Origin of the sequence: Pseudomonas sp. R3.Fl (assembly GCF_023516765.1) — a bacterium.
Lineage (GTDB): Bacteria > Pseudomonadota > Gammaproteobacteria > Pseudomonadales > Pseudomonadaceae > Pseudomonas > Pseudomonas citronellolis.
In genome coordinates this window covers 2,758,937-2,813,094 of sequence record NZ_JAMGSO010000001.1, presented here as the reverse complement: position 1 = coordinate 2,813,094, position 54,158 = coordinate 2,758,937, and the positions used below count along the sequence as shown (strand labels likewise).

Genomic DNA, 54,158 nt, shown 5'->3' with positions numbered 1-54,158 from the left:
CCGAGCCGTTCGGCGACCTGCCCGTGGGGCAGGCCCTCGCACTGGGCCAGCAGGAAGGCGGTGCGCACCTTGGGCTTCAGGCCGTCGAGCAGGCGGGCGATGCTTTCCAGCAGTTCCAGGAGCATTTCGCGGGTTTCCGCCGAGGGCGCTTCCGCCTCCGGCAGGTGGGCGATGGACTCCAGGTAGGCGCGCTCCAGCTCCTCGCGGCGCCAGTGGTCGATCACCAGGCCGCGGGCGATGGTGCGCAGGAAGGCGCGCGGGGTGCGCAGCTCCAGCAGCTCCTGCTTGAGCAGCACGCGCAGGAAGGTGTCCTGGGCCAGGTCGGCGGCATCCGCGGCGTTGCCCAGGCGGCTGCGCAGCCAACCGTGCAGCCAGCCGTGGTGGTCGCTGTACAGCTGGTCGATGTCGAGGGTGGAGGAGGCCATGGGCGCCGGGAAAGATGAAGAATGATAATTCGTCGCATTTTCATCAACGCACTGGCCATTTGCAAGCGGGACGCGGGCGGGTCTTCCTGTAGGAGCGAGCTTGCTCGCGAACAGCCCGGCACCTTTCTCCACCTCGTCATTCCCGCGAACGCGGGAACCCAGAGACTCTGGATCCCCGCGTTCGCGGGAATGACGGGGAAGGTGTGGTGTGAAGCGGGTTCGCGAGCAAGCTCGCTCCTACGAAAAACCGAAAAGCCGAAAAGCCGAAAAGCCAAAAGCCAAAAGCCAAAAGCCGAAAAGCCGGGAAACGGAAATCCTCAGCGGTACCACCGCGGCGTATACACCCAATCACCACCACCAGCGCGGGGGAAGCGGCGGGTCAGCGACGAGCCGATGATCACCAGGGTGCGCATGTCCACCATCTCCGGCTGCAGCTCGCCGAGGGTGAGCGTGCGCAGCGCCTCGGCCGGGCGGCCGATGTCGCGGCCGAGCACCACCAGGGTTTCCGGCGCGCGGTGTTGGCGGACGATCTCCAGGGCGCGGCCCAGTTGCCAGGGGCGGGCCTTGGAGATGGGGTTGTAGAAGGCCATGGCCAGGTCGGCGGCGCCGGCGTGGTCCAGGCGCTTTTCGATGACTTCCCAGGGCTTGAGGTTGTCCGACAGCGAGATCAGGCAGAAGTCGTGGCCCAGCGGCGCGCCGGCCTTGGCTGCGGCGGCCAGGGCGGCGGAGACGCCGGGCAGCACTTCCAGTTCGACGTTGTGCCAGTCGGCATCGCTGCTTTCATGCAGCGCTTCGACCACTGCTGCGGCCATGGCGAACACACCCGGGTCGCCGGACGACACCACCACCACCCGCCGGCCGCTGGCGGCCAGTTCGAAGGCGTGGCGGGCGCGCTGCATCTCCTCGCGGTTGTCGCTGCAGTGGCGCACCTGGTCTGCGCGCAGCGGCTCGGCCATCTTCACGTATGTCTCGTAGCCCAGCAGGTCCTGGGCTTCGTCCAGGGCGCGGCGCACCGCTGGCGTCATGTGCTCGGCGGCGCCGGGGCCGAGGCCGATCACGCTCAGGCGCCCGCGTGGGCGGCCGATGCCGGCGGCCTGCTCGGGGGATTCGGCGAGGCGCAGGTGGATGCCATCCTGCGCCGCCGGCAAGGCTTGCTCATCGATGAAGCGCAGCGGCACGTCGAGCGCCTTGGCGGCCTCGGCCAGGCCTGCATCGGCCATGTACCGGCGTGGGGCGAGCAGCGCGGCCAGGGCAGCTTCCGCCAGCCCGGATGCGCGCAGGGCCTGGCGGACCCGCTCGGCAAGGTTGTCCACAGGCACGGCGATTTCCGCCAGCACCCGCCGTGGGTGGATCAGCAGTTCGTCGCGCTGCGCCGGGCGTGCCTCGCAGGTCACCCGCACGCTGCGCCTGGCGTCCTCGGCCAGCGGCAGGCGCGCTGCGGCCAGCCAGGGGGCGTCGCCGTCGATGCGCAGGCTTTCGCCGCCCAGCAGGTCGGCGACGAAGCGCTTGCCCTGCTCGATGTCGGCCAGGGCATAGCCTGGCGGCGGCTCCAGCAGGCAGGTGCCGAAGCGCAGTTCGCCGCTGGTGGTGATGGCCGGTGCCACGTCCAGCGCGGCGGCGATCTCCCGGGCCAGGCGGTTGACCCCGGCCAGGCCGCCGAGCAGCGGCACCACCGCGCTGCCGTCCTCGGCCACGGCCAGCACCGGTGGCTCCGCACCTTTTTCCTGCAGCGCCGGGGCCAGGCTGCGGATGACTATGCCGGCGGCGCACAGGGCGATGATCGGCGTACCGCTGCGATAGAGCGCGCGCAGGCTGTCGCCGAAGTCCTGGTAGCTTTCCTCGGCGCCGTCGACGCGGCCCAGCAGGCCGTGGATGCGCGCCTGTGGATAAAGCGCCTGCAGGCGCCGGGCGGTGGCCAGGGCGCTGGCGCCGAGGATGACGATGGCGGGGGAGGCGTTCATCAACCGCGCCACCTCTGCCCGGGGATCACCACCATGGAGAAGTAGGGCGAAGCCATCGGGTCCACCTCGTCCAGCGGCACGATGCGCTGCTCGCGCATCGTTGCCCGTTCCACGTAGTGCGCGCCGCCGTCGCGGCCCAGTTCACGGAGCACGCGGCGGACTTTGTCGAAGTTGCGCCCGAGCTTCATCACCACCGCCGCGTCGGCGGCCGCCAGGCGCTGCTTCAGCTCGTCCTCCGGCAGCACGCCGGAGAGCACCGAGAGGCTCTGGTTGCGGTACACCAGCGGCACACCGAGCACCGCCGCGCTGCCCAGCATGGAGCACACGCCGGGCACCACTTCGGCCGGGTAGCGCTCGGCCAGGCGGTCGTGCAGGTACATGTAGGAGCCGTAGAAGAACGGGTCGCCCTCGCAGATCACCGCGACGTCGCGGCCGGCCTCCAGGTGGCCGGCGACCTGTTCGGCGGCGGTGTCGTAGAAGTCGCTGATGACGCCCTCGTAGGTCAGCGGCGGCTCCAGCTTCTCGGTGGTCACCGGGTACACCAGGGGCAGGCGCTGCTGGCTCGCCCCCAGGTGCTGCTCGATGATGCCGAAGGCGTTGCCGCCGTGGCCGGCGTGGTGCTTGGCCTTGGCCACGAAGTAGGCGACCACGGGCGCGGCTTGCAGCAGGCGCAGGGCCTTGAGGGTGATCAGCTCGGGGTCGCCGGGGCCGACGCCCAGGCCGAGCAGGCGGCCGGTCATCATTCCACCTCCGTGGCCAGGGCGTTCACCGCGGCGGCGGCCATGGCACTGCCGCCGCGGCGGCCGCGGACGATGACGTAGGGCACGCCGTGGCTGTCGGCGGCGAGCAGGTCCTTGGATTCGGCGGCGCCGACGAAGCCCACCGGGAAGCCGAGGATCAGCGCCGGTTTCGGCGCGCCGGCGTCGAGCATTTCCAGCAGGTAGAACAGCGCGGTGGGGGCGTTACCGATCACCACCACGCTGCCTTCCAGGTGTTCGCGCCAGTGCTCCAGGGCCACCGCCGAGCGGGTGTTGCCCAACTCGCGGGCCAGGGCCGGGACGTCCGCTTCGTTGAGCGTGCAGATCACCTCGTTGGCCGCCGGCAGGCGCGCACGGGTGATGCCCTCGGCGACCATGCGCGCGTCGCAGAGGATCGGCGCGCCCGCCGCCAGGGCCGCGCGGCCGATGGCGCCGGCGCCGGGGGAGAAGCGCAGGTCCTGCACCACGTCGACCATGCCGCAGGCGTGGATCACCCGCACGGCGAGCTTTTCCAGGTCGGCGGGAATGGCCGAGAGATCGGCCTCGGCGCGGATGGTGGCGAAGGACTGGCGGTAGATCGCCTGGCCGTCGCGGATGTAGTCAAGCATCGGGTAGGGCTCCGGGATCGCGCAGCCGGTCGGCCGCGGCGTCGAGGGTCAGGTCGCGCGCCAGCGGCTGGCCGAAGCCGGCGTGGCCGGGGGCGCGGCGGTAGAGGTCGTAGCGGCCGTCGGCGACGGCCAGCAGGGTCAGCGGCGCCACGTGGGCGGCGGCGCAGGAACGCGGGCAGCCGCACAGGTGCACGCCGGCGGGCAGCGGCGCGCGCAGGCGTTCGGCCAGGCGCAGGGCGTCGGCCTTGGTGTCGGCCAGGCCGCGGGCACAGCCGGACGAGCCGCTGCAGGCCACCAGCCGGGACAGCGGCTGTTCGGCCGAGGTGATCAGGCCCAGGCTGTCGAGCGCGACGAGCACGGCGCTGGCGCGCGCGGCCGGCACGTTGGGCAGCAGCAGGCCCTGCCAGGGCGTCAGGCGCAGGCTGCCGTCGCCCTCGCGTTCGGCGAGGTTTGCCAGCTCGCGCAGCAGTTCGCTGTGCAGCCGGCCGAGGACGAAGCCGGCGCCGACGCTGCACAGGCCGCCCTGGCGCTGTGGGCGGATGCCCAGGTGGGCGAAGGGCTCGACGGCGGCGCGGCGCCAGTCGGCCACGTCCTGTTGCAGCGGCAGGTCGAGGCGCGCCAGCAGGTCCTTGGCGGGAAGGCTTGCCAGCAACTGGCGCATGCGCGAGACGCCTTCGCCGGCCAGGTCGAGGAACAGGTTCAGCAGGGCCTCGACCAGGGCCGGCACCTGTTCGCTGGCGACAGCGGCGAGCGCGGGTCTGTCCTGCGCGCGCTGCGGCGGGCAGCCGGCCAGGCCGAAGGCGAAGCGCCCGGCGTCCATGGCCGACAGCCAGATGTCGTGGGGGTGTTCGAGCATCGCCAGGGATTCGCCGCCATCCAGCTGCAGGGCGAACTTGGGCGACAGGCCGTGGAAGCGCGGCTCGTCCTGCAGCAGGTCGAGCAGCGTGGCGGCCAGCGGCGAGACGTCCAGGGCCTGGGCCGGGTCGAGGCCGGCGGCGGGGCTGAGCAGCAGGTTGCGCACGTCGTCGGCGGCGGCCACCCGCGGGCCCAGCCCGGCCTGCAGCAGCTCGGCGGACAGCGCCGCGCCGGCGCCTTCGTGCACGCCGCGGATCTGCAGGTTGGCGCGGTTGGTCGCCTCCAGCACGCCGTCGGCATGGCGTTCGGCGGCGCGGGCGATGGCCCTGGCGCCGCTGGTGTCGAGGCGCCCGCCGGGCAGCTTGATGCGGCAGATGCCGCCATCGCCGGAAGCGACCACGCGCAGCAACCCCGGGCAGGGCGACGGGCGGATTTCGACAGGGGGGACGGGCGGCAGATTTGGCACAGGGTCACCATGGCTGGGTCGCGGTGACCTTGCGGATCGCCCCTGATTAGGAGGATCTACAACATCGATACACCCCGCTCGATGCTTGCACACGCGACTGGTCCCGTCGGCAGGTCTCCTGGCTGGCAGGTCGTCGCCCGACGCGGCCTTCCCGGTCTCCCAGTGGCCAATGACGCGTGGACTCGCTGCTTACAGTTGCGGGGGCAGCCGCGCCGGGATGGTCCCGCGCGTTCCCTCTTCGGCCCTGATGGGCACCGACGAAGGCTGTATTATGCCCGCTTTGGCCGACCCCTTGAAAACCCTGCCCGTCGGAACGCCGGCGGCGCAATGTCGCAACGCAGAGGAACCCCCATGACGCCCTGGCTGACCATCGTCGGCATCGGCGAGGACGGCTATGCCGGCCTCGGCAAGACCGCCCGCCGCGCCCTGCTGGCGGCCAGCGACGTGTTCGGCGGCGAGCGCCAGCTGGCCCTGCTGCCGCCGTGCATCGGCGCGCAGCGCAGGCGCTGGCCGAGTCCCTTCGACATGGCGCCGCTGCTGGCGCGGCGCGGTACTCCGACCTGCGTGCTGGCCAGCGGCGACCCGCTGTTCTTCGGCGTGGGCGCGAGCCTGGCGCGGCAGCTGCCGGCGGCGGAAATGCGCGTGCTGCCGGCGCCGTCCTCGGTGAGCCTGGCGGCGGCGCGGCTGGGTTGGGCGCTGCAGGACGTGGAGCTGCTGTCGCTGGTGGGCCGCCCGCTGGCGGCGCTGAACGCGCGCCTGCATCCGGGGCGCCGCCTGCTGGTGCTGTGCGCCGATGGCCGCAGCCCCGCAGCGGTGGCTGCGCTGTTGCGTGAGCGCGGCTTCGCGCCGAGCCGGCTGAGCGTGCTGGAACACCTGGGCGGCGAGCGCGAGCGGCGCATCGACGGCCTGGCCGCCGACTGGTCGCTGGACGAGGCCGCCGCGCTCAATGTGCTGGCCATCGACTGCGTGGCCGGAGCCGACGCCCGGCGCCTGGCGCTGACCCCCGGCCTGCCCGACGACGCCTACCGCCACGACGGCCAGCTGACCAAGCGTGACGTGCGCGCGGTGACCCTCGCGCGCCTGGCCCCGGAGCCGGGCGAACTGCTCTGGGACGTCGGCGCCGGCTGCGGCTCCATCGGCATCGAGTGGATGCGCGCGCACCCCAGTTGCCGGGCCCTGGCCATCGAGGCCGAGGAAAGCCGACTCGGGCACATCGCCCACAACCGCGACGCCCTTGGCGTGCCCGGCCTGCAACTGGTGGCCGGGCGCGCGCCGGAAGCCCTGGAAGGCCTGGAGGCGCCGGACGCCATCTTCATCGGCGGCGGCGTCACCGTGCCGGGCGTGCTGGAGTACTGCTGGGATCGCCTCAAGCCGGGCGGCCGGCTGCTGGCCAACGCGGTGACGCTGCAGAGCGAGGCGGCCCTGGTCGGCTGGCGCGAACGCCACGGCGGCGAGCTGGTGCGCCTGCAGGTGGCCCAGGCGCAGCCCCTGGGCGGCTTCGACACCTGGCGCGCGGCCCTGCCGATCACCCTGCTGGCGGTGCGCAAGCCGTGAGCGGCAAGCGCATCCTGCTGTTGGGCGGCATCGGCGAGGCCCTGGCCATCGCCCGCCGCCTCGGCCCCGGTCACCTGTACAGCCTGGCCGGCCTGGGCAAGGTGCCGGACGACCTGGCCTGCCAGGTGCGCGTCGGCGGCTATGGTGGGGCGGAGGGCCTGGCGGATTTCATCGCCGGGCAGGGCTACGACCTGCTGCTCGACGCCACCCATCCCTACGCCGCGCAGATCAGCCGCAACGCCGCCCGCGCCGCGCAGCTGGCCGGCGTGCCCTGCTGGGCGCTGCGTCGCCCCGGCTGGCAGCCCGGGCCCGGTGACGACTGGCGCGAGGTGGAAGGCTGGGCGCAGCTGATCGCCGCCCTGGCGCCGTTCCGCCGGCCGCTGTTCACCCTGGGGCGCGAGCCGCTTGAGCACCTTGGCGAGATTCCCGGACATCAGTTCTGGACCGTGCGCTGCCTGCAGAGCCTGCCCGGAACCGCGCGCGCCGAAGTTCTGGGCGCGCGCGGACCCTTCAGCCTGGAGGGCGAGCGCGAGCTGTTCGCGCGCCTGGGCACCGACGTGCTGGTGAGCAGGAACAGCGGCAGCCAGGCCACCGAGCCGAAGTTGCTGGTGGCGAGGGAGCGGGGCGTGCCGGTGCTGATCCTGGCGCGGCCGGAATTGCCTGAGGTGGATCGGCAGTTCGATAGCGTCGAGGCGCTGTGGTCGGCGTTGGAGGCGCTTCTGTAGGGCTGGGTTCGCGAGCAAGCTCGCTCCTACAGGTTGTGCCCCTGTGCTCTTCGTAGGAGCGAGCTTGCTCGCGAACTGCCCGCCGACACATTGCCGAAGCTGGAGCTGCCCGAGGTGGATCGACAGCGCTGTGCCCACTCGCATGAGAGCCCCTCTCCCCAACCCTCTCCCGCAAGCGGGAGAGGGGGCCGTCCGGCGTGGGCGGGTTGTCCGGCGTCAGCCGGCGCGATCGACGCGTCGGGGGGCGCCGGCGTATAACCGCGAACGGTCATACGCACGACGCGAACAGGGAGTGGCGGAATGTTGCGAATCCTCGGCAAGGCCTCATCGATCAACGTGCGCAAGGTACTGTGGACCTGCGCCGAGCTGCAGCTTCCCTACGCCAGGGAAGACTGGGGCAGCGGTTTCCGTGCCACCGACTCGGAGGAGTTCCTCGCGCTCAATCCCAATGCGCTGGTGCCGGTGCTGGTGGACGGCGATTTCGTGCTCTGGGAGAGCAATGCCATTTGCAGTTACCTCGCCAGCCAGTACCCGCGCGACGAGCTGCTGCCGTCCGCGCCTCGCGAACGGGCGCTGGTGGAGCAGTGGATGGGCTGGCAGGCCACCGAGCTGAACAACGCCTGGCGCTACGTGTTCATGGCGCGGGTGCGCAACAGCCCGGCCCATGCCGATGCCGCGGCCATCGCGGCGAGCGAGCGGGAATGGGGCCGGCTGATGGCGCTGCTCGACCGCCAGCTGGAGCGCACCGGCGCCCATGTCGCCGGCGAGCGTTTCAGCCTGGCCGACGTCGCCATCGGCCTGTCGGTGCAGCGCTGGTTCATGACGCCGATGCAGCGCCCCGAACTGCCTGCCGTGGCCGCCTATTACCAGCGGCTGGGCCAGCGTCCGGGGTTCTGCGAGCACGGTTGCAACGGCCTGCCCTGAGCCTGCTTCAGCGCAGGGGCAGGTCGCCGATGGCGCGGTATTCGGCGCCGAGGTTCGCGGCCAGTTGGCGGGCGCGGCCCAGGCGCACCGGGCCGCTCTCGATGTCCACCAGCAGGCTGGCGCAGGGCAGCGGCGCCAGGAGCGGGCAGTCGCTCAGGCGGCCATCGGTGACGATCAGCAGGCGCTGGCGTTCGCCGGGCTTGTGGCGCTGGCGCTGCTGCAGCCAGTCGGCGGCCTGGGCCAGCGCCTCGGGCAGCGGTGTGCCGCCGCCGGCGCCCAGTTCGCGTAGCCAGTCGCGCAACTGCGCCGAAGCCTTCTGCCCCTGCCACAGCCAGCGCGGCTGCCGCCCCGCGGCGTGCAGCACGGCCAGGCGTGCGCGTTGCCGATAGGCCTGCTCGAAGACCTCCGCCAGCAGGCCCTTGGCCTGGCCCAGGGCGCCGTGCCGGCGGGTGCTGGCCGAGGCGTCGACGATCACCAGCCAGAGTTCGCGGGGCTTGGCGCTGCGGGCGCGCAGCACCAGTTCGTCACGCCTCTTCGGGCGCCCGCGGAGGAAGGTGGCTGGCCAATCGACGCGCGACTGTGCGCCGTGCCGGCGGGCGCCGCTGCGGCCGCCGGCGAGTTGGCCGGGTGTGGGGCTGGCATCCGCGCCTGGGGCCGGGCGCGGGCGGATGCTCAGGGCTTTTTTGGCCAGCCCGGCAGTTCGCGGGTGGCGCCGGTGGGCACGGCGCGGGGCGGCAGTTCGCCCCACTGGCCTTCGTTTTGCGCGCCTTGTTCGGGCTGGTTGGCGGCTGGGGCCTGGGGTGCCTGCGGCTGCGCTGGTGGTGGCGGCGCATGGCGGCGGCGGTGGGCGAGGGCGAAGGGCTCCAGGGCGTCGATATCTTCCGTCTCGATGCGCTCGGCGCCGCGCCAGGCGGCATGGGCGCGGGCGCCGCGCAGCCAGACCAGGTCGGCGCGCAGGCCGTCCACCCCGGCGGCGTAGCAGCGCTCGGCGATGGCCTGCAGCGCGGCGTCGTCCAGGGGGATGCCGGGAAGACGCTGGCGGGCCTGGGCGCAGCGCTGGCGCAGGGCGTCCTGCTCGGCCTGCCAGTGGCCGAGGAAGGCCTGTGCGTCGGCGTCGAAGGCCAGGCGGCGGCGGACGATCTCGGCGCGCTCGGCCGGCGGCGGCGTGCCGCCCAGTTCGACCTTGAGGCCGAAGCGGTCCAGCAGTTGCGGGCGCAGTTCGCCTTCCTCGGGGTTCATGGTGCCGATCAGCACGAAGCGCGCCGGGTGGCTGTGGGACAGGCCGTCGCGCTCGACGTGGTTGACGCCGCTGGCGGCCACGTCCAGCAGCAGGTCCACCAGGTGGTCGGGCAGCAGGTTCACCTCGTCGACGTAGAGCACGCCGCCGTCGGCGTTGGCCAGGATGCCCGGGGAGAAGCGCACGCGGCCTTCGCCCAGGGCGGCGTCCAGGTCCAGGGTGCCGACGATGCGTTCCTCGCTGGCGCCCAGGGGCAGGGTGACGAAGCGCCCGCCGTCGAGCAGGTCGGCCACGCCGCGGGCCAGAGTCGACTTGGCCATGCCGCGCGGGCCCTCGATCAGCACCCCGCCGATGGCCGGGTCGATGGCGGCCAGGCACAGCGCCAGTTTCAGGTCGTCGGCGGCGACCACGGCGGCGAGGGGGAAGTGCGGTTGCATGGGCGTTACCTGCGGAGTGCTTGGGCGGGCTTGCTTGAAAGGCGAATGGTAGCGAAGCCGGCGCGGCCGGGCGAGGCGCCGTCGATGAAGGCGATAGGAAAGGATGATTGAAAGCCCCGCGCCGATGCGGTAGCTTGGCCGGCATCTTGTGGAGATAACCATGCCGTCCAGCCTGTCCATCCAGTCCCTCGCCCGCCCCGGTGCCCTCGGCTCCGCGGTCGTTCGCGCGCAGGTGCTGGCCGCTGCCGCCGGTTATTTCTTCTATGGGTATTGGTTTAGCCACAGGCGCGCCTGATACCCCACAGGCGCCCTAGCAAGCAGGGTCGCCAACCAGACAGTTTCACGAAACCCCGGTCGGCAACCCGACCGGGGTTTTTGTTTTTCCGGCCCACAAGGCCAAAGCCGTTCAACCAGAGGATCGAAACATGACCGCTTACACCACCTACCGCTATTACCGCACCTCCGACTGGCGATTTAGCAGCCGTACCGCTGCCACACCCGAACTACTCAGTCGAACACTCAGATAGCGCCGCGCGCGGCCATGACCGCGCCGGCCAAGGATGCCAGTCCATGAATTCCTCCGTTTCCGCCCTGATCCGCAACGACCTGCCGCAGTCCGCCGAAGTCCTCGAACTGCCGCGCCCCTCCGCCCGCCGTCGCGAACAGCCGCTGCCGAGCCCCGCCGAACTGCGCCAGCGCCTGCCGCTTTCCGCCGCCCTGGCCGAACGCGTACAGCACGACCGCCAGGCCATCCGCGCCACCCTCGACGGCCGCGACCCGCGTCTGCTGGTGGTGGTCGGCCCCTGTTCCCTGCACGACGCTGATTCCGCCCTCGACTACGCCGAGCGCCTCGCCGCCCTGGCCCCCGAAGTGAGCGACCAGCTGCTGCTGGTGATGCGCGCCTACGTCGAGAAGCCGCGCACCACCGTCGGCTGGAAGGGCCTGGTGTACGACCCGCGCCTGGACGGCAGCGGCGACATGGCCGAGGGCCTGGCGCTGTCGCGCCGGCTGATGCTGGACATGCTCGAACGCGGCCTGCCGGTGGCCACCGAGCTGCTGCAGCCGCTGGTGGCCGGCTACCTCGACGACCTGCTGGGCTGGGCCGCCATCGGCGCGCGCACCAGCGAATCCCAGGTGCACCGCGAGATGGTCAGTGGCCTGGACCTGCCGGTGGGCTTCAAGAACGGCACCGACGGCAGCCTCGGCATCGCCTGCGACGCCATGCGCTCGGCGGCGCACCCGCACCAGCACTTCGGCATCGACGGCCTGGGCCGCCCGGCGCTGGTGCAGACCCTCGGCAACCCGGACACCCACCTGGTGCTGCGCGGCGGCCACGGCGGGCCGAACTACGACGTGGCCAGCGTGCGCGCGGCCCGCGAGGGGCTGGAGAAGCAGGGCATCCCGGCACGGATCATGGTCGATTGCAGCCACGCCAACAGCGCCAAGGACCCGCTGCGCCAGCCGGCGGTGCTGGCCAGCGTGCTCGACCAGCGCCTGGGCGGCGACGCCTCGCTGCGCGGGGTGATGCTGGAGAGCCACCTGTTCGACGGCTGCCAGCCGCTGAAGGGCGAGCTGCGTTATGGGGTTTCCATTACCGATGGATGCCTGGGGTGGAGTGGGACCGAGGCGTTGTTGCTGGATGCGGCGGGGCGGTTGCGGCGGGGGTAATGGGCTCGGCGTAGGGCGTATAACGCTCCGCGTTATACGCCGTTTATCCGACGTTTCCGTGTGCTCCGGGGGCCCGTTACGGAGCCGCTGTTTGGGGGGCGCTTCGGGGTCGACCGGGAGGCCGGGCATGAGGTGGGTGTATCGGCGTATAACCGCGAACGGTTATACGCCCTACGTTACTGGATCCGGCGGGGGTGAGGCTTGTAGGAGCGAGCTTGCTCGCGAACGGTGCCAACCGGCTGCTCTGATGCTGGGCTGGGCGCCTTTCCCTCTCCCCAGCCCTCTCCCTGAAGGGAGAGGGTTAGGGAGAGGGCGCTCTCATGCCAGGCACCGGCATGGTCGGGAAACTCCGTTCGCGAGCAAGCTCGCTCCTACGAAGAGCCTCAGCGTCACTGCTCCTCGCTATCCACCAGGATGTTCTCCAGCGCCTCGCGATACTCCCCAGGCTCCTGCCAAAGCCCACGCTGCTGCGCCTCCAGCAGGCGTTCGGCCATGTCGCGCAGGGCCTCGGGGTTGTGGCGCTGGATGAACTCGCGGGTATCGTCGTCCAGCAGGTAGGCGTCGGCCAGCAGTTGGTACTGGTGGTCTTCCACCAGTTCGCTGGTGGCGTCGAAGGCGAACAGGTAGTCCACCGTGGCGGCCATTTCGAAGGCGCCCTTGTAGCCGTGGCGCTTCATCCCGGCGATCCATTTCGGGTTCACCGCGCGGGCGCGCAGCACGCGGCCGAGTTCTTCCTTCAGCGTGCGGATGCGCGGGTTGTCCGGCTGGCTGTGGTCGCCGTGGTAGCTGGCCACGCGGCGGTCCTGGATGACCTCGGCGGCGGCGAGCATGCCGCCCTGGAACTGGTAGTAGTCGTTGGAATCGAGGATGTCGTGCTCGCGGTTGTCCTGGTTGTGCAGCACCGCCTGCAGGCCGGCCAGGCGCTGGGCGAAGCGCTCGCGCGCCGGGGTGCCGTCGTCGCCGGCGCCGTAGGCGTAGCCGCCCCAGTTGAGGTAGGCCGCGGCGAGGTCGGAGCGGCTTTCCCAGCTGCGTTCCTCGATTACCCCTTGCACGCCCGCGCCGTAGGCCCCGGGCTGGGCGCCGAAGATGCGCCAGCCGGCCTGGCGCCGGGCTTCTTCCTCGGTCACGCCGCTGGCTTGCAGCTGCGAGCTTTCGGCGCGCACGCGGGCGGCCAGGGGGTTCATGTCTTCCGGCTCGTCCAACGCGGCCACGGCTTGCACCGCGGCGTCGAACAGGCGGATGAGGTTGGCGAAGGCGTCGCGGAAGAAGCCGGAGACGCGCAGGGTCACGTCCACCCGCGGGCGGTCGAGCAGGCTCAGCGGCAGGATCTCGAAGTCTTCCACGCGCTGGCTGCCGGCCTGCCACACCGGGCGCACGCCGAGCAGCGCCAGGGCCTGGGCGATGTCGTCGCCGCCGCTGCGCATGGTCGCCGTGCCCCACACCGAAAGGCCGAGCTGGCGCAGGTGGTCGCCGTGGTCCTGGAGGTGGCGCTCCAGCAGGCGGCTGGCGGACTGGAAGCCGAGGCGGTAGGCGGTGGGCGTGGGCAGGTTGCGCACGTCCACGGTGAAGAAGTTGCGCCCGGTGGGCAGCACGTCCAGGCGCCCGCGGCTGGGCGCGCCGCTGGGGCCGGCGGGGACGAAGCGGCCGTTCAGCCCGGCGAGCAGTTGGCCGATCTCGTTGGCGCCGCAGGCATCCAGCAAGGGCGCCACGTTTTCCCGCAGTTGTCGGAGGACCAGCGCGCTGGCTTCGCCGGGGCCGTCGAGGTCGTGCTCGATCAACTGCAGGGCCAGCAGTTCCAGGCGCTCGCGGGTGTCGCCGTTACTGCGCCAGGGCTCGTCGCTGACGGCTTGCAGCACCTCGGGGCGCGGGCCTTCCCAGGGCTCGGCGAAATTGCTGTCCAGCGGATCGCGGCCCAGTTGCAGGTCCGCCGCCAGGGCGCGCAGCAGGCTGGCGTTGCCGCCGCGGCCGTCGCCCCGGGGGATGCGCACCAGCGACAGCAGGGTGTCGCGGCGCAGCTGGCCCGCCGGCGACTCGCCGAACACGTGCAGGCCGTCGCGGATCTGCGATTCCTTGAGGTCGCAGAGGTAGGCGTCCAGCTGCGGCAGCCAGCTGTCTTCGTCGTCGTTGAGTTGCAGGCCCAGCTCGCGGTCCAGAGCGGCGGCGCGCACCGCGTCGAGGATTTCCCCGCGCAGCTGCACGGCCCGGCGCGGGTCCAGCAGCGAGGCGTCGTAGTACTCGTCGGCCAGGCGCTCCAGGTCGCGCAGCGGGCCGTAGTTCTCGGCGCGGGTCAGCGGCGGCATCAGGTGGTCGATGATCAGCGCCTGGCTGCGGCGCTTGGCCTGGGCGCCTTCGCCGGGGTCGTTGACGATGAACGGGTAGAGGTTCGGCAGCGGGCCGAGGATCGCGTCCGGCCAGCATTCCTCGGACAGGCCCACGCCCTTGCCCGGCAGCCATTCGAGGTTGCCGTGCTTGCCGACGTGGATCAGCGCGTCGGCGCCGAAGGCCTCGCGCAGCCAGAAGTAGAAGGCCAGGTAGCCGTGCGGCGGGACCAGCGCCGGGTCGTGGTAGATGGCCGCCGGGTCGAGCTGGTAGCCGCGCGCCGGCTGGATGCCGACGAAGGCCAGGCCCAGGCGCAGGCCGGCGACCATCATGCGCCCGTTGCGGTGCATCGGGTCCTGCTCGGGCTCGCCCCAGCGTTCGCGCACGGCGCGCTGGTTGGCCTCGGGCAGGCGCGCGAAGCAGGCCAGGTAGTCGGCCAGCGCCAGGCTCTGGGCGCAGGGGCGCAGGTCGAGGTTGTCGAGGTCGTTGCTCACCCCGCCGAGCAGGCTGTGGATAAGCGCGTCGCCAGTCTCCGGCAGGCCGGCCACGGGGTAGCCCGAGGCTTCCATGGCGCGCAGGATGTTCAGCGCCGCGGCGGGCGTGTCCAGGCCGACGCCGTTGCCGATGCGCCCGTCGCGGGTCGGGTAGTTGGCCAGGATCAGTGCCACGCGCTTGTCGGCGTTGGCCTTGCGCGCCAGCAGCACCCAGCGCCGCGCCAGCTCGGCGACGAAGTCCATGCCCGGGCGGTGCGCCAGGTAGCAGACCACGTCGCTCTGGCTGCGCTCGCTGCGCCAGGCCAGGCCCTTGAAGCTGACGGGGCGGGTGATCAGGCGGCCGTCCAGCTCCGGCAGCGCCACGTGCATGGCCAGGTCGCGCGGGCCCAGGCCCTGGGCGTTGGCGCGCCAGAGCTCGAGGTTGTCCAGCGAGCAGATGGCCTGCAGCACCGGCACGTCGCGGCGGAACGGGCGGGCCTGGGGCGCGTCCGGGTTGGACTGGGCGAAGCCGGTGGTGTTGATGATCAGTTCGGCGTCGGCGGCGTCCAGCAGCGCCTCGACCTGTTCCAGGCAGGCCGCTTCCTTGAGGCTGGCCACGGCGATCGGCAGCGGGTTGAGTTGCTGCGCGCGCAGGCTGGCGCAGAAGGTGTCGATGAAGCCGGTGTTCGCCGCTTGCAGGTGGGTGCGGTAGAACAGCAGCGCCGCCACCGGCCAGCCGGGGTTCCACTCGGCCCGCCAGTGGGCGAGTTCGGCTGCGGCATGGCTGGGGTGATGCAGGGCGACGCGGGGCAGGGTGCGCGGTTCGTTCCAGGGATAGGCGCGGTCGAGGTACTGGCTGGCCAGGTTGGCGAAGAACTGCCGGGCGTTGTCCAGGCCGCCCTGGCGCAGGTACTGCCAGAGGCGTTCGGCCTCCTCGGGGGTCACGCTGCACAGCGCGGTGAGTTCGGGGTCGGGCTTGTCGTCGCCGGGCACCAGGATCAGCGTGGCGCCGCGCTCGGCCAGGGCCACCAGTTGCTCGATGCCGTAGCGCCAGTAACCGACGCCGCCGTGCACCGAGATCAGGATGACCTTGGCGTGCTGCAGCACCTCGTCGACGTAGAGGTCCACCGAGGCGTGGTTCTGCAGCTGCATGGGGTTGGCCAGGCGCAGGCTCGGGTAATCGTCGGGTAGTGCGCGGGCGGCCTCGGCGAGCAGCGCCAGGTGCGAGTCGCCGCTGCAGAGGATGACCAGCTCGGCGGGCGTCTGGGCCAAGTGGGCGATGCCGTCGTCGGGGACGAAGCCGCCGGGTTGGGTGCGCAGCAGGTGCATGGGGTCGCCTCGGTCTATGGCTTCTCGTAGGAGCGAGCTTGCCCGCGAACGGCTCCGCAGCGGGGTTGGTTCGCGAGCAAGCTCGCTCCTACAGGGGGCGTTAGGCGAGCGCGGTGCGCAACTCGTTGGCAATGGCGGCCTGGTCCAGCTCCTGGCCGATCACCACCAGGCGGGTGGCGCGGGTTTCGTCGCTCAGCCACTTGCGGTCGAAGTGCTTGTCGAAGCGCTTGCCCACGCCTTGCACCAGCAGGCGCATGGGCTTGCCGGGGATGGCCGCGAAGCCCTTGACGCGCAGCACCGCGTGGCGCTCCACCAGTTGGCCGAGGGCGGTGAGCAGGGCGTGCTCCTGCACTTCCGGGAGGTCGACGTGGAAGGAGTCGAACTCGTCGTGGTCGTGGTCCTCATGGCCTTCGTGGTCGTGGTGGGTGGGGCGGCTGTCGATGTGCAGCTCGGCCTCGGCGTTGATCCCCAGCAGCACCGACAGCGGCAACTGTCCGGCGCTGGCTTCGACGATCTTCACCGCCGGCGGCAGTTCTTCGGACACGTGCGCGCGCACTTGCGCGAGGGTGTCGGCGTCGAGCAGGTCGGCCTTGTTCAGCACCACCAGGTCGGCGCTGGCCAACTGGTCTTCGAAGAGTTCGTGCAGCGGCGATTCGTGGTCCAGGTTCGGGTCCTGCTTGCGCTGCTCGTCCACCTGCTCGGGATGCGCGGCGAAGGTGCCGGCGGCCACGGCGGGGCTGTCGACCACGGTGATCACCGCGTCGACCGTGCAGGCGTTGCGGATTTCCGGCCACTGGAAGGCCTGCACCAGGGGCTTGGGCAGGGCCAGGCCGGAAGTCTCGATGAGTATCTGGTCCAGCTCGCCGCGGCGCGCCACCAGTTCGCGCATTACCGGGAAGAACTCTTCCTGCACGGTGCAGCACAGGCAGCCGTTGGCCAGTTCGAAGACGCGGCCCACGGCTTCTTCTTCGCTGCAGCCGATGGAGCATTGCTTGAGGATTTCGCCGTCGATGCCCAGTTCGCCGAACTCGTTGACGATCACCGCGATGCGGCGACCTTCGGCGTTGTCGAGCATGTGCCGGAGCAGGGTGGTCTTCCCGGCGCCGAGGAAGCCGGTGACGATGGTGACGGGGAGCTTGGCCAGGGTTTGCATGGTCGCCTCTGCGCTGCGATGGCGGGAGGCAGGGGCGCGCGCACGGAGGTTCCGCGCGTCGGAAGCCGCCACCGGATCACCCCGCCCGGTTGTGGTAATGCTGGTTCGAGGCAGGTCTCCTGGCTCACGATCCGGCTCGCGCCTGGCCTTCGCCTTCCCGCCCGTGGGCAGTGGCATTCGAAGGGGTTTGGATCGTTCACAGTTGCGGGGGCAGCCGTGGCCTTGACCACGTTCCCTCTTAGCTCCGGCGCCGGGCCGGAGAACCTCGAAGCGGCAAAGGCTACGCAGTGCCCGGCGGGCGGTCAATCGCCGCCGGGCCGGTTGACGCCCCAGCGGGGCCGTGCTGTGCTGCCCGGCGATTGCCCGTGGAAGGACCGCCCGCGTGATACTGGTTGCCGGACTGGGGTGCCGCCGTGGCTGCGGCGCCGACGAACTGCTCGCCCTGCTGCGCGCCTGCCTGCGCGAGGCCGGCCTCGACGAGGCGGCGCTGAATGCCCTGGCCAGCAGCGAGGCGAAGGCTTTGGAAGGTGGCCTGCGCGACCTGTCGCGGCAACTGCGCCTGCCCCTGGAACTGTTGGATGCGCAGCGGCTGGCGCCTTACGAACAGCGCCTGACTTCCACTTCCGAGCGGGCCCGCCAGGTCACCGGCAGCGCTAGCGTGGCTGAGGCTGCTGCCCTGGCCCTGGCCGAAGCGCTGGCCGAGGGCCCGGCGCGGCTGGTGGTGCCCAAGCGGCGCAGCGCCAATGCTACCTGCGCGCTGGCCATGGCGCCGGCTCTGATGGGATAGCGAGCTGGGGTAGACTGCGCCTTTCCCGATCCGAAGCGTGCGTTCATGACGGTCTATTTCATCGGCGCCGGTCCCGGCGATCCCGAGCTCATCACGGTCAAGGGCCAGCGCCTGCTGCGCAGTTGCCCGGTGATCCTCTACGCCGGCTCGCTGGTGCCCGAGGCGGTGCTCGAAGGGCACAGCGCCGAGGTGGTGGTGAACACCGCCGAGCTGCACCTGGAGCAGATAGTCGCGCTGCTCGCCGAGGCCCACGCGAAGGGCCAGGACGTGGCCCGCGTGCATTCCGGCGACCCTTCGCTGTACGGCGCCATCGGCGAGCAGATCCAGCACCTGCGCCGGCTCGGCATCCCCTACGAGATCGTCCCCGGTGTCACCGCCACCGCCGCCTGCGCCGCGCTGCTGGGCTGCGAGCTGACGCTGCCGGAGGTGTCGCAGACGCTGATCCTCACCCGCTACGCCAGCCGCACCAGGATGCCCGAGGGTGAATCCCTGGGCGACCTGGCGCGGCACCGGGCGAGCATGGCCATCCACCTGGGCGTGGGCCAACTGGAGAAGATCGTCGCGGAGCTGTTGCCGCACTACGGCGCGGACTGCCCGATCGCGGTGATCCACCGCGCCAGTTGGCCGGATCAGGACCAGGTCAGCGGCACCCTTGGCGACATACTGCCGAAGGCTCGGGCCAAGGGGTTCAAGCGGACTGCGCTGATTCTGGTCGGGCGGGTGTTGGCGGCGGAGGGGGGCGGCGAGTCGTCGTTGTATAGCGCGGGGCATGGGCATCTGTATCGGCCGGATTGATGACGAAGGAGTGTAGGAGCGAGCTTGCTCGCGAACGGTGTTTGCCGGATGCACTGGCATTACACCGACCTCCGTACCCTCTCCCCAGCCCTCTCCCTGAAGGGAGAGGGGGCTTGTCCGTGCCGAGAGGAGGAATGGTTTCAGCCGGAAACCAACGGCGCTGCCGGCTGACGCCGAAACATCCAAGCACACCGAACGGTCCCCTCTCCCTTCAGGGAGAGGGTGCTCTCAAAACCAGCCCCCACAGCCCCCAGCCGTGGTGATGGGTATCGCTTCGCTCAACCCATCCTACGACAGCGTTTCTCCGAGCAACTGTCTTGCAGGCCGCGCCGGGATGCTCTTCGTAGGAGCGAGCCGTGCCCACCGATATGGTAGGAGCGGATTCATCCGCGATTCCGCCGGCAGGGCGGACGACGCCCGGGCTAACCTTGGCGCCGCCGGGGCTTGCCCTACGCCATCCAATCATCCGGCCCGCGCCCGGGCAGGCCGTGGCGGATGTACCAGCGCACGCCCAGGTGCAGGCCCAGGGCGGTGCCCACTGTCAGCAGGATCGTCAGGGTTTCCGCATCCATGGTCGCTGTCCTTCGTCCGGGGTCTGGTCTGACAGCCTATGCCTGCGGCAATCTGTCGCACAGATACAGATCGTGTCCGAATGTACGGAGCAGCGCTACAGCGACTGGATGATCCGCCCCAGGGTCTCCATGGCCTTTTCGCTGCGTGGCGTCCAGGGGTGGCCGTAGTTCAGCCGCAGGCAGTGGCGGAAGGCGCGGGTGGCGGAGAAGATCGGCCCGGGGGCGATGCTGATGCCCTGGGCGTGGGCCAGCTGGAACAGCTTCAGCGTATCAATGCGTTCGGGCAGTTCCAGCCAGAGGAAGTAGCCGCCGCTGGGGCGGGTCACCCGCGTCGCTTCGGGGAAGTGCCGGGCCACCGCGGCGAGCATGGCGTGCTGCTGGCTTTCCAGGGCGTGGCGCAGCTTGCGCAGGTGGCGGTCGTAGCCGCCGTGCTGCAGGTAGTCGGCGATGGCCGCCTGGGCCGGCACCGAGGCCGACAGGCTGGTCATCAGCTTGAGCCGCTCGATCTGCTCGTGGAAGCGCCCGCCGGCCACCCAGCCGACGCGGTAGCCCGGCGCCAGGCTCTTGGAGAAGCTGCCGCAGTGCATCACCAGGCCCTCGGCGTCGTAGGCCTTGACCGGCTTGGGCGCCTGCTGGGCGAAGTACAGCTCGGCGTAGACGTCGTCCTCGATCAGCGGCACCTGGTGCCGGGCCAGCAGGCCGGCGAGGGTGCGTTTGCGGTCCTCGCCCATGCTCGCGCCCAGCGGGTTCTGGAAGTTGCTCATGAACCAGCAGGCCTTGATCGGCAGGCGCTCCAGGCTATCGGCCAGCACTTGCAGGTCGATGCCCTCGCGCGGGTGCACGGGGATTTCCACGGCCTTGAGCTTGAGCCGCTCCAGCACCTGCAGGGTGGCGTAGAAGGCCGGCGCCTCGATGGCCACCAGGTCGCCGGGCTGGGTGACCACCTGCAGGCACAGGTTCAGCGCCTCCAGCGCGCCGTTGGTCACGACCAGTTCCTCCACCGGCAGCGGCGTGCCGTTGACCATGTAGCGCAGGGCGATCTGCCGGCGCAGGGCGTGGCTGCCCGGGGTCATGTCGGCCACCGCGGCGCGCGGCTCCATGTCGCGCACGGCGTGGGCCATGGAGCGCGCCAGGCGCGGCAGGGGGAACAGTTCCGGAGCCGGGAAGGCCGAGCCGAAAGGTACGGTGTCCGGGTCCTTGATCGAGCTGAGCACCGAGAACACCAGCTCGCTGACGTCCACCTCGGTGGTCTGCGCCTCGTGGCGGGCGATCTCCGGTTCGGCCAGGGCGCGGCGCACGTGCTCGCGGACGAAGTAGCCGGAGCGCGCGCGGGCCACGATCAGGCCGCGGTCCTCCAGCAGGTAGTAGGCCTGGAACACGGTGGAGGCGCTGACCCCGTAGGTGCGGCTGGCGTGCCGCACCGAGGGCACCTTCTGCCCGGGGGCGAGCACCCCGTTGCGGATCAGTTCGGCGATCTCGTCGGCGAATTTCTCGTAGCGCTTCATCTTGTCCCGGGGGCCGTTGGGGAGCTCCCACTCTAGGCGTTGCGCGGCGCCGCCGCCATGCCGCGGGGCCATCGCTCAGCGCCTCGGCGCGACGAAGGTGCTGGCCGCCTCGACCTGCTCACCGTCCTGCGCGCTCACGCGGAAGTGCAGGGGCACCGGGCCGCCGCTGCCGCTCAGTTCCAGGCGCGCCACCGAGACGGCGAAGTCGCGGATCTCGCCTGGCTCCAGGCGCTGGTCGAGGGCGCCCTGCAGGCGGTAGCCGCTGGCCTCGGCCAGGCCCAGGCGGTAGCGCTGCGCCTGCTGGGTCTTGTTGATCAGCTTGAGGTTGTAGACGTTCTCGATCTCGCCGGCCGCGTTCTCGCGGAACAGGCCGCGGTCGCGGGCCACGTCCAGGGCGATCAGCGGGCGCGCCTGCAGGGCCCAGGCGAAGGCGCCGAACATGGCCAGCAGCACCGCCGCGTAGCCGACCAGGCGCGGCCGCAGCAGGTGGGTGCGGCCGCCTTCCAGGGCGCGTTCGGAGGTGTAGCGCACCAGGCCGCGGGCGTAGCCCATGCGGTCCATCACCGAGTCGCAGGCGTCGACGCAGGCGGCGCAGCCGATGCAGGCGATCTGCAGGCCGTCGCGGATGTCGATGCCGGTGGGGCAGACCTGCACGCACTGCTGGCAGTCGATGCAGTCGCCCAGGCCGAGGGCCTTGGGCTCGGCGTCCTTGCGCCGCGCGCCACGGGATTCGCCGCGGGCGGCATCGTAGGAAATGATCAGGGTGTCCTTGTCGAACATCACGCTCTGGAAGCGCGAGTAGGGGCACATGTGGATGCACACCTGCTCGCGCAGCCAGCCGGCGTTGGCGTAGGTGGCGGCGGCGAAGAAGGCCACCCAGAAGGCGCTTTCCAGGTCCAGCTTCAGGGTGAAGAGGTCCGCCACCAGCGGGCGTACCGGGGTGAAGTAGCCGACGAAGGTCAGCGCCGTGGCCAGGCTGACCAGCAGCCAGAGCCCGTGCTTGGCGCCCTTGCGCAGGTACTTGGCGGCGCTGGGCGGGGCCTTGTCCAGCCTCATGCGCTGGTTGCGGTCGCCCTCGGTGACCTGCTCGGCCCACATGAAGATCCAGGTCCACACGCTCTGCGGGCAGGTGTAGCCGCACCACACGCGGCCGGCCAGCACGGTGATGAAGAACAGGCCGAAGGCGGCGATGATCAGCAGCGCCGAGAGCAGGATCAGGTCCTGCGGCCAGAAGGTCGCGCCGAAGATGTAGAACTTGCGCTCGGGCAGGTCCCAGAGCACCGCCTGGCGACCGTCCCACTGCAGCCACAGGGTGCCGAAGAACAGCAGGAACAGCAGCGCCCCGCCGAGCCGCCGCAGGTCGCGGAAGCGGCCGCTGAAGCGCTTGGTGTAGACCGCCGGGGTGACCGCCGAGAGCGGCTTGGGCTGCGGGGTGAAGCGTTGCGGGGCGGCGATCTCGACGATCTTCGCGGGGATTCTCTGGCTCATTGTCGTGGCCCATCAGGCTTGGGATGCGCCGCGACTATAGGAAGCGCCCTGGGCACGAAACAGATTCAGGTCTCCCGCAAAAAACCGGATCAGATGCGCCGCGCCAGGCATGGCCTGCGCTGTGGCGGCGGCGCGCGGCACGCGGTCGCAGGGCGGTCCAGCCCGCTCGGGCAAGGTGTCTGATCCGCTTTTTTGCGGCGGATCTGCCGCTGTTTCGCGGCGCGGCCGCCGGCCATAGTGGCGCCATCACCAGCGGTGGCCCGACGCAGGCCGCCGCAGCAGCCTTGTGAGGTGCCCCGGCGATGTACCGATACGACGATTACGACCATGCCCTGGTGCGCGAGCGCGTGGCGCAGTTCCGCGACCAGGTGGCGCGGCGGCTTGGCGGCGAGCTGAGCGAGGAGGAGTTCCTGCCGCTGCGCCTGCAGAACGGCCTGTACCTGCAGAAGCACGCCTACATGCTGCGCGTGGCCATTCCCTACGGCACCCTGGCCAGCGCCCAACTGCGCACCCTGGCGCGCATCGCCCGCGACCACGACCGCGGCTACGGCCACTTCACCACGCGGCAGAACATCCAGTTCAACTGGATCGAACTGGAGCAGGTGCCGGACATCCTCGAACAACTGGCCGAAGTCGAGATGCACGCCATCCAGACCTCCGGCAACTGCGTGCGCAACATCACCACCGAGGCCTTCGCCGGCGTCGCTGCCGACGAGCTGCTGGACCCGCGGCCGCTGGCCGAGATTCTCCGCCAGTGGTCGACGGTGAACCCGGAATTCCTGTTCCTGCCGCGCAAGTTCAAGATCGCCCTGTGCGCCGCCGAGGAAGACCGCGCGGCGGTGATGATGCACGACATCGGCCTCTACCTTTACTGCGACGCCGCCGGCGAGTTGCGCCTGCGGGTGATGGTCGGCGGCGGCCTGGGGCGCACGCCGATCCTCTCGCAGCCGATCCGCGAGGACCTGCCCTGGCAGCACCTGCTGTCCTACGTCGAGGCCATCCTGCGGGTGTACAACCGCCACGGCCGCCGCGACAACAAGTACAAGGCGCGCATCAAGATCCTGGTCAAGGCGCTGGGCGTCGAGGCCTTCGCCCGCGAGGTGGAGGAGGAGTGGCTGCACATCCGCGATGGCGAGGCGCAGCTGACCCTGGAGGAGTACCAGCGCGTCGCCGCCGCCTTCGAGCCGCCGCACTACGCGCAGGCCGCCGCCGACGAGCTGGCCTACGGCAGCGCCCTGGCCGCCGATGCCGCCTTCGCCCGCTGGGCCTCGTGCAACGTGCGCCCGCACAAGGTGCCGGGCTACGCCAGCGTGGTGCTCTCGACCAAGCCTGGCGCCGCCGCGCCGCCCGGGGACGTCACCGCCGAACAGATGGAGCGCGTCGCCGATTGGGCCGAGCGCTACGGCTACGGCGAAATCCGCGTGGCCCACGAGCAGAACCTGGTGCTGCCGGACGTGCGCAAGGCCGAGCTGCATGCGCTCTGGCGCGAGGCCTGCGCGGCCGGGCTGGGCACGCCCAACCAGGGCCTGCTGACCGACGTCATCGCCTGCCCCGGCGGCGACTACTGCGCGCTGGCCAACGCCAAGTCGATCCCCATCGCCCAGGGCATCCAGCAGCGCTTCGAGGACCTGGACTACCTGCACGACCTGGGCGAGCTGAGCCTGAACATCTCCGGCTGCATGAACGCCTGCGGCCACCACCACATCGGCAACATCGGCATCCTCGGCGTCGACAAGAACGGCAGCGAGTGGTACCAGGTGACCCTCGGCGGCGCCCAGGGCAAGCGCGCCGCGCTGGGCCGGGTGATAGGCCCGTCGTTCAGCGCCGCCGAGGTGCCGGCGGTGATCGAGCGCATCGTCCACACCTACGTGGAACGGCGCGGGGCCGGCGAGAGCTTCGTCGAGACCCTCGAGCGCATCGGCCTGGAGCCGTTCAAGGCGCGGGTCTACGCGCAACCGCAGGTGCCGGCATGAACAACCTGATCCGCCTGGGCGGCGAGGGCGCCTGGCACGACCGCGACGACGCCTGGACGCTGCTGCGCGAGGTGCCTGAAACACTGCCCGAAGGCGACCTCATCCTGCCGTTGGAGCTCTGGCTCACCCGTAGGAGCGAGCTTGCTCGCGAACAAACAGCGGAGCCGGGCGCTTCGCGAGCAAGCTCGCTCCTACAGGAAAGCGGGGTGTGGCTGGGGCCGGATGACGATCCGCAGAGGCTGGTTGGCCGGCTGGACGCACTGCCGCTCATCGCCATCGACTTTCCCAGCTTCCGCGACGGCCGCGGCTACAGCCTGGCCTACCTGCTGCGCCGGCGCCTGGGCTGGCGCGGCGAGCTGCGCGCGGTGGGCGAGGTGCTGCGCGATCAGCTGGCGCACCTGCGCCAGTGCGGTTTCGACGCCTTCGCGGTGCGCGCGGACAAGTCCGTGGAGGACGCGCTCAAGGGCCTGGCCGGGCTCAGCGTGCTCTACGGGCGCTCGGCGATCGAGCCGCGGCCGCTGTTCCGCCGGCGCTGAAAACCGCCCGCTTTCAGGGATCCGGGCCGCGCCGCGCGTGGCGCCGCGCTTGACGCTGTTCCGGTGCGCAGGAAAAATGCCGGCAAAGCGTCGGCGAAACGCCGCCGGCCGTGGCCCACGATTCGAGTGACCCCCTGAAGATGCGTATGCGCCTGATGCTGTTGGGTGGCGGTAATGCCCTGGGACAGGCGCTGATCCGCCTGGGAGCCGAGGAAGACATCGGCTTCCTCGCCCCGCGCCCGCCCGAGCAGGGCTGGGATGCCTCCAGCCTGACCCTGCTGCTGGACGAGACCCGCCCCGACGCGGTGATCAACCTCGCCTACTACCACGACTGGTTCCAGGCCGAGCAGGTCGACGATGCCCGCCTGGCCGGCCAGGAGCGCGCCGTGGAGCGCCTGGCCGAACTCTGCCAGCACTACGAGATTCTCCTGCTGCAGCCTTCCAGCTACCGCGTGTTCGACGGCGCCCGCGCCACCGCCTACAGCGAGAAGGACGAGCCGCTGCCCCTGGGCCGCCGCGGCCAGGCGCTGTGGCGCATGGAACAGTGGGTGCGCGCCACCTGCCCGTGCCACGTGCTGCTGCGCTTCGGCTGGCTGCTGGACGACAGCCCGGGCGGCAGCCTGGACCGCTTCCTCAGCCGCGCCCTGGGCGAGGACGAGCTGTACCTGGCGGACGACCGTCGCGGCAACCCCACCCCGGTGGACGACGCCGCGCGGGTGATCCTCTCGGTGCTCAAGCAGCTGGACTGCCAGGCGCCGCTGTGGGGCACCTACCACTACGGCGGCCTGGAGGCCACCACCACCCTGGCCCTGGGCCAGGTGATCATCGCCGAGGCCCGCACCCTCACCGGCCAGGCCCTGCGCGACCCCGTCGCCCAGGCCCACGCGGCGCGCCCGGACGCCAGCGAGGAACCGCAGCACGCGGTGCTCGCCTGCAAGAAAATCCTTCACACCTTCGGCATCAAGCCGCGCGCCTGGCGTGCAGCGCTGCCGACCCTACTGGACCGTTACTACCGTCATGGCTGACATCTCCCCGGCATCCGCCGCCCCCATCCTCATCACCGGCGGCGCCGGCTTCATCGGCTCGCACCTGGCCGACGCGCTGCTGGCGCGCGGCTTCAAGGTCCGCGTGCTGGACAACCTGTCCACCGGCAAGCGCGAGAACCTCGCCGCGGAGGTGGAACTGCTGGTCGGCGACGTCGCCGACGCGGCTGTGGTCCGCCGCGCCCTGCAGGGCTGCCAGGCGGTGGCGCACCTGGCCGCGGTGGCCTCGGTGCAGGCTTCGGTGGACGACCCGGTGGCCACCCACCAGAGCAACTTCATCGGCACCCTGAACCTCTGCGAAGCTCTGCGCGAAGCCGGGGTGAAGCGTGTGCTGTATGCCTCCAGCGCCGCCGTCTACGGCCAAAACGGCCAAGGCACGGCGATAGTCGAGGACCTGCCCAAGGCGCCGCTGACGCCCTACGCCGCGGACAAGCTGGCCGGCGAGTACTACTTCGACTTCTACCGCCGCCAGCATGGCCTGGAGCCGGCGGTGTTCCGCTTCTTCAACGTCTACGGCCCGCGCCAGGACCCGTCCTCGCCCTATTCCGGGGTGATCAGCATCTTCACCCAGCGCGCCCTCTCCGGGCAGCCGATCAGCGTGTTCGGCGACGGCGAGCAGACCCGCGACTTCATCTACGTCGCCGACCTGGTGCAGTTGCTGGTGCAGGCGCTGGAGGCAGCGCAGGTGCCGGAAGGGGCGGTCAACGTCGGGCTGAACCAGGTGACCAGCCTGAACCAGCTGCTGGGCGAGATCGGCGCGCTGGTCGGCGGCCTGCCGCCGGTGAGCCACGCCGAGGCGCGCCCCGGCGACATCCGCCATTCCCGCGCCGACAACGGCCGCCTGCTGGCGCACTACCGCCTGGAACGGCCGACGCCGATCGGCGAGGGCCTGGCGCGCCTGCTCGGGCGCTGATCACCACCAGGGCTTGTTCAGCGCCAGGTAGAAGATGCCGCCCAGGCAGGCCAGGGCCAGGGCGCTGAGCAGTGCCTTGGGCCCGCGCGCCGCGCTGCGCATGGCGAAGGCGGCGAGCACGATGTAGCCCACCAGCAGCCCCAGCTTGGCCTGCAGCCACAGCGGCAGCGGCCAGGGCATGGCCAGGTGCACCAGGCCCAGGGCGCTGAGCAGCAGCAGGCTGTCCACCAGGTGCGGCGCCCAGCGCTGCCAGCCGGCCAGGCGCCGGCCCCGCCAGCTCAGCCCCAGGCGCCAGAGGAAGAGCAGGCTGCTGAGGACTGCCAGGGTGATGTGCAGGTGCTTCAACCAGAGGTACATGGGGCGCTCACTTGTATTCGGTGGTGTAGAGCACGACGAACTCGAAGGGCCCCGGCCGGACCTCGGCGCCCGCCAGCAGCTCGGCCTCGAAGGCGGTGTCGAAGCTCAGCGAGCGCGGCGTGCGGACCACGTGCTCGACGGGCTGGTTGAAGACTACGTACCGCTCGTTCTGCAGGTCCTTGATCTTCAGCAGCAAACCGGCGGATTCGTGGAGCAGCGCGGTGTTGCCATCGAGGAGCTGGCCGTTGGCCGGTGACAGCGTGGTGTGGATGACCGCGCCGCCGTCGCACTGCCAATGAAAGTCGAAACGCCGCTGCAGGGGCAACTGGTTCTTGCTGAAACTGCCGAAATCGACCCGCGTCGGCGCGTCGGTCATCTCGCAGGTGGTGGGCAGGAAGGTCAGGGCGACGCCCGGGAAGGGGTCGATGGGGTAGGCCGGCGGCGTGTTGTTCCAGCGCGAGCCGACGAACAGCGCCGGCTCGCGGAAGTTGATCGAGTACACCCCCGGGGTGTCGATCGGGCCGTTCTTCAGCACCTCGATGAAGCTGTTGGACAGCGAGCCGCTGACGCATTCGCTGGGGCCCAGGCTGCGGTCGCCGACGATGCCCAGCTGGATGCGCTCGGCCACCCCGCCCACCTGCTTGACGCCGACGCCGTCCTTGCCCGAGGGAATCACCCGGTAGACCAGGCCGTTGAGGTTGGTGGCGAAGTCGTTGCCCTGCATGTGGCTGGCCTCGCTGGCCACACCCAGCACGATGTAGCGCCCGGCGTCCCCGGCCAGGTACTCCTGCAGGCGGCAGGCGTAGTCCAGGGACAGGTTCAGGGTGCCCAGCACGCTGCCCACCGGCAGGCCGGCGCTGATGTAGGTCTCGCCGTCGTAGGTGAACTGCTGGTTGGTGAAGTAGCACTGGTTCGGCTCGACCGGGCACTCGTCGGCGGCGGCCGGCAGCGCCTGCAGCAGGCAGGCGGCCAGGGCCAGGCAGTGGAGCAGGGGGCGGCGGCGCGGGTGGATCATGATCTTTCCTCGCTTGGCGGGCCGCCGGCGGCGGCCTGGCAGTCGACCGGGATGGCCCGGTAGGTGTCCTGCTTGTCCTTCTTCGCTGGCATGGCGTAAGTGAAGCTGCATTGCTGCTCGTCCGCCTCGCCCCAGGATACCCGGTAGCTGTCGCGGCCCTTTTCCAGGTACAGGTAGACCAGGTTGTCCTGGCCGACGTAGGCGAGGACTTCGCCGGCGCCGCCGACCTCGGCGCCGAAGGGCACCTCCTGGCCTCCGGGGCGGCGCAGTTCGAGCAGCACCGAGATGCCGCTGCGGGTGCGGTAGGGCACCCGCACGATGGCGCCATAGCGCGGCGCGGTCTTCTGGATGTTCTCCTTGATCTCGACGTCGGCGGTGGCGCTCTTGGCGTCCAGCACTATCTCGTTGTGGCGGTAGGGCGTCAGCCCCGTGAGCAGGGCCTTGCCGTCGTCGTCGAGGCGCACGCGGCCGCGGGGCAGCAGGGCGCCCGCCGCGCCTTCGGCCTCGACTATCGCCATGGTCTCGCCCTGGCTCGGCGACAGCGCGATGCCGCCGGAATAGGCCACCAGGCTGCCGCGCGCCGACAGCGACTCGCGGCTGAAGCCGTCGCCGCGCGCCAGGCTGGCGCCCAGGGCGCTGGCGGAGGTGCGCAGGTTGAGGTTGCCGCCGTAGGACTGGGTGCTGGCGCTGTCGGCCTGGCTGTGGTTGCCGTACAGGTTGTAGTTCCACTGGCCGCGCTCGCCGGCGATGCCGCTGAGGCTGGTCTGCAGCGAGCGGTTGTGCGCGTCTTGCAGCGACAGGGTGCTGCTCAGGCGCGGCGCGCCGGCATCGCGGCCCAGCGGGATGCTGATGCTCAGCAGGTACTGGTTGTCGTAGCCGTCGACGCTCTGGAAGCGCGTCGCCGACAGGCCCAGGCTGCCCCAGTTGAAGGTGCGGCTGAAGCCGCTGCTGAAGGTCAGGCTGCGCCGCTCCCCGGTCCAGTAGCTCTGCCCCACGCCGGAAAGGTACAGGCTGCCGCCGGCCAGCGCCTGGCTGAGGCTGAGCTGGACGCGGTCGCGCTCGCGGAACAGGCTGGCGTTGTCGGTGTCCAGGGCGTCGGCCGCGGCGGCCAGCCCCAGGTAGCCCTTGTCCGAGCGGCGGTAGGACAGCTGCAGGTTGGTGCCGCCGAACGACTTGTTGTAGGCCAGGCGGTAGCTTTCGCCGTTGTCGGGCATGTCCTGGCCCGCGGCGTCGGCGGGCAGGGCGTCGAAGCGCGACAGGGTGGCGTCCAGGGAGAAGGCGCCGTAGCGCGTGTTCAGCGCGGCGCCGATCAGCGAGGCCATGTAGCTGTCGGCGATCACCGCGCCGGAATAGGCGCTGAGGTTGTTGCTCAGGCCCCGGCGGTAGCCGCCCTGGACGAACTTCAGCGGGTTGTCGACGTCCTCGCCGCGGTAGCTGCCGGAGGCCACCTGGTAGCGCGAGGCGCCGGGCCTGAGCAGTTCGGCGGCATAGGAATAGGGCACGCTGAAGCTCTTCTCGCGGCCGTCGGCCTCGATCACCGTGACCAGCAGGTCCTCGGTGTAGCCGGTGTTGTACAGGTCGTCGATGACGAAGGGGCCGGGCGGCACGCTGACCTGGTGGATCAGTTGCTGGCCCTGGTGGATCTTCACGGTCGCATTGCTGTCGGCGATGCCGCGCACCACCGGCGCGAAGCCGCGCTCGCTCTCGGGCAGCATGCGCTCGTCGCTCTCCAGCTGCACGCCGCTGAAGGGGATGCTGTCGAACAAGTCGCCGGCGGTGAAGTGCTGGCCGAGGGTCAGTTGCGAGGACAACGCGGTGATGTCGCGCTGGGCGTAGTTGTTCAGGGTGCGGTAGTGGCTGCCCTGGCGGGTGGTGTCGCCGTGGCTGAAGGTGGCGTTGTGGCGCAGGCGCCAGTCCATCAGGTTGAGGCCGCCGTTGAGGCCGAGGAACAGGTCGTTGCGGGTGTCCTGGCTGTTGCTGGAGCGGTCGAAGTTGCTGGTGTAGCTGACGAAGCCGGCGTTGATCCCCGAATCCCAGCTCTGCGGCGGCGCATAGTTGCGCGGGCGCTGCTTGACGTAGGCCTGGGGCAGGGTGAGGAGGATGGCCCCGCTGGCGCCGTCCAGCTCCACGCGGCTCTGCGGCACGCGTTCGGGCAGGTCGATGCAGTCGCCGCTGGCGGGCTTGGCGTCGGCGGCGGGCTCGGGCAGCAGCACGCCCCACTGTTCCAGTTGTTCCTGGGTGAAGCAGTAGACCTGGCGTTGCTCGGCGGTATGCACCACGCGCACTTCCTGCTGGCCGAAATACACCTTGTTCAGGGTCAGGTCGAGGGAGTAGGTGCCCGGCGGCAGCGCCGAGGGGTTCTTCTCGAACCCGGAAACGTCCGTGCTCATGCCCAGCGTCTCCAGCAGGCCGCGGTCGAAATGCACCTCGCCGGTGCCTTCGGCGGCCACTGCCGGGGCCGGGAGCAGGGCGCAGAAGAGCCCTCCCAGGCACCCCAGACGCAGGATGCGGGACAGTATCGAAGGGGACACGATGGACCTCGCGGGGGAGGGTTACTCGACGGTGGCTTCGGTTTCGATCAGGCCGCCGAAATCGTTGATCCAGGTGTAGCGGACCCGTGCGCCGGGCCTGGCCCAGGCCGCCGCGTCGCGGGGCAGGGCGATGCCGTAGCTGCCCTTGGCCGGGACCATGTCCAGGTCGTCGTTGTCGTATTGCCTGGCGCCCGAGCGCAGTTGCAGGCGGGCCAGGGACACCGAGTAGGGCAGGTCGTTGACCGCGCGCAGCGTGCTCTTGCCGCCCTCGGAAACGATGCGCCACTTCAGTTGCTGCGCCGCGTCGGCGGCCACGCCCTTGAGCTTGGCCGGGCGGTAGAACAGCTTGAGCTGCGAACGGAAGGCCACCTGCAGCTTGCCCGCGCTGTTGTTGCTGGCGGCCGCGTCGGCCTTGTCCGGGCTGCTCGAGGGCACCTCCAGGACGTTCAGCCAGAACACCGATTCGCGGTCCTGGGGCAGCGAGCGGTCGATGTTGGCGATGCGCAGCAGCAGGCCCTTGTCCGGGTCGACCCGCGAGACCGGCGGCGTGACGATGAAGGGCGAGCGCCCCTGCTTGTCGGCGCCGGGCGTGCCCTTGCCGTTGTCCACCCAGGCCTTGATCAGCGACGGTGTCTTGCCGGTGTTGCGGATGTTGACGGTGATGTCCCGCTCGGCGGCCGGGTAGACCACGCGGGTGCCGGTGATGACGATGCTGGCATTGGCCTGGAACGCCAGCAGGCAAAGACCGAGCAGGAAGAACAAGTGGGTAGCGGGACGCATCGGGCAACCTCCTTCTCTGTAAAGAAGGACTTTGGGTGGAGTCTAGGCGGGGCCGGGGTACTGGCAAGTTCCCGGGCGGTGAAGTTGTCCGGAGAACTTGTAAGTGCGTTTATTCATTCAGACCGTGTATGAACTTTCGTCGATGTGTTCATGCGCGTGATGAATATTCCGAGTGCATCCCCCGATGGGGGAGGGGGATGCATCCGGGGCCGCTGTCAGTCGTAACGGATGGAATACAGCAGGGCGGTGTCGGCGGTACCGGGCGATACCAGTTCCGAGGTCTGTACGTAACGGGCGTAGTAGGCGAATTCCAGCGGGCCGGCTTCGTCCATGGGCTTACTGACGTTGTTGGCGTTGGTGCGCAGGTCGATGGCTTCCAGTTCTTCGTTGGCGATCTGCAGCTCGATGCCGGACATGCTCATGGCTTCGCCGTTGAAGGCGAGGTTGCCGGTGGTCGGGTTGACGTTGGCCGAGGCGAAGTCGACCTTGTAGGTCTGGCCGACGGTGCAGCCGTTCAGGGCGATGGTGAAGCGCTGCTCGCCGGCGGTGGAGCCCACGGTGTCGAAGTCGCTGGTGGAGATCGACGGCAGGTTGATGGAGGCATCGGCGCCGCCACCGTTCACGCTGACTTCGCAGGTGTCTTCCATAACGTGGCCGGTGAAGCTGATCTGGCCACCGGTCGCTGCCTGGGCGCCACCGGCTGCCAGGGCGAGGAGTACGGCTGCGGGAAGAGTGAGATTTTTCATGGTGTTTTTCCTTGCAGGTTTTTCGGTAGGTGAATTCTCCCTGCTTCCCGAAATTTCGAATATTAGGAAACTTCTGATGCGCCGTAGGTGTATTCCTATGAATGAGGTAGGCAACGGATATAAGTGGGTTACTTATTGAAAAGTAGGAAGTAAAACAAGTTGCCTGGAATGTAGGGCGTATAACCGTTGGCGGTTATACGCCGTTGGCGGGGACACCGGGGTCCTATGCCGGTGGGTTTAAGAGCGCCCTCTCCCCAGCCCTCTCCCGCAAGCGGGAGAGGGGGCTGTCCTGAGCGGGAATGACGGGGCGGAGATCGGAGCGCAGGGCCAAGGCTCCACTCCGCAAACGAAACCACAGACCCTCTCAAATGAAAAAATGCCGCTTCCCCATGAAGAGAAACGGCATCCTTTCTTAAGTGAACAGCGCTACCGGCATTTCCCGAAGGCTTTATAGCTATCGCAATTATGCCGACGCGCAACAGCCCGTAGGCTGGTCCTTAGAACTTGTAACCGAAGCCGATCATGTACACCCACGGATCGACGTCTACGTCGACCTTGGTCTTCTGGATGCCCAGGGCGCCCGGGCCGTTGACGCTGGCCTTGGTGTCGATGTCCATGTACCACACGGCAACGTTGAACAGAGCGTGCTCGTTGAGCATGTAATCGAAGCCCAGTTCGCCGGCCAGGCCCCAGGAATCCTGCAGTTTCAGGTTGCTGAAGCCCTGATCCTTGCGGTTGCTGGCCAGGTCTTCGTCGAAGAAGGTGGTGTAGTTCACGCCCAGGCCGCCGTAGGGCTGGAAGGCGGAGTTGGTGCCGCCCATGGGGTAGTACTGCAGCAGCACGGTCGGCGGCAGCTGCTTGATGTCGGCCAGCTTGCCGTCCAGGCCGGTCAGGCCGGTGGCGCGGTTCAGGCCCTTGACGTCGACCTGGTGGTTGAACGGGGTGGCGGCGACCAGCTCGACACCGATCTTGTCGGTGATCAGGTAGCTGAAGGTCAGGCCCAGCTGGGTGTCGCTGTCCACGGTGGCCTTGGTGCCGCCGACCTTGCCGCCGTCCAGCTTGATGTCGCTGCTGTCGTCGTTGGGGGCTACGGTGGCGAAGCCGCCGCGGACGATGAAGTCACCGGCCTTGTGGCCCTGGATGTCCGCAGCCTGGGCGGCGAACGGCGTGGATACGGCGGCGGCGAGCAGGGAGGCGGTGAGCCAGGACTTGCGCATGATGGTGATGCTCCATGATTTTGGAATAAGCGTTGGTGGACATCATGGTAGACGGCGCTAAGCGATCCTTCTTGATTCAGCTCAATAAAGCCCCCCTGCCTCGTAGGGGTAATGCCTGTGGCGGATGGTCGCAGGCTATTCGCCCTCGTATTCGTACGGCGTGACCTCGTCGGCTTTGAGCTGGTAGCCGGCCTGGGCCAGGTCACTGTCGATGTGCTTCACCTGCATGCGCCCGACCACCCAGTAGGGCTGGTACAGCTCGTCCATCTTCACGCCGTGGGCCTGGTGCACGTAGACGATCTGGTTGGACGGCGGCGGTGGCACGTGGATGCAGGCGCCGTAGTAGGGCACCAGGAGGAACTCGTTGACCTCGCCGTCCTGGCCGACGTCCAGCGGCACTATGTAGCCGGGCAGCTTCACCTGCTGGCCGTCCAGCGCCTGCACCACCGGGGCGGCCGGCGACTGCTGCTTGGCCGCCGGGCCGCTCTCGGCGTTGAGCGCGTCGCTGAGCTGGGAAATGTCGTGCAGCGGCACCGGCGGCGGGGGCGGCGGCGCGCCCTCGGGGATCAGCTGCGGCCAGGTCAGCGTCTGCGGCGTGCCGGCCCAGGCCGCGCCGGCGGCGAGCAGGAGCAGGGCGAGGAAGGTGGAGGCGGTTCTTTTCATGGGGGCTACTCAGATGCGGATCGACAGGCCGTCGGCCAGCGACTGGCGATAGGCGCGCCAGGCCGGCACGCAGCCGATCAGTATGGCGGCCAGCAGTATGCCGCCGAGCAGCGACCACTCATAGGCGCTCGGCGCCGCCAGCGGCAGGAAGATGCCGTAGTTGGCCTGCACGTAGCCCTGGGCGGCGGCGATGCCGGCGTACAGCAGGCCCAGGCCGAGGGTGACGCCGGCCAGGGCCAGGGCGAAGGCCTCGGCCAGCAGCAGGCTGAACACGTGCCAGGGCCGCGCGCCCACCGAGCGCAGGATGGCCATCTCGCGGCGGCGTTCGTTGAGGCTGGTGAGGATGGCGGTGAGCATGCCGATCAGGCCGGTCAGCACCACGAACAGCGAGACCACGAACAGCGCCTTCTCCGCCGTGCCCATCAGCCCCCACAGCTCCTGCAGGGCCACGCCGGGGAGGATGGCCAGCAGCGGCTCGCCGTCGTACTCGTTGATCTGCCGTTGCAGGGCGAAGGTCGCCACCTTGCTCTTCAGGCCGAGCAGGAAGGCGGTGATGGCGGTCGGCTGCAGGTCCATGTGGCGCGCCTGGTCGGCGCTGATACGCCCCGCGCCGCGGGCCGGCACGCCGTTCTTCCAGTCGACGTGCAGCGCCTCCATGCCGGCCAGGGAAATGTGCAGGGTGCGGTCCACCGGGGTGCCGGTACGCTTGAGGATGCCGACCACGGTGAACGGCTTGTCGTCGTGCTGCACCAGGCTGATGGTGCTCACCCCGTGGCTGAGGACGATGTGATCGCCCAGCTTGTAGTGCAGCGCCTCGGCCACCTCGGCGCCGAGCACCACGTCGAACAGGTCCTGGCCGAAGGGCCGGCCCTCGGCCAGTTGCAACTGCTGGTCGCGGCCGTAGCGGTAGTGCTCGAAATAACCGGTGTCGGTGCCCATCACCCGGTAGCCGCGGTGCGAGTCGCCCAGGGAGATGGGGATGGCCCACTTCACCAGCGGGCTGGCCTTGACCGTCTGGAAGCTCTCCCAGCGGATGTTGTTGGTGGCGTTGCCGATGCGGAACACCGAGTACAGCAGCAGGTTGATCGAGCCCGAGCGCGCGCCGACGATCAGGTCGGTGCCGGAAATGGTGCTGGCGAAGCTGGCGCGGGCCTCGCTGCGCACCCGCTCCACGGCCAGCAGCAGGCAGGCGGAGAGGGCGATGGCGAAGACCGTGAGCCACGCGGTGAAACGGCGGTTGGAAAGGCTGGCCAGGGCCAGGCGCAACAGGTACATGCTCAGATTCCGGGGGCGGTGGCGGCGCGGTTGAGGTCGGCCAGCGACAGACTGCGGTCGAACAGCGGTGCCAGGCTCTGGTCGTGGCTGACGAACAGCAGGCTGGCTCCGGCCGTGCGGCATTCGGCGAACAGCAGTTGGAGGAAGGCTTCGCGGGCGTCGGCGTCCAGCGCCGAGGTCGGCTCGTCGGCGATCACCAGTTCCGGCTGGCCGATCAGCGCGCGGGCCGCGGCGACGCGCTGCTGCTGGCCAATGGAGAGGTTGTCGGCGCGCCGCTGCAGCAGCGCCGCGTCGCCCAGGCCCAGGTGCGCGAGCAGGGCGCCGGCGGCCTCGCCGACGCTGCCGTGGCGCTCGCGGGCGCGGGCCGCGCGGCTGCGCGAGAAGTGGCAGGGCAGCTCGACGTTCTCCTGCACCGAGAGGAACGGCAGCAGGTTGAACTGCTGGAAGATGTAGCCGGTGTGGTCGACGCGGAAGTGGTCGCGGCGCGCGGCGGAGAGCTGCGCCAGGTCCTCGCCGAGCAGGCGGATGCTGCCGCGCCGGGGCTTCTGCACGCCGCCCAGCAGGCCGAGCAGAGTGGTCTTGCCGCTGCCGGAGGGGCCCTTGAGGAACAGCGTCTCGCCACGGCCGAGGGAAAACTGCGGGATGTCCAGCAGCTCCGCCTGGCCGGGCCAGGCGAAGCCGAGGTCGCGGAGTTCGAGCAGGGTGTCCATGGGGCGCGTCAGAACTTCAGCAGGCTGCTGGCCGGGGTCAGCTCGGCGCCCTGCTGGCCGTTCGGGCCGATCAGCTGCACCACCAGCTTCTGGGTGCCGGGGAAGCGCTTGAACAGCGGGGCGAAGTCGAGGCTGGTGAGGGCTTCGGGCGCGGCGCAGGTCAGCTTGTAGTGGGCGTTGATGTCGCTGTGCTGGTGGCCTTCGTGCTCGTCGCCATCGTCGTCGTGGTCATGTTCGTGGGCCTTGGCATTGCCGAACAGCGGACTTTCCAGCTCCACCTCGGCGACGCCGCACTTGGCTGCGGCCGGCGCCTGCACCAGCTCCAGCGGCTTGCCCAGCTGGGCGCGGGCGGCGGCCACGGTGGCCTGGTCGGCGGCGTTGCTGGCCGGGTGCTCGAAGCCGACGAAGTTCATCGCCGGGCTGTCCACTTCCAGCTCCAGGGTGTTGCCGTCCAGCGCGACGTTGAGCTGGGCCACGCCGTGCTCGTGCTTGCCGAGGCTGCCGTGCTCGTGTTCGTCATGGGCCTGGGCGGCGGCGAAGGGGATCAGGGCGAGGGCGAGCAGCAAGGGGCGCATGGACGGTCTCCGGGAGGGGAAAATCGAGGGTGCGTTACGTTATAACGAAATATTGCGGCTGGCTAGAGGTGCTCCGGGAGATTGGCGCGGCCGGGCAGGCGTGGGAGCATGCCGGCCATGCAGGAGGAAACCGACATGCGAATCCGTGGAAGCATCGGCGACTGGCCGGTGGACCTGAGCCTGGAACTGGACGAGGAAGAGTGGCAGCGCCTGGGCGCGGCACTGCGCCATGCGCCCGCCGCACCTGTCGCCGCTCCGGTGGCGCCTGTGGATAACCAGCCGGTGGTGCCCAGCGGTACCGACCGCCTGTGGCAGGCGGCCCGCGACCTGTTGCGCCGGGCCGGCAACTGCGAAGGCCCGCAACTGCTCGACGAACTGGCCGCCCTGGCTGGCAGTGCCGGCGCGGCCAAGGGGTTGTTGGTGCGTTTGCGGCATAGTCCGGATGTGAGGATAGAGGTACGGGAGGGGACTCAGGTGTTTACCTGGGTGGGGGAGTAGGGGGCTTTTGGGCTTTTTGCTTTTCGTAGGAGCGAGCTTGCTCGCGAACAGAGTTTCCCGGCCATGCCGGTGCCAGGCATGAGAGCGCCCTCTCCCTAACCCTCTCCCTGAAGGGAGAGGGAACCGTTCGGAGCGCTTGGGTATTCCTGAGTTAGCCGGCTAGTCCGTTGGCTTCCAGCTGAAACCATCACCTCTCTCGGCACGGACAAGCCCCCTCTCCCTTCAGGGAGAGGGCTGGGGAGAGGGGACGGCGCCACACCCAGCACCAGAGCAGCCGGTTGGCACCGTTCGCGAGCAAGCTCGCTCCTACACGAAACGAACCCCGCCACTCAATACAGCAGATTGGCCAACTTCCGCCGATAGGCGATCACCAGCGGATGCTCATTGCCCAGCAGGTCGAACACCTGCACCAGCGTCTTGCGCGGCAGGTCCTCGGCGTAGCCGCGGTTGCGCTGGAACAGGCGCAGCAGGCCGTCCATCGCCGCTTCGTACTGCTGCCGGGCGAGTTGCTGCACGGCCAGTTGGTAGGCGGCCTCGTCGTCGCCGGCATCGGCCGCCAGGCGGGTTTTCAGGGTGGCGGCGTCGGGCAGGTCGGCGGCCTGGCGCAGGAAGGTCAGCTGGGCGCGGGCGGCGGCCAGGGCGGACTTGTGCTCGTCGCTCTTCACCGCGTCCAGCACCGTCTCGGCTTCGCCCAGCTCGCCGCGCTCGGCCAGGCAGCGGGCGTAGAGGATCAGCGCCGCGGCGTTGGTGTTGTCTTCGCCCAGCAGGGCCTTGAGCTGGGCCTCGGCCTCGGCGAAGCGGCCTTCGGCGAAGGCGGCTTCGGCGGCGTCCAGGGGGTTGCCGGCGGGGGCCGCCGGCGGCTGCACGTGCTGCTCCAGCATCTGCCGCACCGCCGATTCCGGTTGTGCGCCGGCGAAGCCGTCGACCGGCTGGCCGTCCTTGAACAGCACCACGGTGGGCAGGCTGCGGATGCCGAAGCGCATGACGATGTCCTGCTCGACGTCGCAATTGACCTTGGCCAGCAGCAGCTCGCCCTGGTAGGACTCGGCGACCTGCGCCAGCATCGGCATCAGCGCCTTGCAGGGCGCGCACCAGTCGGCCCAGAAGTCGACCAGCACCGGCTTGTGGAAGGAGTTCTGGATCACCAGCTGGTCGAAGTCGGCGCTGGTGACGTCGAAGATGTAGGGCGTGTCGCTCATGGGGGCTCTCGTCGGGCGAAAGGGGCGAAAGGATGCTGGTCACTATAAGTGGGGGCGCGGCGGACGGAAACAAGGCAATGCCGCACCGCGCCCTACGTCCCTGTAGGAGCGCGCCCTGCGCGCGAATCGCGGGCAGGGCCCGCTCCTACAGGGGGCGGCTGGCGTGGTAGAGGCTGACCTTGCGGAATTCGTGGGGCTCGGCCAGGTCCGGCCAGGTGCAGGCGTCGAGGATGTCCAGGCGCCGGTACAGCGGGTGCTGGAAGTCGCGTACCCGCGAGTCGGCCACCAGGGCCTCGCGGCCCTTGCCGAGGAAGGCGTTGAGCAGCGGCAGGTTGGCGCGGTCGTAGAGCACGTCGGCGACCAGGATCAGGTCGTAGCGGTCTTCTTCGCCGAAGAAATCTTCGGAATAGCTCAGCTGCACGCCGTTCAGCTCGGCATTGGCGCGGCTGGCGGCCAGGGCCAGCGGGTCGAGGTCGCAGGCCACCACTTCGGCGGCGCCGGCCTTGGCCGCGGCGATGGCGGCGATGCCGGAGCCGGCGCCGAAGTCCAGCACGCGCTTGCCGACCACCCACTGCGGGCGCTCGGCCAGCCAGCGCGCCAGGGCCAGGCCGCTGGCCCAGCAGAAGCACCAGTAGGGCGGTTCCTCGAGGATGCGGCGGGTCTCGTCGGGGCTGAACTGGCGGTCCATGTTCTGCGCATCGATCAGCCACAGCGCTATGTCGGTGCCGGGCAGGCGCTCGGCGCCCAGGCAGGCGTCGCCGAGCAGTTCGCCCAGGGCCTGTTGCAGGTCCTGCGGGGCCTTCACGGCGCCGGCTCCAGGCGCAGCTCGCCGAGGGCCTGGGACTGCCCAGGGGCGATGGTCAGCGGGCGCAGGCGCCAGGCCAGCTGGCCGTTCTGCGCCACCCGCGCATGCAGTTCGATGCGCCCGCCGCTGGGGAAGTCGCTGGGGTCGTAGCGCAGGCTGAAGGGCAGGGCGCCGCCGTTGCCCACCAGTACCAGGCTGGCCAGGGCGCGCTGCGGGCGGTCGCGTTCATCCATCAACAACAGGGCCAGTTCCACCTCGGCGCCATCGGGCAACGCGCCGCGGCTGCTGGTGAGCACCCCGGACAATTCGCGCTGGTTGGCCGGCAGGGGCGTCGCGGCGGCCTTGGCCGGGGCACTGGCGGCGGGAGGCTGCGGAGCGGGTTGCTTGCTCGAACAGGCGGCCAGCAGGGCCAGGGCGAGCAGGCAGAGAAGGCGGAGTGGCATGGGCGATTTCCCTCGCGGCGGTTTCCAGGGCGGCGCCTGTATAGCGTAAAGCGTGCGGCTTGTCTCGGGGAGCGCGGCGCCGGATGTTTCGTCGAACGGCCGGTCGAAGGGCCCCGGCGGATGGGGTACCATGGGCCACCATTTCGTAGGGCCATTCTCTGCCATGCATTGTCCCTTCTGCGGTGCCCACGACACCAAAGTCATCGATTCCCGCCTGGTCGCCGAGGGCGACCAGGTCCGCCGCCGCCGCGAGTGCCTGGCCTGCGGCGAGCGCTTCACCACCTTCGAGACCGCCGAGCTGGTCATGCCGCGGCTGATCAAGCAGGACGGCAGCCGCCAGCCGTTCGACGAGGACAAGCTGCGCGCCGGCATGCAGCGCGCGCTGGAGAAGCGCCCGGTCAGCGTCGAGCGCCTGGAAGAGGCCATCGCCCACATCAAGCACAAGCTGCGCGCCACCGGCGAGCGCGAGGTGAAGTCGCGGGTGCTCGGCGAGCTGGTGATGGCCGAGCTGCAGAAGCTCGACGAGGTGGCCTACATCCGCTTCGCCTCGGTGTACCGGCGCTTCCAGGACCTCAACGAGTTCCGCGAGGAGATCGAGCGCCTGGCCCGGGAGCCGTCCAAGGAATGAGCGCCGTCGACCAGGCCTACATGGCCCGCGCGCTGGAGCTGGCGCGCAAGGGGCTGTATTCCACCCACCCCAACCCCCGCGTCGGCTGCGTGGTGGTCAAGGACGGCGTGGTGATCGGCGAAGGCTGGCACGTCCGCGCCGGCGAGCCCCACGCCGAGGTCCACGCCCTGCGCCAGGCCGGCGACAACGCCCGCGGCGCCACCGCCTACGTCACCCTGGAGCCCTGCAGCCACTTCGGCCGCACCCCGCCCTGCGCCGATGCCCTGGTGAAGGCCGGCGTCGCCCGCGTGGTGGCGGCCATGCAGGACCCCAACCCGCAGGTCGCCGGGCAGGGGCTGCGGCGCCTGGCCGAGGCCGGCATCGAGGTGGCCTGCGGCGTGCTGGAGGCCGAGGCCCGGGAAATCAACGCCGGCTTCATCAAGCGCATGGAGACCGGCTTGCCGTTCGTCCGCGTCAAGCTGGCGATGAGCCTGGACGGGCGCACCGCCATGGCCAGCGGCGAGAGCCAGTGGATCACCGGCGCCGCTGCGCGTCGCGCCGTACAGCGCCTGCGGGCGCGCTCCAGCGTGGTGCTTTCCGGCGCCGATACCGTGCTGCTGGACGCTGCCCGCCTGACCGTGCGCCCCGACGAACTGGGCCTGGACGCCGAACAGACCGCCCTGGCCGCCGCGCGCCAGCCGCTGCGCGTGCTGGTGGACGGCCGCCTGCGGGTGCCGACCGACGCTGCTTTCTACCAGGCCGGCCCGGCGCTGGTGGCCAGCTGCGCCGAACGCGACGGTTTCGCTGTCGAGGGCCGCGAACTGCTGGTGCTGCCCGGCGCCGATGGCCACGTCGACCTGGCGAAGCTGCTCGCCGAACTGGGCGCGCGCGGCGCCAACGAGGTGCTGGTGGAAGCCGGCCCGCGCCTGGCCGGGGCCTTCGCCCGCCTGGGGCTGGTGGACGAGTACCGGATTTTCGTCGCGCCCAGGCTGCTGGGTTCCAGTGCCCGCCCGCTGCTGGAACTGCCGCTGGAGAAGATGGCCGAGGCGCGCGAGCTGAAGATCGTCGACATCCGCGCCGTGGGCGACGACTGGCTGGTCACGGCGCGGCCGGTCTGACGGAATTGTCTGCGCTACCCCCTGCGAATGCGCGGGGAGAGCAAACTGAACCTTCCGACTTGCGCCGGCCTGTGGTAAAACGCCACACGCGGCCAACGCTGTAACGGCCGCGATTGACGTTCTCAGGGCGGGGTGCAAGTCCCCACCGGCGGTGATGGCGCGCAACGCGTCGAGCCCGCGAGCGCTTGCCACGACCGGCCCACCGCCGCAGTGGCAAGGTCAGCAGACCCGGTGCGATCCCGGGGCCGACGGTAACAGTCCGGATGAAGAGAGAACGGGATGAACCTGCGCAAGGTGCGTCTGCACGCCTGCGCGTCGTGTCCCTTCGATCGGTATGCCCTGTTTTTCCCAAAACAGGAGTTCCAACACCATGCACCACCCCTTCGTTTCCACTGCGCTGGCTCGCGCCGGCCGGCACGCCTGCGCGCAACCGCATTGCGCCGTCCGGGAGGCCCCATGTTCACCGGCATAATCGAAGCCATCGGCAGCATCCGCTCGATCACCCCCAAGGGCGGTGACGTGCGCCTCTACGTGCAGACCGGCAAGCTCGACCTCGCCGATGTCAAGCTCGGCGACAGCATCGCCGTCAACGGCATCTGCCTGACCGCCGTGGAGTTGCCCGGCGACGGCTTCTGGGCCGACGTCAGCCGCGAGACCCTGGCGCGCACCGCCTTCGCCCAGCTCAAGGTCGGCAGCCGCGTCAACCTGGAGAAGGCCCTGACCCCCACCACCCGCCTGGGCGGCCACCTGGTCAGCGGCCACGTCGACGGCGTCGGCGAGATCGTCAAGCGCGAGGATAACGCCCGCGCCATCCAGTTCACCGTGCGCGCTCCGCGCGAGCTGGCCAAGTACATCGCGCTGAAAGGCTCGATCACCGTCGACGGCACCAGCCTCACGGTCAACGCGGTGAATGGCGCCGAGTTCGAGCTGACCATAGTCCCGCACACCTTGGGCGAGACCATCATGGGCGACTACCGCCCCGGTCTTCAGGTGAACCTGGAAGTGGACCTGCTGGCGCGCTACCTGGAGCGCCTGCTGCTCGGCGACAAGGCCGCCGAGCCCGCCGCCAGCGGCATCACCGAAGCATTCCTGGCCGAAAACGGCTTCATGAAGCATTGATAGGAGCTGCCCAGATGGCACTCAACAGCATCGAAGAACTGGTCGAAGACATCCGCCAAGGCAAGATGGTCATCCTCATGGATGACGAGGACCGCGAGAACGAAGGCGACCTGATCATGGCCGCCGAGCGCGTGCGCACCGAAGACATCAACTTCATGGCCAAGTACGCCCGCGGCCTGATCTGCATGCCGATGACCCGCGAGCGCTGCGAGCGCCTGGGCCTGTCGCTGATGGTGCAGCGCAACGGCTCGGGCTTCGGCACCAAGTTCACCGTTTCCATCGAGGCCGCCGAAGGCGTCACCACCGGTATCTCCGCCGCCGACCGCGCCCGCACCGTGCAGGCCGCCGCCGCGAAGGAAGCGGTGGCCGCCGACATCGTCAGCCCCGGCCACATCTTCCCGCTGATGGCCCAGCCCGGCGGCGTGCTGGCCCGCGCCGGCCACACCGAGGCGGCCTGCGACCTGGCGCGCATGGGCGGCTTCGAGGCGTCCGGGGTGATCTGCGAGATCATGAACGACGACGGCAGCATGGCCCGCCGCCCGGAACTGGAAGCCTTCGCCGAGCAGCACGGCATCAAGATCGGCACCATCGCCGACCTGATCCACTACCGGCTGATCCACGAGCGCACCGTCGAGCGCCTCGCCGAGCAGCCGCTGGACACCGAGCTGGGCCAGTTCAACCTGATCACCTACCGCGACTCGGTGGAGGGCGAGGTGCACCTGGCGCTGACCCTGGGCGAGATCTGCGCGGAAGAGCCGACCCTGGTGCGGGTGCACAACATGGACCCGCTGCGCGACCTGCTGATGGTCAACCAGGTCGGGCGCTGGAGCCTGCGCGCGGCCATGGCCAAGGTGGCCGAGGCCGGCAGCGGCGTGGTGCTGCTGCTGGGCCACCAGATCGGCGGCGAGGACCTGCTGGCCCACGTGCGCGAGATCGCCGCCAGCGCGCCGGCGCCCAAGCCCAGCACCACCTACAGCACCGTCGGCGCCGGTTCGCAGATCCTCCGCGACCTGGGCGTGCGCAAGATGCGCCTGATGTCGGCGCCGATGCGCTTCAACGCGATATCCGGTTTCGACCTGGAAGTTGTAGAATACCTGCCCGCCGAATGAACCCGCGCCGCCGTGCCCTGGCACGGCGGCGCCGTTCTTCTAGCCTAATTTCGCGGAGCGTCGCCGACGCTCCGGCTCTTTAACGAAACGAGACCTGCCCATGACCCTGAAGACCATCGAAGGTACCTTCATCGCCCCCAAAGGCCGCTTCGCCCTGGTGGTTGGCCGCTTCAACAGCTTCGTGGTGGAAAGCCTGGTGCAAGGCGCCATCGACGCGCTGGTGCGCCACGGCGTCGCCGAAGGCGACATCACCATCATCCGCGCCCCGGGCGCCTTCGAGATCCCCCTGGTAACCCAGAAAGTCGCCCAGCGCGGCGAGTTCGACGCCATCATCGCCCTCGGCGCGGTGATCCGCGGCGGCACCCCGCACTTCGAATACGTTGCCGGCGAGTGCACCAAGGGCCTGGCGCAGGTTTCCCTGCAGTTCGGCGTGCCGGTGGCCTTCGGCGTGCTGACCGTCGACTCCATCGAACAGGCCATCGAGCGCTCCGGCACCAAGGCCGGCAACAAGGGCGCCGAGGCCGCGCTGTCCGCCCTGGAAATGGTGAGCCTGCTGTCGCAGCTGGAGGCCAAGTGAGCAGCAACGACAACGGCGCTCCGTCCAAGCCGGCCAAGCCCAACAAGATCGCCATGCGCCGCAAGGCCCGCAGCCTCGCGGTGCAGGCCCTGTATTCCTGGCAGATGGCCGGCCAGCCGCTGAACGAGATCGAGGCGACCTTCCGCACCGACAACGACTTCAGCGACGTCGACGGCGCCTACTTCCACGAGATCCTCCACGGCGTGCCGCGCCTGAAGACCGAGCTGGACCAGGAATTCACCCCCTGCCTGGACCGCCCGCTGGAAGAGATCGACCCGGTCGAGCTGGCCATCCTGCGCCTGGCCACCTACGAGCTGCGCAACCGCCTGGACGTGCCCTACAAGGTGGTGATCAACGAAGGCATCGAGCTGGCCAAGACCTTCGGCGCCACCGACGGCCACAAGTTCGTCAACGGTGTGCTGGACAAGCTGGCGCCGCGTCTGCGCGCCGCCGAGCTGCGCGGCGCCAAGCGCTGAGTCCGCCGCAAGGCATGGGTGAGTTCGAACTGATCCGCCGCTATTTCGCCGCGGCCGCCTGTGCGGCCGCGGCCGATGGCGTGGCCCTGGGCATCGGCGACGACTGCGCCCTGCTGGCGCCGGCCGCCGGCCAGCAACTGGCGGTGTCCACCGACACCCTGGTGGCCGGCGTGCATTTCCCCGCGCTGTGCGATCCCTTCCTGCTCGGCCAGCGCGCCCTGGCGGTTTCCGCCAGCGACCTGGCGGCCATGGGCGCCGCGCCCCTGGCCTTCACCCTCGCCCTGAGCCTGCCCGAGGCCGACCCGGCCTGGCTGGAAGCCTTCGCCCAGGGCCTTAACCGCATGGCCGCGGCCTGCGGCCTGGCGCTGGTCGGCGGCGACACCACCCGCGGCCCGCTGAGCATGACCCTCACCGTATTCGGCCAGGTGCCCGTCGGCCAGGCGCTGACCCGCAGCGGCGCCCGCCCCGGCGACCTGCTCTGCGTCGGCGGCCCGGTCGGCGAGGCCGGCGGCGCCCTGGAGCTGGTGCTCGGCCGCCTTGCCGCCGAACCCGAAGTGGCCGAGCCGCTATTGGCGCGCTACTGGGCGCCGCAGCCGCAGCTGGCCCTCGGCCAGGCCCTGCGTGGCCGCGCCACGGCGGCGCTGGACGTGTCCGACGGCCTGCTCGCCGACTGCGGCCACATCGCCCGCGCCTCCGGCGTGGCCTTGATCATCGAAGCCGAACGCCTGCCGGCCAGTGCGCCGCTGGAAAGCCTGCTGGGCGCCGAGCGCGCGCTGCAGGCCAAGCTCGGCGCCGGCGACGACTACGTCATCGCCTTCACCCTGCCGCCCGCGCAGTTGCCGGCCCTGCAGGCGCAGTGGCCGCAGCTGGCGGCCATCGGCCGCGTCGAGGCCGGCAGCGGGGTGCGCGTGCTGGACGACGCAGGCCACGACATCACGCCGCGCCAGGGCGGCTACCTGCATTTCACGGAGTGACCGCAGTGCCCGAACATCCCGACCAAGCCCCCGCCCAGCCCGTGCCGCCGTCGGTCTGGCGCAACCCCTGGCATTTCCTGGCCTTCGGCTTCGGCTCCGGAACCCTGCCCAAGGCGCCGGGCACCTGGGGCTCGCTGGTGGCCATCCCCTTCGTCCCGCTGTGGCAGCTGCTGCCGGACTGGGGCTACTGGCTGATGCTGGGGCTGACCATGCTGTTCGGCTTCTGGTTGTGCGGCAAGGTCGCCGACGACCTGCGCGTGCACGACCACGAAGGCATCGTCTGGGACGAGATGGTCGGCATGTGGATCACCCTCTGGCTGGTGCCCGAGGGCTGGTGGTGGCTGCTGGTGGGCTTCCTGGTGTTCCGCTTCTTCGACATCCTCAAGCCCTGGCCGATCCGCTGGGTCGACCGCCACGTGCACGGCGGCGTTGGCATCATGCTCGACGACGTCCTCGCCGGGGTCTTCGCCTGGCTGGCCATGCAGGGCTTGGTCTGGGCCTGGGCCGCCTGGCTGCTCTGACAACAGCCGACTTCATCACTGACGGCGCAGCGGCGCCGGTGTAACGTGGCGCCATCCTCGCGCCAGCCGACAAGGAGCCCCACCATGCTGCGCCTGCTGCCTGCCCTGAGCCTCGCCCTTGCCGCCAGCGCGGCCCTCGCCGCCCCGCAGGTGTGGGTGGTGGGGCTGTTCCCCAACGCCGCGGTGGTCAACATCGACGGCCAGCGCAAGTTCCTCCGCGTGGGCGAGACCGGGCCGCAGGGCGTGCAGGTGGTCAGCGCCGACGCGCACAAGGCGGTGCTGCGCGTCGAGGGCGTGGAACGCACCTACGAACTGAGCCGCGAATACAACGCCAGCGGCTACTCGGCCCCGGCGCCGGTACAGGAAATGAGCATCGCCCGCGGCACCGGCGGGCATTACTGGGTGTCCGGCTCGATCAACGGCCAGAACGCCCAGTTCCTGGTCGACACCGGCGCCACCACGGTGGCGATGAACGAAGCCCAGGCGCGGCGCCTGGGCATCGACTACCGGGTGGTCGGCAAGCCCATGGTCGCCTCCACCGCCAGCGGCACCGTCAAGGGCTGGCGCATCAGCCTGAACAGCGTGAAGCTCGGCGGCATCGAGGTGCTGGGCGTGGACGCCAGCGTGCTGGAGGGTGAGTTCCCCACCGAGATCCTGCTGGGCATGAGCTTCCTCAACCGCGTCGGTTGGCGGGAGGAGCAGGGGATGATGTACATCCAGTCCAAGCACTAAGAGCCTGATCCATCGATGGCTTCGATAGCCAACTTGCGGATTTCGCAATGACGGCGGCCCCGGCACTGCTGTTACAATGCCGGCTCCTTACTACTGTCTGACTTTCAGGAGTTTCCGGTGTCCGTCGTGTTCGTCGCCGCCTCCAAGCTGCCCACTCCCTTCGGCGAATTCACCATGCATGGCTTCCTCGACGAGGAAACCGGCAAGGAACATGTCGCCCTGACCATGGGCAAGATCGACGACGGCCAGCCGGTGCTCGGTCGCCTGCATTCTGAATGCCTGACGGGCGATGCCCTGTTCAGCCTGCGCTGCGACTGCGGCTTCCAGCTCGAAGGCGCGCTCTCGGCCATCGCCCGCGAAGGTCGCGGCGTGCTGCTGTACCTGCGCCAGGAAGGCCGTGGCATCGGCCTGCTGAACAAGATCCGCGCCTACGCCCTGCAGGACGAAGGCGCGGACACGGTCGAAGCCAACCTCAAGCTGGGCTTCGGCGCCGACCAGCGCGACTACGCCATGTGCCTGCCGATGCTGCAGCACCTGGGCGTCTGCTCGCTGAAGCTGATGACCAACAACCCGCGCAAGGTGAAGGCGCTGGAGGGCTACGGCCTCACAGTGGCCGAGCGCGTGCCCCTGCAGAAGGGCCTGAACCCGTACAACAAGCGCTACCTGGCGACCAAGGCCGGCAAGCTCGGGCACATGCTCGGCGAGCTGCACCAGGGCGAGGCGGAGATCGAGGCGCAGTGAACCGCGCCGCCGAGTTCGGCCGCCTGGGGCGTCTGTGGTGGCTGCACCTGGCCCTGGCTCTCGGGCCGCTGCTGGCGCTGCTGCTGTGGGGCTTCGAGATCGACGCCCTGGCCGTGCTGGCCACCCCGCTGTACGTCGCCGCGCTGGTCTCGATGTACTTCACCCTGCCGCTGTTCCGCCGCTACAAGCTCGCCCTGATCGACGCCGGCAAGGCCCGTGACACGGCCGAAGAGCCCGTCGCCTGGGCGGAGCTGGCGCGCACCTGGCGCAACGGCGTCCTCGGCGCCAGCCTGCCGGCCTGGATCGGCGTGCTGGCGTGTTTCACCGACCTGTCCGGCGTGGCGCTGATCCTCCTCGGGCTGACCAGCCTGCTGATCCTCTGGCTGTACCGCCTGCCGCGCCAGTTGCTCTGATGCGCCTGCTCGCCGCCGTCCTGCTGCTATCGCTAGGCCTGCCGGCACTGGCGGCGCAGCGGGTGGTGAGCCTGTCGCCCTCGATGACCGACAGCGTCCTGGAACTGGGCGCCGGCGCGCGCCTGGTGGGTGTGCTCGATGGCGACGAACGCCCGGCGCAACTGGCGGCGCTGCCATCGCTGGGGCGCTACGGGCAGCTGAACCTGGAACGCCTGCTGAGCCTGCGGCCGGACCTGGTGCTGGTCTGGCCCGGCAGCATTCCCGATGCGCAGATGGCGCGGCTGAAGGGCCTGGGCCTGAAGCTCTACATCGCCGAGCCGCACCGGTTGGAAGATATCCCCAGGCAGTTGGAAGAGCTGGGTGCGCTGCTCGACGCCCAGGACAAGGCCGCGGCCCTGGCCGCCAGCTTCCGCCAGCGCATCGCCGAACTACGCCAGCAGTACGCCCGCGAGCACCCGCTGCGGCTGTTCTACCAGGTATGGAACCGCCCGCTGTACACCCTGGGCGGACGCCAGGTGGTCAGCGATGCCCTGCAGGTGTGCGGCGCGCGCAATCTGTTCGACGACCTGCAGCTGCCGGCGCCGCAGGTGGGCATGGAAGCGGTGCTGGCCCGCGATCCGCAAGTGATACTGGCGCCCAACGCCGAACAGGCGGCGGAATGGCGGGCCATGAAACAACTGAGCGCGACCCGCCTGAACCAGCTGTGGGTACTGCCCGACCGCAACCTGGAGCGGCCGAGCTACGCCATGCTGGCCGCCACCGAAAAACTCTGCCGCCTGCTCGCCAAGGCCGAGCCGTAGGGCGGATAACCGTTCGCGGTTATCCGCCGGCCGGGATGCCGTACCCCCCCATAACCTGTAGGAGCGGGCCCTGCCCGCGAATCGCGCGCAGGGCGCGCTCCTACATGGGAATGGCGCGGGTGGGCGCGTAGGCGCAACTGTCTTGCAGACCGCACCGGGGTGCTCTTCGTAGGAGCGAGCTTGCTCGCGAACAGACTCCGCTGCGGGGCTCATTCGCGAGCAAGCTCGCTCCTACGAAAAGCCGTGCTCGCCTGCAGCGTAGGACCTCATTCGCGAATTGCGTCGGTATGTCCGGCTCTTACGGGAGAGAAGCACCGTACCTCCCACCGCTCAGAACCCCTCCAGCACGATCTTGCCCTTGGCCTTGCCGCTCTCCAGCAGCGCGTGGGCGCGGCGCAGGTTGGCGGCGTCGATGCGGCCGAAGTGCTCGCCCAGGGTGGTGCGCAGCACGCCCTGGTCGACCAGGCTCGACACGCGCTGCAGCAGGCGGTGCTGCTCGATCATGTCGTCGGTCTGGAACATCGAGCGGGTGTACATGAACTCCCAGTGCAGCGACAGGCTCTTCTGCTTGAGCAGGCTCACGTTCAGGTTCGCCGGGTCGTCGATCAGGCCCAGTCGGCCCTGCGGGCGCAGGCTGGCGACTATCTGCTGCAGGTGCCCGTCGGTGTGCGTCAGGCTGGCCACGTGGCTCACCTGGCCGATGCCGATGCGCTGCAGTTCCTCGCTCAGCGGCTTGCCGTGGTCGATGACGTGGTGGGCGCCGAGGTCGCGGACCCATTCCTGGGTTTCCGCCCGCGAGGCCGTGCCGATCACGGTCACGCCGGTCAGGTGCCGGGCCAGTTGGGTGAGGATGGAGCCCACGCCGCCGGCGGCGCCGACGATCAGCAGGCTCTGCCCGGCGCTGCCCGGACCCTCGGCGATCTGCAGGCGCTCGAACAGCAGCTCCCAGGCGGTGATGCTGGTCAGCGGCAGGGCCGCGGCCTGGGCGAAGTCGAGGCTGGCCGGCTTGGCGCCGACGATGCGCTCGTCCACCAGCTGCAGTTCGGCGTTGCTGCCCGGGCGCGTCAGGTCGCCGGCGTAGAACACCTCGTCGCCCGGGCGGAACAGGCTGACCTCGCTGCCCACTGCGCGGACCACGCCGGCGGCGTCCCAACCCAGCACCTTGTATTCGCCGGCCGCAGGCTCCGCGCGCTGGCGCACCTTGGTGTCCACCGGGTTGACGGAAATGGCGCGGACCTCCACCAGCAGGTCGCGCGGGCCGGGCGTCGGCTCCGGCAGCTGGATGTCGAGCAGGGCGTCGTCGGCGTCGATCGGGCGGCTGTGGGTGTAACCGATGGCTTTCATGGCGGCTCCTCAGTCGATGCGGTTCATCAGGCGGATGTCGAGCTCGGCCAGGTCGTCCCGGCTGGCGGCGACGAAGGCCTGGAAGTGCTCGCTGGCCTCGTGCTCGGCGAGGGCGGCCTCGTCGCGCCATTGCTCGATCATGTAGATCAGGTCGGCGTCCTTGCGGTCGCGGTGCAGGTCGTACTGGATGCAGCCGGGCTCGGCCCGCGAGGGCACGCGCAGCTCGGCCAGGCGGGCCTGCAGGGCGTCGGCGCGGCCGGGCTTGGCGCGGATGATGGCGATCAGGGTGAGGGGGCTGCTCATCGGGACTCTTCCTTGCGGCAGTGGGGGATGGGCGCATCCTCCGCTCTTTCGTTGTGAAGAAAAACCGCGTAGGAAGAAAGTCTCTTTCAAAGGAAAATTGAAAATGCTGCGTTTCGACGACCTCCAGCTGTTCGTCCGCACCGCCGAGCGCGGCAGCCTGTCCGCCGCGGCCCGCGAACTGGAGGTGTCGCCGGCGGTGGCCAGCGCCGCGCTCAAGCGCCTGGAGGGCGCCCTGCAGGCGCGCCTGTTCGCCCGTTCCACCCGCAGCCTGCGGCTGACCGCCGAGGGCGAGCTGTTCCTGGCCCATGCGCGGGCCTCGCTGCAGAGCCTGGAGGAGGGCCGCCAGCTGCTGGCCGGCGGGCGCAGCGAGATCGCCGGGCCGTTGCAGGTCTCGGCGCCCTCGGACCTGGGGCGCAACGTGCTGTTGCCCTGGCTCGACGAGTTCCAGGCGCAGCACCCGCGGCTGGTTTTGCGCCTGCTGCTCAGCGACCGCCAGGCCGACCTCTACCGCCAGCCGGTGGACGTGGCCATCCGCCTCGGCCAGCCGCCGGACTCCAGCCTGGTGGCGCTGCCCCTGGCGGCGGACAACCGCCGCGTGCTGTGCGGCGCGCCGGCCTACTTCGCCCAGCATGGCCGGCCGCAGCGGCCGCAGGACCTGGCCCGGCACAACTGCCTGCTGTACATGCTCGGCGGCCGTGTGCACGAGCGCTGGCGCTTCGGCGACGAGACGGTCGAGGTGGACGGCGACCGCGTCAGCGACGACGCCGACGTGGTGCGGCGCTGGGCGGTGGCCGGGCGCGGGCTGGTCTACAAGTCCTGGCTGGACGTGGCCGCCGACGTGCGCGCCGGGCGCCTGGAAGTGGCCCTGGCCGACCAGCGGGGCGAGGCGGCGCCGCTGAACCTGTTCTGCACCCACCGCGCGCAGCTGAGCCCGCCGGTGACCCTGCTGCGCGAGTTCGTCCAGCAGCGCTGCGCCGAGCATCTGCGCGGCGCGCCCTGGCGCTGAGCCTCAGAGCGGGGTGTAGCGTGCCACGGCGTGGCTGAGGTCCCAGCCGACCGAGACCGAGAACACCAGCAGCAGGGTCGGCACCAGGCACCACCAGATGCGCCTGGGCAGGGCCGGCAGTGGCTGGCGCAGCTGGCTGGCCCAGAGCGCGGCGGCGCAGACGGCGGCGGCGAGCAGGGCACCGGCGATCACGTCGCTGGGCCAGTGCGCGCCCAGGTACAGGCGCGAGCCGGCGATCCAGGCGGCCGGCAGCATGGCCAGCAGCAGCCAGGTCAGGCGCACCCGCGGCGAGCCCTCGCGGCTGGCCAGCACGCCGAGCACCAGGAAGCAGGCGAAGGACGCCGAGCTGTGCCCGCTGGGCATGCTGAAGGCGCTCAGCGGGTCGGCGATCACCTCCGGGCGGGCGCGGCCGAAGAAGTGCTTGAGGGTGGTGTTGAGCAGTGCCGTGGCGAGCAGGGTGCCGCCGGCGAACAGCGCATGGCGCCATTTGCCCAGGCCCAGCAGCAGGCCGCTGACGACGATGCCGACGATCACCTGGGTGCGGAAGTCGCCCAGGCGCGTCACCGCCACCATGATGTGGTTCAGCAGCGGGCTGCGTTCCTCCTGGATCAGCGTCATCAGGCCGTGGTCGAGGGCGTCCAGGTGCGGCCAGCCGATCAGGATGCCCAGCAGCAGGGCGGCGCTCAGCCCGGCGGCGATCAGTGCGGTGCCGTGGCGCCGCTTCAGGCAGGCATGGATCAAGGCGCCGCCGAGCACGGCCAGGCCGCCGGCGACCACCGCCATCTCCGGCCAGAAGCCTTCCGGCAGTGGCAGGCGCAGGGCCGCGCCGGTGGTCCAGCCGGGCAGCAGGTAGGCCACCGACCAGCCGGCGGCGGCCAGGATGGAGACCGCCAGGAAGCGCCCGAAGGGCATGTCGAGCATGCCCGCCACCAGCGGCAGGAACGGCCGCAGGGCGCCGATGAAGCGGCCCACCAGCAGGCTGGTGACGCCGTAGCGGGCGACGAAGCCTTCGGCGCCGGCCAGCCATTCCGGATGGTGGCGCAGCAGCGGCAGGCGGCGGATGTCCTGGTGGAAGCGGCGGCCGAGGAAGTACGAGCAGAGGTCGCCCAGCAGGCCGCCGGCGAAGGCCAGCAGCAGCGTCTGCCCCAGGCCCAGGGCGCCGCCGCCGGCCAGCACGGCCACGGCGAAGAGCATCACCACGCCGGGCAGCACCAGGCCGACCACCGCCGCGCATTCGAGAAAGGCGATGAGGAAGACCACCAGCCCCAGCCACTGCGGGTGGCCGGCGATCCATTGGTTGAACAGGTCCAGGCTCATGTGCGGTGCGCTTCCGAGCTGTCCAGCAGGTAGTAGTCGCGGCCTTCGACCTGGCCGCGGCGCAGCGGGTTTCGCGTGCAGAAGGGCGCGAAGGCGGCGTCGACGAAGCGGTACATCAGGTGCTCATCGCGGCCGTGGGGGATGCCCAGGCGGGTGGTTTGGATGACCTGGGCCGGGGTGTCGCCGACGTCGTCGACGAACAGCCGCTGCACGTCGAACTGTTTGGCGTCCCAGTCCGGCACCTTGAGGCCCATGGCCTTGCACAGCAGGGTCTGGCCGGCGCAGAGCTTGCCCAGCGGGCGCTCGCTGCCATCGGCGGCGGGGTTGAGCTGGCGCATGCGGGCCAGGGCCTCGTCGCCGCTGACGCGATCCATCCAGGGGTGCCCGGACTTCATCAGCACGGCGTTGCCGGCGCCACCGGCGCTGAAGTTCAGCGAGTCGCCGCCACGCGCGTAGTACATGTAGATGTGCCCGCCGTCGAGGAACAGCGCCTTGCGCTTCTCGGTGTAGCCGAGCGAGGCGTGGCTGCCTTTCTCGGCCAGGTAATAGGCTTCGGTCTCGATGATCCGCGCGGACAGCCAGAGCTCGCCGACGCGGTGACGGATCACCTTGCCCAGCAGCTGGCGCGCCACCAGCAGGGCGTCGCGGTCGAAGAAGGAATGGGGCAGCGGCCGCGCTTCGGGCCAGGGCAAACCAAGGATGGGATCGGCAGGCATGGGATTGTCGTGGGTACCAGGGCGCTCTTAGGCTGGCGGATGATAACAACAAGAGACTGAATCATGGCTGAACGCATCCGCGCCGACAGCGCGCACATCACCCCCAGTGCGCACTACACCGGCTATGTCTGGTTCCGCCACAAGCTCGCCGAGCCGGCCTTCGCCACCGCCTTCGGGCGCTGGGTGCACGGCTGCGTGGCGCCGATCGCCTGGGGCGCGCGCCTGGGCTTCGGGCTGAACATCGAGGACTTCCTGCTGCAGCGCCACCTGCTGATAGACGCGCGCCTGCGTCAGGCCATCGAGCAGCGCGGCGTCACCCAGGTGGTGGAAATCGCCTGCGGCCTGTCGCCGCGCGGCAGGCGCTTCCGTCTGCGTTATCCACAGCTGGACTACCTGGAGGCGGACCTGCCGCCCATGGCCGCGCGCAAGTCGGCTCTGCTGCAAGGGCAGGGCTGGCTGGACGAAAGGCACCGGGTGCACCCCGTGGACATTCTCGCCGAGCAAGGCCCGCACACCCTGGCTGCGCTCTTCGCCCAGCTCGACCGCCAGCGCCCGGTGGTGGTGATCACCGAGGGCCTGGTGAACTACTTCCAGCGCCCGCTGATCGAGGGTTTCTGGACGCGCCTGGCGGCGGTCCTGGCCGACTTCCCGGCGGCCACCTACCTCACCGAACTCTACCCGGACCTGCGCGAACATCCGCGCTATCGGCAGATCCGCTGGGGCGTCGGCCTGATCGGCCGGCTCACCCGCGGCGGCTACCCGCTGCACTACCGCAGCGAGGCGGAAATAGCCGCGGCCTTCCGCGGCTGCGGCTTCGCCGGCGTGGAAGTGCTCGACCCGCAGGTGCACGGCGCCGAGTTGTGCCTGCCGCGCGGGCGCATGCCGAGCCTGGTGCGGGTGATAGAAGCCCGCATTTGAATTTGGACGAAACAGGAGAGGAACTGTCGCTATCCTGGGGCATGGATAT

Annotated in this window: 55 protein-coding genes and 3 riboswitches (1 of these 58 cut by a window edge); of the genes, 26 read left to right on the top strand and 29 right to left on the bottom strand. The window is 70.1% G+C overall.

The window, feature by feature from the left end; genetic code table 11:
- From M8R19_RS12230 to cobG, 5 genes are all read right to left on the bottom strand, one after another.
- Positions 1-425, bottom strand: partial view of a sigma-70 family RNA polymerase sigma factor gene (locus M8R19_RS12230; protein ID WP_249917928.1) — the 5' portion only. 76 nt of this gene lie to the left of the window's left edge; 425 of the gene's 501 nt are visible here — the first part of the coding sequence; its start codon is at positions 423-425; its stop codon lies beyond the left edge, outside the window.
- A 317-nt stretch (positions 426-742) separates the two neighbouring features.
- Complete coding sequence (gene cobJ, locus M8R19_RS12225; RefSeq protein WP_249917927.1) at positions 743-2,386, bottom strand: precorrin-3B C(17)-methyltransferase; 1,644 nt, start codon at positions 2,384-2,386, stop codon at positions 743-745.
- The gene (locus tag M8R19_RS12220; RefSeq protein WP_167361003.1) at positions 2,386-3,129 is read right to left on the bottom strand and encodes a precorrin-2 C(20)-methyltransferase; all 744 of its coding nucleotides are present in this window, start codon (positions 3,127-3,129) and stop codon (positions 2,386-2,388) included. The genes cobJ and M8R19_RS12220 overlap by 1 nt, the downstream gene beginning before the upstream one ends.
- On the bottom strand, positions 3,126-3,752 hold the full coding sequence (locus M8R19_RS12215) for a precorrin-8X methylmutase (protein WP_249917926.1): 627 nt from the start codon (positions 3,750-3,752) through the stop codon (positions 3,126-3,128). The genes M8R19_RS12220 and M8R19_RS12215 overlap by 4 nt, the downstream gene beginning before the upstream one ends.
- Positions 3,745-5,073 carry a precorrin-3B synthase gene (cobG, locus tag M8R19_RS12210; protein ID WP_249917925.1) on the bottom strand — a complete coding sequence of 443 codons (1,329 nt, stop codon included), beginning with the start codon at positions 5,071-5,073 and terminating at the stop codon, positions 3,745-3,747. The genes M8R19_RS12215 and cobG overlap by 8 nt, the downstream gene beginning before the upstream one ends.
- A gap of 91 nt (positions 5,074-5,164) precedes the next feature.
- Positions 5,165-5,347, bottom strand: a riboswitch (cobalamin riboswitch).
- Positions 5,348-5,424: 77 nt separating this feature from the next.
- Here cobG and cbiE point away from each other — a divergent pair.
- The 3 genes from cbiE (at position 5,425) to M8R19_RS12195 (ending at position 8,276) form a co-directional block, all read left to right on the top strand.
- Entirely contained in the window at positions 5,425-6,627 is a 1,203-nt protein-coding gene (gene cbiE, locus M8R19_RS12205; protein WP_502942848.1) for a precorrin-6y C5,15-methyltransferase (decarboxylating) subunit CbiE, read from the top strand.
- A complete protein-coding gene (locus tag M8R19_RS12200) occupies positions 6,624-7,352 on the top strand; it encodes a cobalt-precorrin-6A reductase (RefSeq protein ID WP_249917923.1) in 729 nt (242 codons plus the stop codon). The genes cbiE and M8R19_RS12200 overlap by 4 nt, the downstream gene beginning before the upstream one ends.
- A 300-nt stretch (positions 7,353-7,652) precedes the next feature.
- A complete protein-coding gene (locus M8R19_RS12195; RefSeq protein WP_058071834.1) occupies positions 7,653-8,276 on the top strand; it encodes a glutathione S-transferase family protein in 624 nt (207 codons plus the stop codon).
- A gap of 7 nt (positions 8,277-8,283) precedes the next feature.
- Here M8R19_RS12195 and M8R19_RS12190 read toward each other — a convergent pair whose 3' ends face one another.
- Both M8R19_RS12190 and M8R19_RS12185 read right to left on the bottom strand, forming a co-directional pair.
- Complete coding sequence (locus M8R19_RS12190) at positions 8,284-8,967, bottom strand: vWA domain-containing protein (protein ID WP_249920172.1); 684 nt, start codon at positions 8,965-8,967, stop codon at positions 8,284-8,286.
- Entirely contained in the window at positions 8,949-9,950 is a 1,002-nt protein-coding gene (locus M8R19_RS12185) for a magnesium chelatase ATPase subunit I (RefSeq protein WP_249917922.1), read from the bottom strand. Before M8R19_RS12185 ends, M8R19_RS12190 begins: the two co-directional genes overlap by 19 nt.
- A gap of 160 nt (positions 9,951-10,110) precedes the next feature.
- Between M8R19_RS12185 and M8R19_RS33180 the strand changes: the two genes are divergently transcribed.
- Complete coding sequence (locus M8R19_RS33180) at positions 10,111-10,245, top strand: hypothetical protein (RefSeq protein ID WP_009617212.1); 135 nt, start codon at positions 10,111-10,113, stop codon at positions 10,243-10,245.
- A 275-nt stretch (positions 10,246-10,520) separates the two neighbouring features.
- The gene (locus M8R19_RS12180; protein ID WP_249917921.1) at positions 10,521-11,618 is read left to right on the top strand and encodes a 3-deoxy-7-phosphoheptulonate synthase; all 1,098 of its coding nucleotides are present in this window, start codon (positions 10,521-10,523) and stop codon (positions 11,616-11,618) included.
- Positions 11,619-12,007: 389 nt separating this feature from the next.
- Here the strand turns inward: M8R19_RS12180 and cobN are convergent, their stop codons facing one another.
- A complete protein-coding gene (cobN, locus tag M8R19_RS12175; RefSeq protein ID WP_249917920.1) occupies positions 12,008-15,739 on the bottom strand; it encodes a cobaltochelatase subunit CobN in 3,732 nt (1,243 codons plus the stop codon).
- 100 nt (positions 15,740-15,839) lie between these two features.
- Complete coding sequence (cobW, locus tag M8R19_RS12170; RefSeq protein WP_249917919.1) at positions 15,840-16,892, bottom strand: cobalamin biosynthesis protein CobW; 1,053 nt, start codon at positions 16,890-16,892, stop codon at positions 15,840-15,842.
- Positions 16,893-16,984: 92 nt separating this feature from the next.
- A riboswitch (cobalamin riboswitch) is annotated at positions 16,985-17,175 on the bottom strand.
- A gap of 99 nt (positions 17,176-17,274) precedes the next feature.
- Between cobW and M8R19_RS12165 the strand changes: the two genes are divergently transcribed.
- Positions 17,275-17,679, top strand: a complete 405-nt coding sequence (locus M8R19_RS12165; protein WP_249917918.1) for a cobalamin biosynthesis protein — start codon at positions 17,275-17,277, stop codon at positions 17,677-17,679.
- Positions 17,680-17,724: 45 nt separating this feature from the next.
- On the top strand, positions 17,725-18,474 hold the full coding sequence (cobM, locus tag M8R19_RS12160) for a precorrin-4 C(11)-methyltransferase (protein ID WP_249917917.1): 750 nt from the start codon (positions 17,725-17,727) through the stop codon (positions 18,472-18,474).
- 449 nt (positions 18,475-18,923) lie between these two features.
- On the opposite strand, the gene M8R19_RS33175 is transcribed toward cobM, so the two are convergent.
- From M8R19_RS33175 to ccoG, 3 genes are all read right to left on the bottom strand, one after another.
- Positions 18,924-19,046: a hypothetical protein gene (locus tag M8R19_RS33175; protein WP_009617223.1), complete on the bottom strand. Its 123-nt coding sequence runs from the start codon at positions 19,044-19,046 to the stop codon at positions 18,924-18,926.
- Between the two features lie 95 nt (positions 19,047-19,141).
- The gene (gene mapR, locus M8R19_RS12155) at positions 19,142-20,551 is read right to left on the bottom strand and encodes a GntR family transcriptional regulator MpaR (protein WP_249920171.1); all 1,410 of its coding nucleotides are present in this window, start codon (positions 20,549-20,551) and stop codon (positions 19,142-19,144) included.
- A gap of 75 nt (positions 20,552-20,626) precedes the next feature.
- A complete protein-coding gene (gene ccoG, locus M8R19_RS12150) occupies positions 20,627-22,039 on the bottom strand; it encodes a cytochrome c oxidase accessory protein CcoG (RefSeq protein WP_249917916.1) in 1,413 nt (470 codons plus the stop codon).
- 302 nt (positions 22,040-22,341) lie between these two features.
- On the opposite strand from ccoG, the gene nirA reads away from it, so the two are divergent.
- From nirA to M8R19_RS12130, 4 genes are all read left to right on the top strand, one after another.
- On the top strand, positions 22,342-24,012 hold the full coding sequence (nirA, locus tag M8R19_RS12145; RefSeq protein ID WP_249917915.1) for a nitrite reductase NirA: 1,671 nt from the start codon (positions 22,342-22,344) through the stop codon (positions 24,010-24,012).
- Entirely contained in the window at positions 24,009-24,548 is a 540-nt protein-coding gene (locus M8R19_RS12140) for a DUF934 domain-containing protein (protein ID WP_074982040.1), read from the top strand. The genes nirA and M8R19_RS12140 overlap by 4 nt, the downstream gene beginning before the upstream one ends.
- A gap of 140 nt (positions 24,549-24,688) precedes the next feature.
- Positions 24,689-25,573 (top strand): sugar nucleotide-binding protein, encoded by an 885-nt coding sequence (locus M8R19_RS12135; protein ID WP_249917914.1) that lies wholly within the window; start codon positions 24,689-24,691, stop codon positions 25,571-25,573.
- Positions 25,566-26,504: an NAD-dependent epimerase/dehydratase family protein gene (locus M8R19_RS12130; protein ID WP_074982038.1), complete on the top strand. Its 939-nt coding sequence runs from the start codon at positions 25,566-25,568 to the stop codon at positions 26,502-26,504. The genes M8R19_RS12135 and M8R19_RS12130 overlap by 8 nt, the downstream gene beginning before the upstream one ends.
- Here M8R19_RS12130 and M8R19_RS12125 read toward each other — a convergent pair whose 3' ends face one another.
- The 10 genes from M8R19_RS12125 to M8R19_RS12080 all read right to left on the bottom strand — a co-directional run bounded on the left by M8R19_RS12125 (position 26,505) and on the right by M8R19_RS12080 (position 36,373).
- Complete coding sequence (locus M8R19_RS12125; protein WP_009617233.1) at positions 26,505-26,861, bottom strand: SirB2 family protein; 357 nt, start codon at positions 26,859-26,861, stop codon at positions 26,505-26,507.
- Between the two features lie 7 nt (positions 26,862-26,868).
- Complete coding sequence (locus tag M8R19_RS12120; RefSeq protein WP_249917913.1) at positions 26,869-27,876, bottom strand: hypothetical protein; 1,008 nt, start codon at positions 27,874-27,876, stop codon at positions 26,869-26,871.
- On the bottom strand, positions 27,873-30,407 hold the full coding sequence (locus M8R19_RS12115; protein ID WP_135499980.1) for a fimbria/pilus outer membrane usher protein: 2,535 nt from the start codon (positions 30,405-30,407) through the stop codon (positions 27,873-27,875). Before M8R19_RS12115 ends, M8R19_RS12120 begins: the two co-directional genes overlap by 4 nt.
- Before the next feature lie 21 nt (positions 30,408-30,428).
- A complete protein-coding gene (locus M8R19_RS12110) occupies positions 30,429-31,187 on the bottom strand; it encodes a fimbrial biogenesis chaperone (protein ID WP_009617240.1) in 759 nt (252 codons plus the stop codon).
- Between the two features lie 215 nt (positions 31,188-31,402).
- On the bottom strand, positions 31,403-31,933 hold the full coding sequence (locus M8R19_RS12105; protein WP_083426797.1) for a fimbrial protein: 531 nt from the start codon (positions 31,931-31,933) through the stop codon (positions 31,403-31,405).
- A gap of 497 nt (positions 31,934-32,430) precedes the next feature.
- The gene (locus M8R19_RS12100) at positions 32,431-33,150 is read right to left on the bottom strand and encodes an OmpW/AlkL family protein (protein ID WP_074982028.1); all 720 of its coding nucleotides are present in this window, start codon (positions 33,148-33,150) and stop codon (positions 32,431-32,433) included.
- Positions 33,151-33,285: 135 nt separating this feature from the next.
- The gene (locus M8R19_RS12095) at positions 33,286-33,813 is read right to left on the bottom strand and encodes a DUF3299 domain-containing protein (RefSeq protein WP_074982026.1); all 528 of its coding nucleotides are present in this window, start codon (positions 33,811-33,813) and stop codon (positions 33,286-33,288) included.
- 9 nt (positions 33,814-33,822) lie between these two features.
- Entirely contained in the window at positions 33,823-35,088 is a 1,266-nt protein-coding gene (locus M8R19_RS12090) for an ABC transporter permease (RefSeq protein WP_249917912.1), read from the bottom strand.
- Between the two features lie 2 nt (positions 35,089-35,090).
- Positions 35,091-35,798 carry an ABC transporter ATP-binding protein gene (locus M8R19_RS12085; protein WP_249917911.1) on the bottom strand — a complete coding sequence of 236 codons (708 nt, stop codon included), beginning with the start codon at positions 35,796-35,798 and terminating at the stop codon, positions 35,091-35,093.
- Between the two features lie 8 nt (positions 35,799-35,806).
- Positions 35,807-36,373 carry a DUF2796 domain-containing protein gene (locus tag M8R19_RS12080; RefSeq protein ID WP_249917910.1) on the bottom strand — a complete coding sequence of 189 codons (567 nt, stop codon included), beginning with the start codon at positions 36,371-36,373 and terminating at the stop codon, positions 35,807-35,809.
- Between the two features lie 135 nt (positions 36,374-36,508).
- Here M8R19_RS12080 and M8R19_RS12075 point away from each other — a divergent pair, with 135 nt between their 5' ends.
- The gene (locus tag M8R19_RS12075; RefSeq protein WP_249917909.1) at positions 36,509-36,871 is read left to right on the top strand and encodes a hypothetical protein; all 363 of its coding nucleotides are present in this window, start codon (positions 36,509-36,511) and stop codon (positions 36,869-36,871) included.
- A 329-nt stretch (positions 36,872-37,200) separates the two neighbouring features.
- Here the strand turns inward: M8R19_RS12075 and trxA are convergent, their stop codons facing one another.
- The 3 genes from trxA to M8R19_RS12060 all read right to left on the bottom strand — a co-directional run bounded on the left by trxA (position 37,201) and on the right by M8R19_RS12060 (position 39,318).
- The gene (gene trxA / locus M8R19_RS12070; RefSeq protein WP_116422789.1) at positions 37,201-38,070 is read right to left on the bottom strand and encodes a thioredoxin; all 870 of its coding nucleotides are present in this window, start codon (positions 38,068-38,070) and stop codon (positions 37,201-37,203) included.
- A gap of 145 nt (positions 38,071-38,215) precedes the next feature.
- A complete protein-coding gene (locus M8R19_RS12065) occupies positions 38,216-38,875 on the bottom strand; it encodes a class I SAM-dependent methyltransferase (protein ID WP_249917908.1) in 660 nt (219 codons plus the stop codon).
- Positions 38,872-39,318: a YbaY family lipoprotein gene (locus M8R19_RS12060; protein WP_116422787.1), complete on the bottom strand. Its 447-nt coding sequence runs from the start codon at positions 39,316-39,318 to the stop codon at positions 38,872-38,874. The genes M8R19_RS12065 and M8R19_RS12060 overlap by 4 nt, the downstream gene beginning before the upstream one ends.
- Before the next feature lie 163 nt (positions 39,319-39,481).
- Here M8R19_RS12060 and nrdR point away from each other — a divergent pair, with 163 nt between their 5' ends.
- The 12 genes from nrdR to M8R19_RS12000 all read left to right on the top strand — a co-directional run bounded on the left by nrdR (position 39,482) and on the right by M8R19_RS12000 (position 48,505).
- Complete coding sequence (nrdR, locus tag M8R19_RS12055; RefSeq protein WP_024128042.1) at positions 39,482-39,946, top strand: transcriptional regulator NrdR; 465 nt, start codon at positions 39,482-39,484, stop codon at positions 39,944-39,946.
- Positions 39,943-41,043 carry a bifunctional diaminohydroxyphosphoribosylaminopyrimidine deaminase/5-amino-6-(5-phosphoribosylamino)uracil reductase RibD gene (gene ribD / locus M8R19_RS12050; protein ID WP_249917907.1) on the top strand — a complete coding sequence of 367 codons (1,101 nt, stop codon included), beginning with the start codon at positions 39,943-39,945 and terminating at the stop codon, positions 41,041-41,043. Before nrdR ends, ribD begins: the two co-directional genes overlap by 4 nt.
- 114 nt (positions 41,044-41,157) lie before the next feature.
- A riboswitch (FMN riboswitch) is annotated at positions 41,158-41,323 on the top strand.
- A gap of 176 nt (positions 41,324-41,499) precedes the next feature.
- Positions 41,500-42,162, top strand: a complete 663-nt coding sequence (locus tag M8R19_RS12045) for a riboflavin synthase (RefSeq protein WP_061560627.1) — start codon at positions 41,500-41,502, stop codon at positions 42,160-42,162.
- Positions 42,163-42,176: 14 nt separating this feature from the next.
- Positions 42,177-43,271, top strand: coding sequence for a bifunctional 3,4-dihydroxy-2-butanone-4-phosphate synthase/GTP cyclohydrolase II (ribBA, locus tag M8R19_RS12040; RefSeq protein WP_249917906.1), 1,095 nt, complete (start codon positions 42,177-42,179; stop codon positions 43,269-43,271).
- Between the two features lie 100 nt (positions 43,272-43,371).
- Positions 43,372-43,848, top strand: a complete 477-nt coding sequence (ribH, locus tag M8R19_RS12035) for a 6,7-dimethyl-8-ribityllumazine synthase (RefSeq protein WP_043273459.1) — start codon at positions 43,372-43,374, stop codon at positions 43,846-43,848.
- Complete coding sequence (gene nusB, locus M8R19_RS12030) at positions 43,845-44,324, top strand: transcription antitermination factor NusB (protein WP_043273460.1); 480 nt, start codon at positions 43,845-43,847, stop codon at positions 44,322-44,324. The genes ribH and nusB overlap by 4 nt, the downstream gene beginning before the upstream one ends.
- Before the next feature lie 14 nt (positions 44,325-44,338).
- The gene (thiL, locus tag M8R19_RS12025; RefSeq protein ID WP_249917905.1) at positions 44,339-45,298 is read left to right on the top strand and encodes a thiamine-phosphate kinase; all 960 of its coding nucleotides are present in this window, start codon (positions 44,339-44,341) and stop codon (positions 45,296-45,298) included.
- Between the two features lie 5 nt (positions 45,299-45,303).
- Positions 45,304-45,819: a phosphatidylglycerophosphatase A family protein gene (locus tag M8R19_RS12020; RefSeq protein ID WP_074982003.1), complete on the top strand. Its 516-nt coding sequence runs from the start codon at positions 45,304-45,306 to the stop codon at positions 45,817-45,819.
- Positions 45,820-45,903: 84 nt separating this feature from the next.
- Positions 45,904-46,551 carry a retropepsin-like aspartic protease family protein gene (locus M8R19_RS12015; protein WP_009617275.1) on the top strand — a complete coding sequence of 216 codons (648 nt, stop codon included), beginning with the start codon at positions 45,904-45,906 and terminating at the stop codon, positions 46,549-46,551.
- Positions 46,552-46,668: 117 nt separating this feature from the next.
- Entirely contained in the window at positions 46,669-47,292 is a 624-nt protein-coding gene (gene ribA / locus M8R19_RS12010; protein ID WP_249917904.1) for a GTP cyclohydrolase II, read from the top strand.
- Positions 47,289-47,705 (top strand): MFS transporter, encoded by a 417-nt coding sequence (locus M8R19_RS12005; RefSeq protein ID WP_074981996.1) that lies wholly within the window; start codon positions 47,289-47,291, stop codon positions 47,703-47,705. Before ribA ends, M8R19_RS12005 begins: the two co-directional genes overlap by 4 nt.
- On the top strand, positions 47,705-48,505 hold the full coding sequence (locus M8R19_RS12000) for a cobalamin-binding protein (protein ID WP_116422782.1): 801 nt from the start codon (positions 47,705-47,707) through the stop codon (positions 48,503-48,505). The genes M8R19_RS12005 and M8R19_RS12000 overlap by 1 nt, the downstream gene beginning before the upstream one ends.
- Before the next feature lie 330 nt (positions 48,506-48,835).
- Here the strand turns inward: M8R19_RS12000 and M8R19_RS11995 are convergent, their stop codons facing one another.
- Both M8R19_RS11995 and M8R19_RS11990 read right to left on the bottom strand, forming a co-directional pair.
- Complete coding sequence (locus tag M8R19_RS11995) at positions 48,836-49,849, bottom strand: zinc-binding alcohol dehydrogenase family protein (protein WP_249917903.1); 1,014 nt, start codon at positions 49,847-49,849, stop codon at positions 48,836-48,838.
- Positions 49,850-49,858: 9 nt separating this feature from the next.
- Positions 49,859-50,152 carry a putative quinol monooxygenase gene (locus M8R19_RS11990; protein WP_064581873.1) on the bottom strand — a complete coding sequence of 98 codons (294 nt, stop codon included), beginning with the start codon at positions 50,150-50,152 and terminating at the stop codon, positions 49,859-49,861.
- Positions 50,153-50,255: 103 nt separating this feature from the next.
- On the opposite strand from M8R19_RS11990, the gene M8R19_RS11985 reads away from it, so the two are divergent.
- On the top strand, positions 50,256-51,158 hold the full coding sequence (locus M8R19_RS11985; RefSeq protein ID WP_249917902.1) for a LysR family transcriptional regulator: 903 nt from the start codon (positions 50,256-50,258) through the stop codon (positions 51,156-51,158).
- Between the two features lie 3 nt (positions 51,159-51,161).
- Here the strand turns inward: M8R19_RS11985 and M8R19_RS11980 are convergent, their stop codons facing one another.
- Positions 51,162-52,475: a bifunctional DedA family/phosphatase PAP2 family protein gene (locus M8R19_RS11980; RefSeq protein ID WP_249917901.1), complete on the bottom strand. Its 1,314-nt coding sequence runs from the start codon at positions 52,473-52,475 to the stop codon at positions 51,162-51,164.
- Positions 52,472-53,191, bottom strand: a complete 720-nt coding sequence (locus M8R19_RS11975; protein WP_249917900.1) for a DNA-3-methyladenine glycosylase — start codon at positions 53,189-53,191, stop codon at positions 52,472-52,474. The genes M8R19_RS11980 and M8R19_RS11975 overlap by 4 nt, the downstream gene beginning before the upstream one ends.
- Before the next feature lie 63 nt (positions 53,192-53,254).
- Here M8R19_RS11975 and M8R19_RS11970 point away from each other — a divergent pair, with 63 nt between their 5' ends.
- Positions 53,255-54,109 carry a class I SAM-dependent methyltransferase gene (locus M8R19_RS11970; protein WP_249917899.1) on the top strand — a complete coding sequence of 285 codons (855 nt, stop codon included), beginning with the start codon at positions 53,255-53,257 and terminating at the stop codon, positions 54,107-54,109.
- Positions 54,110-54,158 lie beyond the last annotated feature (49 nt).

Excerpts from the sequence above, each read along its gene's own strand:
- cobM (WP_249917917.1), top strand. The coding sequence starts at position 17,725 with ATGACGGTCTATTTCATCGGCGCCGGTCCCGGCGATCCCGAGCTCATC.
- cobW (WP_249917919.1), bottom strand. The coding sequence starts at position 16,892 with ATGCAAACCCTGGCCAAGCTCCCCGTCACCATCGTCACCGGCTTCCTC.
- M8R19_RS11995 (WP_249917903.1), bottom strand. The coding sequence starts at position 49,849 with ATGAAAGCCATCGGTTACACCCACAGCCGCCCGATCGACGCCGACGAC.
- ribH (WP_043273459.1), top strand. The coding sequence starts at position 43,372 with ATGACCCTGAAGACCATCGAAGGTACCTTCATCGCCCCCAAAGGCCGC.
- ribBA (WP_249917906.1), top strand. The coding sequence starts at position 42,177 with ATGGCACTCAACAGCATCGAAGAACTGGTCGAAGACATCCGCCAAGGC.
- M8R19_RS12000 (WP_116422782.1), top strand. The coding sequence starts at position 47,705 with ATGCGCCTGCTCGCCGCCGTCCTGCTGCTATCGCTAGGCCTGCCGGCA.
- M8R19_RS12095 (WP_074982026.1), bottom strand. The coding sequence starts at position 33,813 with ATGAAAAGAACCGCCTCCACCTTCCTCGCCCTGCTCCTGCTCGCCGCC.
- M8R19_RS12085 (WP_249917911.1), bottom strand. The coding sequence starts at position 35,798 with ATGGACACCCTGCTCGAACTCCGCGACCTCGGCTTCGCCTGGCCCGGC.
- M8R19_RS12195 (WP_058071834.1), top strand. The coding sequence starts at position 7,653 with ATGTTGCGAATCCTCGGCAAGGCCTCATCGATCAACGTGCGCAAGGTA.
- M8R19_RS12090 (WP_249917912.1), bottom strand. The coding sequence starts at position 35,088 with ATGTACCTGTTGCGCCTGGCCCTGGCCAGCCTTTCCAACCGCCGTTTC.
- M8R19_RS12015 (WP_009617275.1), top strand. The coding sequence starts at position 45,904 with ATGCTGCGCCTGCTGCCTGCCCTGAGCCTCGCCCTTGCCGCCAGCGCG.
- M8R19_RS12135 (WP_249917914.1), top strand. The coding sequence starts at position 24,689 with ATGCGTATGCGCCTGATGCTGTTGGGTGGCGGTAATGCCCTGGGACAG.
- M8R19_RS11985 (WP_249917902.1), top strand. The coding sequence starts at position 50,256 with ATGCTGCGTTTCGACGACCTCCAGCTGTTCGTCCGCACCGCCGAGCGC.
- M8R19_RS11990 (WP_064581873.1), bottom strand. The coding sequence starts at position 50,152 with ATGAGCAGCCCCCTCACCCTGATCGCCATCATCCGCGCCAAGCCCGGC.
- M8R19_RS11980 (WP_249917901.1), bottom strand. The coding sequence starts at position 52,475 with ATGAGCCTGGACCTGTTCAACCAATGGATCGCCGGCCACCCGCAGTGG.
- M8R19_RS12185 (WP_249917922.1), bottom strand. The coding sequence starts at position 9,950 with ATGCAACCGCACTTCCCCCTCGCCGCCGTGGTCGCCGCCGACGACCTG.
- cbiE (WP_502942848.1), top strand. The coding sequence starts at position 5,425 with ATGACGCCCTGGCTGACCATCGTCGGCATCGGCGAGGACGGCTATGCC.
- M8R19_RS11970 (WP_249917899.1), top strand. The coding sequence starts at position 53,255 with ATGGCTGAACGCATCCGCGCCGACAGCGCGCACATCACCCCCAGTGCG.
- M8R19_RS33180 (WP_009617212.1), top strand. The coding sequence starts at position 10,111 with ATGCCGTCCAGCCTGTCCATCCAGTCCCTCGCCCGCCCCGGTGCCCTC.
- cobJ (WP_249917927.1), bottom strand. The coding sequence starts at position 2,386 with ATGAACGCCTCCCCCGCCATCGTCATCCTCGGCGCCAGCGCCCTGGCC.
- M8R19_RS12180 (WP_249917921.1), top strand. The coding sequence starts at position 10,521 with ATGAATTCCTCCGTTTCCGCCCTGATCCGCAACGACCTGCCGCAGTCC.
- M8R19_RS12060 (WP_116422787.1), bottom strand. The coding sequence starts at position 39,318 with ATGCCACTCCGCCTTCTCTGCCTGCTCGCCCTGGCCCTGCTGGCCGCC.
- mapR (WP_249920171.1), bottom strand. The coding sequence starts at position 20,551 with ATGAAGCGCTACGAGAAATTCGCCGACGAGATCGCCGAACTGATCCGC.
- M8R19_RS12125 (WP_009617233.1), bottom strand. The coding sequence starts at position 26,861 with ATGTACCTCTGGTTGAAGCACCTGCACATCACCCTGGCAGTCCTCAGC.
- M8R19_RS12080 (WP_249917910.1), bottom strand. The coding sequence starts at position 36,373 with ATGCGCCCCTTGCTGCTCGCCCTCGCCCTGATCCCCTTCGCCGCCGCC.
- M8R19_RS12140 (WP_074982040.1), top strand. The coding sequence starts at position 24,009 with ATGAACAACCTGATCCGCCTGGGCGGCGAGGGCGCCTGGCACGACCGC.
- nirA (WP_249917915.1), top strand. The coding sequence starts at position 22,342 with ATGTACCGATACGACGATTACGACCATGCCCTGGTGCGCGAGCGCGTG.
- M8R19_RS33175 (WP_009617223.1), bottom strand. The coding sequence starts at position 19,046 with ATGGATGCGGAAACCCTGACGATCCTGCTGACAGTGGGCACCGCCCTG.
- cobN (WP_249917920.1), bottom strand. The coding sequence starts at position 15,739 with ATGCACCTGCTGCGCACCCAACCCGGCGGCTTCGTCCCCGACGACGGC.
- M8R19_RS12120 (WP_249917913.1), bottom strand. The coding sequence starts at position 27,876 with ATGATCCACCCGCGCCGCCGCCCCCTGCTCCACTGCCTGGCCCTGGCC.
- thiL (WP_249917905.1), top strand. The coding sequence starts at position 44,339 with ATGGGTGAGTTCGAACTGATCCGCCGCTATTTCGCCGCGGCCGCCTGT.
- nrdR (WP_024128042.1), top strand. The coding sequence starts at position 39,482 with ATGCATTGTCCCTTCTGCGGTGCCCACGACACCAAAGTCATCGATTCC.
- trxA (WP_116422789.1), bottom strand. The coding sequence starts at position 38,070 with ATGAGCGACACGCCCTACATCTTCGACGTCACCAGCGCCGACTTCGAC.
- M8R19_RS12045 (WP_061560627.1), top strand. The coding sequence starts at position 41,500 with ATGTTCACCGGCATAATCGAAGCCATCGGCAGCATCCGCTCGATCACC.
- M8R19_RS12110 (WP_009617240.1), bottom strand. The coding sequence starts at position 31,187 with ATGCGTCCCGCTACCCACTTGTTCTTCCTGCTCGGTCTTTGCCTGCTG.
- ribD (WP_249917907.1), top strand. The coding sequence starts at position 39,943 with ATGAGCGCCGTCGACCAGGCCTACATGGCCCGCGCGCTGGAGCTGGCG.
- M8R19_RS11975 (WP_249917900.1), bottom strand. The coding sequence starts at position 53,191 with ATGCCTGCCGATCCCATCCTTGGTTTGCCCTGGCCCGAAGCGCGGCCG.
- M8R19_RS12075 (WP_249917909.1), top strand. The coding sequence starts at position 36,509 with ATGCGAATCCGTGGAAGCATCGGCGACTGGCCGGTGGACCTGAGCCTG.
- M8R19_RS12215 (WP_249917926.1), bottom strand. The coding sequence starts at position 3,752 with ATGCTTGACTACATCCGCGACGGCCAGGCGATCTACCGCCAGTCCTTC.
- ccoG (WP_249917916.1), bottom strand. The coding sequence starts at position 22,039 with ATGAGCCAGAGAATCCCCGCGAAGATCGTCGAGATCGCCGCCCCGCAA.
- M8R19_RS12105 (WP_083426797.1), bottom strand. The coding sequence starts at position 31,933 with ATGAAAAATCTCACTCTTCCCGCAGCCGTACTCCTCGCCCTGGCAGCC.
- M8R19_RS12100 (WP_074982028.1), bottom strand. The coding sequence starts at position 33,150 with ATGCGCAAGTCCTGGCTCACCGCCTCCCTGCTCGCCGCCGCCGTATCC.
- M8R19_RS12220 (WP_167361003.1), bottom strand. The coding sequence starts at position 3,129 with ATGATGACCGGCCGCCTGCTCGGCCTGGGCGTCGGCCCCGGCGACCCC.
- M8R19_RS12130 (WP_074982038.1), top strand. The coding sequence starts at position 25,566 with ATGGCTGACATCTCCCCGGCATCCGCCGCCCCCATCCTCATCACCGGC.